Source organism: Bradyrhizobium sp. 2S1, from assembly GCF_011516625.5.
Lineage (GTDB): Bacteria > Pseudomonadota > Alphaproteobacteria > Rhizobiales > Xanthobacteraceae > Bradyrhizobium > Bradyrhizobium septentrionale.
This window is the reverse complement of record NZ_CP147717.1, coordinates 1,250,458-1,306,284: the sequence shown is the minus strand read 5'-3', so window position 1 is coordinate 1,306,284 and position 55,827 is coordinate 1,250,458. Positions and strand designations below refer to the sequence as shown.

Annotated in this window: 53 protein-coding genes and 3 pseudogenes (1 of these 56 only partly in view); 33 read left to right on the top strand and 23 right to left on the bottom strand. The window is 63.6% G+C overall.

Features of this window, described 5'->3' with window-relative positions; genetic code table 11:
- Positions 1-144: 144 nt before the first annotated feature.
- Both gluQRS and HAP54_RS06355 read left to right on the top strand, forming a co-directional pair.
- On the top strand, positions 145-1,014 hold the full coding sequence (gluQRS, locus tag HAP54_RS06360; RefSeq protein WP_166307475.1) for a tRNA glutamyl-Q(34) synthetase GluQRS: 870 nt from the start codon (positions 145-147) through the stop codon (positions 1,012-1,014).
- Positions 1,015-1,147: 133 nt separating this feature from the next.
- The gene (locus HAP54_RS06355; RefSeq protein WP_166299123.1) at positions 1,148-2,479 is read left to right on the top strand and encodes an ATP-binding protein; all 1,332 of its coding nucleotides are present in this window, start codon (positions 1,148-1,150) and stop codon (positions 2,477-2,479) included.
- On the opposite strand, the gene HAP54_RS06350 is transcribed toward HAP54_RS06355, so the two are convergent.
- Positions 2,406-3,266, bottom strand: a complete 861-nt coding sequence (locus HAP54_RS06350; RefSeq protein WP_414645786.1) for a YihY/virulence factor BrkB family protein — start codon at positions 3,264-3,266, stop codon at positions 2,406-2,408. The two genes, HAP54_RS06355 and HAP54_RS06350, sit on opposite strands and share 74 nt — an antisense overlap.
- A 166-nt stretch (positions 3,267-3,432) precedes the next feature.
- On the opposite strand from HAP54_RS06350, the gene HAP54_RS06345 reads away from it, so the two are divergent.
- The 5 genes from HAP54_RS06345 to HAP54_RS06325 all read left to right on the top strand — a co-directional run bounded on the left by HAP54_RS06345 (position 3,433) and on the right by HAP54_RS06325 (position 7,174).
- Positions 3,433-3,627 carry a twin transmembrane helix small protein gene (locus HAP54_RS06345; RefSeq protein WP_166307472.1) on the top strand — a complete coding sequence of 65 codons (195 nt, stop codon included), beginning with the start codon at positions 3,433-3,435 and terminating at the stop codon, positions 3,625-3,627.
- A 27-nt stretch (positions 3,628-3,654) separates the two neighbouring features.
- Positions 3,655-4,227 (top strand): cob(I)yrinic acid a,c-diamide adenosyltransferase, encoded by a 573-nt coding sequence (locus HAP54_RS06340; protein WP_166299121.1) that lies wholly within the window; start codon positions 3,655-3,657, stop codon positions 4,225-4,227.
- A gap of 117 nt (positions 4,228-4,344) precedes the next feature.
- Positions 4,345-5,094: an electron transfer flavoprotein subunit beta/FixA family protein gene (locus tag HAP54_RS06335; RefSeq protein WP_166299120.1), complete on the top strand. Its 750-nt coding sequence runs from the start codon at positions 4,345-4,347 to the stop codon at positions 5,092-5,094.
- Complete coding sequence (locus HAP54_RS06330; RefSeq protein WP_166299119.1) at positions 5,094-6,044, top strand: electron transfer flavoprotein subunit alpha/FixB family protein; 951 nt, start codon at positions 5,094-5,096, stop codon at positions 6,042-6,044. The genes HAP54_RS06335 and HAP54_RS06330 overlap by 1 nt, the downstream gene beginning before the upstream one ends.
- Before the next feature lie 248 nt (positions 6,045-6,292).
- Positions 6,293-7,174: a 3-hydroxybutyryl-CoA dehydrogenase gene (locus HAP54_RS06325; protein WP_029079743.1), complete on the top strand. Its 882-nt coding sequence runs from the start codon at positions 6,293-6,295 to the stop codon at positions 7,172-7,174.
- Positions 7,175-7,190: 16 nt separating this feature from the next.
- Here HAP54_RS06325 and HAP54_RS06320 read toward each other — a convergent pair whose 3' ends face one another.
- The 3 genes from HAP54_RS06320 to HAP54_RS06310 are packed head-to-tail and all read right to left on the bottom strand — an operon-like array spanning position 7,191 to position 8,904.
- Entirely contained in the window at positions 7,191-7,316 is a 126-nt protein-coding gene (locus HAP54_RS06320; protein ID WP_283843078.1) for a hypothetical protein, read from the bottom strand.
- Complete coding sequence (locus tag HAP54_RS06315; RefSeq protein WP_224741365.1) at positions 7,313-8,524, bottom strand: pyridoxal phosphate-dependent aminotransferase; 1,212 nt, start codon at positions 8,522-8,524, stop codon at positions 7,313-7,315. The genes HAP54_RS06320 and HAP54_RS06315 overlap by 4 nt, the downstream gene beginning before the upstream one ends.
- Complete coding sequence (locus HAP54_RS06310) at positions 8,521-8,904, bottom strand: tautomerase family protein (protein WP_166299118.1); 384 nt, start codon at positions 8,902-8,904, stop codon at positions 8,521-8,523. The genes HAP54_RS06315 and HAP54_RS06310 overlap by 4 nt, the downstream gene beginning before the upstream one ends.
- A 114-nt stretch (positions 8,905-9,018) precedes the next feature.
- Here HAP54_RS06310 and HAP54_RS06305 point away from each other — a divergent pair, with 114 nt between their 5' ends.
- Both HAP54_RS06305 and HAP54_RS06300 read left to right on the top strand, forming a co-directional pair.
- Complete coding sequence (locus HAP54_RS06305; RefSeq protein WP_166299117.1) at positions 9,019-9,870, top strand: LysR substrate-binding domain-containing protein; 852 nt, start codon at positions 9,019-9,021, stop codon at positions 9,868-9,870.
- A 100-nt stretch (positions 9,871-9,970) separates the two neighbouring features.
- A complete protein-coding gene (locus tag HAP54_RS06300; protein ID WP_029079739.1) occupies positions 9,971-10,159 on the top strand; it encodes a putative motility protein in 189 nt (62 codons plus the stop codon).
- On the opposite strand, the gene tlpA is transcribed toward HAP54_RS06300, so the two are convergent.
- Positions 10,160-10,840: a thiol:disulfide interchange protein TlpA gene (tlpA, locus tag HAP54_RS06295; RefSeq protein ID WP_166299116.1), complete on the bottom strand. Its 681-nt coding sequence runs from the start codon at positions 10,838-10,840 to the stop codon at positions 10,160-10,162. It lies immediately after the preceding gene.
- A gap of 127 nt (positions 10,841-10,967) precedes the next feature.
- Between tlpA and argH the strand changes: the two genes are divergently transcribed.
- The 3 genes from argH to lysA all read left to right on the top strand — a co-directional run bounded on the left by argH (position 10,968) and on the right by lysA (position 14,071).
- Positions 10,968-12,365 (top strand): argininosuccinate lyase, encoded by a 1,398-nt coding sequence (argH, locus tag HAP54_RS06290; RefSeq protein WP_166299115.1) that lies wholly within the window; start codon positions 10,968-10,970, stop codon positions 12,363-12,365.
- A gap of 92 nt (positions 12,366-12,457) precedes the next feature.
- Positions 12,458-12,733 carry an LPS translocon maturation chaperone LptM gene (lptM, locus tag HAP54_RS06285; protein ID WP_166299114.1) on the top strand — a complete coding sequence of 92 codons (276 nt, stop codon included), beginning with the start codon at positions 12,458-12,460 and terminating at the stop codon, positions 12,731-12,733.
- 72 nt (positions 12,734-12,805) lie between these two features.
- The gene (gene lysA / locus HAP54_RS06280) at positions 12,806-14,071 is read left to right on the top strand and encodes a diaminopimelate decarboxylase (protein WP_166299113.1); all 1,266 of its coding nucleotides are present in this window, start codon (positions 12,806-12,808) and stop codon (positions 14,069-14,071) included.
- A gap of 42 nt (positions 14,072-14,113) precedes the next feature.
- Here lysA and HAP54_RS06275 read toward each other — a convergent pair whose 3' ends face one another.
- A complete protein-coding gene (locus HAP54_RS06275) occupies positions 14,114-15,550 on the bottom strand; it encodes an IS701 family transposase (protein ID WP_166306603.1) in 1,437 nt (478 codons plus the stop codon).
- 134 nt (positions 15,551-15,684) lie between these two features.
- On the opposite strand from HAP54_RS06275, the gene HAP54_RS06270 reads away from it, so the two are divergent.
- The 3 genes from HAP54_RS06270 to HAP54_RS06260 all read left to right on the top strand — a co-directional run bounded on the left by HAP54_RS06270 (position 15,685) and on the right by HAP54_RS06260 (position 18,774).
- Positions 15,685-17,019 (top strand): IS1182 family transposase, encoded by a 1,335-nt coding sequence (locus tag HAP54_RS06270; protein ID WP_166202952.1) that lies wholly within the window; start codon positions 15,685-15,687, stop codon positions 17,017-17,019.
- Between the two features lie 504 nt (positions 17,020-17,523).
- A complete protein-coding gene (locus tag HAP54_RS06265) occupies positions 17,524-17,898 on the top strand; it encodes a hypothetical protein (RefSeq protein ID WP_166299112.1) in 375 nt (124 codons plus the stop codon).
- Positions 17,899-18,531: 633 nt separating this feature from the next.
- Positions 18,532-18,774: a DUF6998 domain-containing protein gene (locus HAP54_RS06260; protein WP_166299111.1), complete on the top strand. Its 243-nt coding sequence runs from the start codon at positions 18,532-18,534 to the stop codon at positions 18,772-18,774.
- Positions 18,775-18,813: 39 nt separating this feature from the next.
- Here the strand turns inward: HAP54_RS06260 and HAP54_RS06255 are convergent.
- Positions 18,814-19,685, bottom strand: a pseudogene (locus HAP54_RS06255) (IS3 family transposase); the annotation flags it as partial.
- 228 nt (positions 19,686-19,913) lie between these two features.
- Between HAP54_RS06255 and HAP54_RS06250 the strand changes: the two are divergent.
- Complete coding sequence (locus HAP54_RS06250) at positions 19,914-21,296, top strand: IS110 family transposase (RefSeq protein ID WP_166298319.1); 1,383 nt, start codon at positions 19,914-19,916, stop codon at positions 21,294-21,296.
- A gap of 2 nt (positions 21,297-21,298) precedes the next feature.
- Here the strand turns inward: HAP54_RS06250 and HAP54_RS06245 are convergent.
- A pseudogene (locus tag HAP54_RS06245) lies at positions 21,299-21,559 on the bottom strand (transposase); the annotation flags it as partial.
- 91 nt (positions 21,560-21,650) lie between these two features.
- On the opposite strand from HAP54_RS06245, the gene HAP54_RS06240 reads away from it, so the two are divergent.
- From HAP54_RS06240 to HAP54_RS06230, 3 genes are all read left to right on the top strand, one after another.
- Entirely contained in the window at positions 21,651-21,929 is a 279-nt protein-coding gene (locus HAP54_RS06240; protein ID WP_166299110.1) for a DUF6998 domain-containing protein, read from the top strand.
- Positions 21,930-22,512: 583 nt separating this feature from the next.
- The gene (locus tag HAP54_RS06235) at positions 22,513-23,577 is read left to right on the top strand and encodes an IS630 family transposase (protein WP_166204319.1); all 1,065 of its coding nucleotides are present in this window, start codon (positions 22,513-22,515) and stop codon (positions 23,575-23,577) included.
- A gap of 243 nt (positions 23,578-23,820) precedes the next feature.
- Positions 23,821-24,767 (top strand): IS630 family transposase gene (locus tag HAP54_RS06230; protein ID WP_166296443.1). Its coding sequence is split into 2 segments (ribosomal slippage): positions 23,821-24,160 and positions 24,160-24,767, totalling 948 coding nucleotides; the frame shifts between segments, so codons are not numbered across the junction.
- A 274-nt stretch (positions 24,768-25,041) separates the two neighbouring features.
- Here the strand turns inward: HAP54_RS06230 and HAP54_RS06225 are convergent.
- The gene (locus HAP54_RS06225; protein WP_166299109.1) at positions 25,042-26,019 is read right to left on the bottom strand and encodes a PGN_0703 family putative restriction endonuclease; all 978 of its coding nucleotides are present in this window, start codon (positions 26,017-26,019) and stop codon (positions 25,042-25,044) included.
- Positions 26,020-26,745: 726 nt separating this feature from the next.
- Between HAP54_RS06225 and HAP54_RS06220 the strand changes: the two genes are divergently transcribed.
- Both HAP54_RS06220 and HAP54_RS06215 read left to right on the top strand, forming a co-directional pair.
- Entirely contained in the window at positions 26,746-26,955 is a 210-nt protein-coding gene (locus HAP54_RS06220; RefSeq protein WP_166299108.1) for a DUF2945 domain-containing protein, read from the top strand.
- A complete protein-coding gene (locus tag HAP54_RS06215) occupies positions 26,948-27,511 on the top strand; it encodes a DUF488 family protein (protein ID WP_166299107.1) in 564 nt (187 codons plus the stop codon). The genes HAP54_RS06220 and HAP54_RS06215 overlap by 8 nt, the downstream gene beginning before the upstream one ends.
- Here the strand turns inward: HAP54_RS06215 and HAP54_RS06210 are convergent.
- Both HAP54_RS06210 and HAP54_RS06205 read right to left on the bottom strand, forming a co-directional pair.
- The gene (locus HAP54_RS06210) at positions 27,489-28,724 is read right to left on the bottom strand and encodes a caspase family protein (RefSeq protein WP_166299106.1); all 1,236 of its coding nucleotides are present in this window, start codon (positions 28,722-28,724) and stop codon (positions 27,489-27,491) included. The genes HAP54_RS06215 and HAP54_RS06210 overlap by 23 nt on opposite strands.
- A 74-nt stretch (positions 28,725-28,798) precedes the next feature.
- Entirely contained in the window at positions 28,799-29,953 is a 1,155-nt protein-coding gene (locus tag HAP54_RS06205) for a hypothetical protein (RefSeq protein ID WP_166299105.1), read from the bottom strand.
- Between the two features lie 199 nt (positions 29,954-30,152).
- Between HAP54_RS06205 and glf the strand changes: the two genes are divergently transcribed.
- The 4 genes and pseudogenes from glf (at position 30,153) to HAP54_RS06185 (ending at position 34,526) form a co-directional block, all read left to right on the top strand.
- On the top strand, positions 30,153-31,361 hold the full coding sequence (gene glf, locus HAP54_RS06200; RefSeq protein WP_166299104.1) for a UDP-galactopyranose mutase: 1,209 nt from the start codon (positions 30,153-30,155) through the stop codon (positions 31,359-31,361).
- Positions 31,362-31,427: 66 nt separating this feature from the next.
- Positions 31,428-32,695 (top strand): annotated as a pseudogene (locus HAP54_RS06195) (serine hydrolase domain-containing protein).
- A gap of 562 nt (positions 32,696-33,257) precedes the next feature.
- Entirely contained in the window at positions 33,258-33,641 is a 384-nt protein-coding gene (locus tag HAP54_RS06190; protein ID WP_166307466.1) for a hypothetical protein, read from the top strand.
- Positions 33,642-33,848: 207 nt separating this feature from the next.
- Entirely contained in the window at positions 33,849-34,526 is a 678-nt protein-coding gene (locus HAP54_RS06185; RefSeq protein WP_029079813.1) for a Crp/Fnr family transcriptional regulator, read from the top strand.
- Positions 34,527-34,673: 147 nt separating this feature from the next.
- Here HAP54_RS06185 and HAP54_RS06180 read toward each other — a convergent pair whose 3' ends face one another.
- Entirely contained in the window at positions 34,674-34,958 is a 285-nt protein-coding gene (locus HAP54_RS06180; protein WP_166299103.1) for a hypothetical protein, read from the bottom strand.
- A 456-nt stretch (positions 34,959-35,414) separates the two neighbouring features.
- Between HAP54_RS06180 and HAP54_RS06175 the strand changes: the two genes are divergently transcribed.
- A complete protein-coding gene (locus tag HAP54_RS06175) occupies positions 35,415-36,719 on the top strand; it encodes a PQQ-dependent sugar dehydrogenase (RefSeq protein WP_166299102.1) in 1,305 nt (434 codons plus the stop codon).
- Between the two features lie 66 nt (positions 36,720-36,785).
- On the opposite strand, the gene HAP54_RS06170 is transcribed toward HAP54_RS06175, so the two are convergent.
- The gene (locus HAP54_RS06170) at positions 36,786-37,409 is read right to left on the bottom strand and encodes a helix-turn-helix domain-containing protein (RefSeq protein ID WP_166299101.1); all 624 of its coding nucleotides are present in this window, start codon (positions 37,407-37,409) and stop codon (positions 36,786-36,788) included.
- Between the two features lie 477 nt (positions 37,410-37,886).
- On the opposite strand from HAP54_RS06170, the gene HAP54_RS06165 reads away from it, so the two are divergent.
- Positions 37,887-38,738 (top strand): OmpA family protein, encoded by an 852-nt coding sequence (locus tag HAP54_RS06165; RefSeq protein ID WP_166299100.1) that lies wholly within the window; start codon positions 37,887-37,889, stop codon positions 38,736-38,738.
- 110 nt (positions 38,739-38,848) lie between these two features.
- Here the strand turns inward: HAP54_RS06165 and HAP54_RS06160 are convergent, their stop codons facing one another.
- Genes HAP54_RS06160 through HAP54_RS06145 form a run of 4 tightly spaced genes read right to left on the bottom strand, consistent with a single transcriptional unit; the run spans position 38,849 to position 41,877 of the window.
- Complete coding sequence (locus tag HAP54_RS06160; RefSeq protein WP_166299099.1) at positions 38,849-39,619, bottom strand: SDR family oxidoreductase; 771 nt, start codon at positions 39,617-39,619, stop codon at positions 38,849-38,851.
- Between the two features lie 42 nt (positions 39,620-39,661).
- The gene (locus HAP54_RS06155) at positions 39,662-40,516 is read right to left on the bottom strand and encodes an alpha/beta fold hydrolase (protein WP_166299098.1); all 855 of its coding nucleotides are present in this window, start codon (positions 40,514-40,516) and stop codon (positions 39,662-39,664) included.
- A 34-nt stretch (positions 40,517-40,550) separates the two neighbouring features.
- Positions 40,551-41,150, bottom strand: coding sequence for a TMEM175 family protein (locus HAP54_RS06150; RefSeq protein WP_166299097.1), 600 nt, complete (start codon positions 41,148-41,150; stop codon positions 40,551-40,553).
- A gap of 31 nt (positions 41,151-41,181) precedes the next feature.
- On the bottom strand, positions 41,182-41,877 hold the full coding sequence (locus HAP54_RS06145; protein WP_166299096.1) for an alpha/beta fold hydrolase: 696 nt from the start codon (positions 41,875-41,877) through the stop codon (positions 41,182-41,184).
- A 159-nt stretch (positions 41,878-42,036) separates the two neighbouring features.
- Here HAP54_RS06145 and HAP54_RS06140 point away from each other — a divergent pair, with 159 nt between their 5' ends.
- The 3 genes from HAP54_RS06140 to HAP54_RS06130 all read left to right on the top strand — a co-directional run bounded on the left by HAP54_RS06140 (position 42,037) and on the right by HAP54_RS06130 (position 43,942).
- Positions 42,037-42,639 carry a CGNR zinc finger domain-containing protein gene (locus tag HAP54_RS06140; RefSeq protein ID WP_166307463.1) on the top strand — a complete coding sequence of 201 codons (603 nt, stop codon included), beginning with the start codon at positions 42,037-42,039 and terminating at the stop codon, positions 42,637-42,639.
- 81 nt (positions 42,640-42,720) lie between these two features.
- Complete coding sequence (locus HAP54_RS06135) at positions 42,721-43,311, top strand: HAD family hydrolase (RefSeq protein WP_210297555.1); 591 nt, start codon at positions 42,721-42,723, stop codon at positions 43,309-43,311.
- A gap of 466 nt (positions 43,312-43,777) precedes the next feature.
- Positions 43,778-43,942: a hypothetical protein gene (locus tag HAP54_RS06130; protein WP_224741367.1), complete on the top strand. Its 165-nt coding sequence runs from the start codon at positions 43,778-43,780 to the stop codon at positions 43,940-43,942.
- A gap of 851 nt (positions 43,943-44,793) precedes the next feature.
- Here HAP54_RS06130 and HAP54_RS06125 read toward each other — a convergent pair.
- Positions 44,794-46,287 (bottom strand): sensor domain-containing diguanylate cyclase, encoded by a 1,494-nt coding sequence (locus HAP54_RS06125; RefSeq protein ID WP_166299095.1) that lies wholly within the window; start codon positions 46,285-46,287, stop codon positions 44,794-44,796.
- A gap of 122 nt (positions 46,288-46,409) precedes the next feature.
- On the opposite strand from HAP54_RS06125, the gene HAP54_RS06120 reads away from it, so the two are divergent.
- Positions 46,410-46,688, top strand: a complete 279-nt coding sequence (locus HAP54_RS06120; protein WP_165129260.1) for a DUF7662 domain-containing protein — start codon at positions 46,410-46,412, stop codon at positions 46,686-46,688.
- Positions 46,689-46,801: 113 nt separating this feature from the next.
- Here the strand turns inward: HAP54_RS06120 and HAP54_RS06115 are convergent, their stop codons facing one another.
- From HAP54_RS06115 to metG, 3 genes are all read right to left on the bottom strand, one after another.
- A complete protein-coding gene (locus HAP54_RS06115) occupies positions 46,802-49,678 on the bottom strand; it encodes an EAL domain-containing protein (protein WP_029079800.1) in 2,877 nt (958 codons plus the stop codon).
- 120 nt (positions 49,679-49,798) lie between these two features.
- The gene (locus tag HAP54_RS06110) at positions 49,799-50,797 is read right to left on the bottom strand and encodes an NAD(P)H-quinone oxidoreductase (protein WP_166299094.1); all 999 of its coding nucleotides are present in this window, start codon (positions 50,795-50,797) and stop codon (positions 49,799-49,801) included.
- Positions 50,798-50,866: 69 nt separating this feature from the next.
- On the bottom strand, positions 50,867-52,546 hold the full coding sequence (gene metG, locus HAP54_RS06105; RefSeq protein WP_166299093.1) for a methionine--tRNA ligase: 1,680 nt from the start codon (positions 52,544-52,546) through the stop codon (positions 50,867-50,869).
- A 271-nt stretch (positions 52,547-52,817) separates the two neighbouring features.
- On the opposite strand from metG, the gene HAP54_RS06100 reads away from it, so the two are divergent.
- Positions 52,818-53,009 carry a DUF1192 domain-containing protein gene (locus HAP54_RS06100; RefSeq protein ID WP_166299092.1) on the top strand — a complete coding sequence of 64 codons (192 nt, stop codon included), beginning with the start codon at positions 52,818-52,820 and terminating at the stop codon, positions 53,007-53,009.
- Positions 53,010-53,527: 518 nt separating this feature from the next.
- Positions 53,528-54,040, top strand: coding sequence for a DUF1465 family protein (locus tag HAP54_RS06095; RefSeq protein WP_166299091.1), 513 nt, complete (start codon positions 53,528-53,530; stop codon positions 54,038-54,040).
- 38 nt (positions 54,041-54,078) lie between these two features.
- On the opposite strand, the gene plsY is transcribed toward HAP54_RS06095, so the two are convergent.
- On the bottom strand, positions 54,079-54,738 hold the full coding sequence (plsY, locus tag HAP54_RS06090; protein ID WP_166299090.1) for a glycerol-3-phosphate 1-O-acyltransferase PlsY: 660 nt from the start codon (positions 54,736-54,738) through the stop codon (positions 54,079-54,081).
- 19 nt (positions 54,739-54,757) lie between these two features.
- Positions 54,758-55,827 carry the 3' portion of a PLP-dependent aminotransferase family protein gene (locus tag HAP54_RS06085; protein WP_166299089.1) on the bottom strand. Its footprint extends 439 nt past the window's final position, so the window shows 1,070 of its 1,509 coding nt (coding positions 440-1,509); its start codon lies beyond the right edge, outside the window; the stop codon is at positions 54,758-54,760.

The window sequence follows — 55,827 nt, the reverse complement described above, 5'->3', positions numbered from 1 at the left end:
GCTTGACCCGCGCATCCATCTCCTATCGTAACAGAGTCTTGTCCAGCCGCATGATCCGGAAAAGTGGAAACCGGTTTTCCGGAAAGATCATGCCTAAACAAGGATTGCCGGGTCGAGCCCGGCAATGACCTACGGCCAAACGCCATGCCACCCGTTTTCCGCTTTGCCCCGAGTCCAAACGGCTATCTCCATCTCGGCCACGCCTATTCGGCGCTGCTCAATCACGACCTGGCGCGTGATTCGGGCGGGCGCTTGCTGCTGCGGATCGAGGACATCGACGCGACGCGCTGCCGTCCGGAGTTCGAGCAGGCGATCTACGAGGATCTCGGCTGGCTCGGCATCGCCTGGGAAACCCCGGAGCGGCGGCAGTCCGAGCATTTTTCCGCCTATCGCGCTGCCGTCGACCGCCTGTCGGCGCAGGGGCTGGTCTATCCGAGCTTCGAGAGCCGCGCCGACATCGCGCGGCTGGTCGCGGAGAGGGAGTCCGGTGGCGCCTGGCCGCGCGATCCGGATGGCGCGCCGCTCTATCCGGGGGCGGCCAAATCGCTGTCGGCCGAGGACCGCGACCAGCTGTTGGGGCAGGGCGCGCCATTCGCGCTGCGGCTCGACATGGCGGCCGCGTGCGCGCGCGCCGGAAGCCTGCGCTGGCGGGAAGCGGGCGAGGGGCCGGCCGGCGAGCGCGGAGACGTGGCAGCGCGGCCTGAGGCCTGGGGCGATGTGATCCTGGCGCGCAAGGAAACCCCAACCAGCTACCATCTCTCCGTCGTGATCGATGACGCGCTGCAGGGCGTCACCGATGTGGTCAGGGGCGTTGACCTGTTCTTGTCGACCAGCGTGCACCGGCTGTTGCAGGAACTGTTGGGCCTGCCCGCGCCGGCCTACCGGCACCACCGGCTGATCCCGGACGCCGCCGGCCAGAAACTGTCGAAATCGACCCAGGCGACCGGGCTGCGCGAGCTGCGGGCGGCGGGGGCGAGCCCGGCCGACATCCGCCGCCTGGTCGGCCTGCCGTAAATCCCGGCCGAATTCCGATCGCGAGCAAGCGGGTTACCAACGTGCCGCTTTGCCCAGGAAAGCCGCAAACGCCGCCGTGACTCCGGCACGCCCGGCATGCCATGTTGCTGTAGGGGCGGGGATCACGGAGAACATGGCGTCAAAATCGCGCGTACGGCGCAGCAAGCGGCCATCCAGCAGGGTGCCGTCGAAGACGCGCGCCGCAAAAACGCGCACCGCCAAATCTCGTACCACCAAGACTCGTACCATCAAGACTGCAGCCAAGACCGCAGCCAGGCCGCGCCGCAAACGGGCCGCGCCGAAGGCGTCAGCGAATGCCGCTCCCGGCATGGTCGAAACTGCGCTCGCCGCCTTTGCCCATGAGGTGCGCACGCCGCTGACCGGAATCCTTGCGATCAGCAATCTGCTTGCGACGTCGGATCTTAGCGAGCGCGAGCGGCGCTGGGTCGATACCATCAGGGCTGGCGCGGAGCATCTGGCGAGCCTTGCGACCCTGTTCGTCGATGCCGCCCGCAACGAGGGGCCGGGGCTCGAGATCCGGCAGGACTTTTTCGATCTGCGTGCGCTGGCGCGCCTTGCCGGGGATTCGCTGGCCGGCCGCGCGGCGGCCAAGGGGTTGCAGGCCTCGGTCGAGGTCTCCGGCAAGCTGCCCGCCTTCGCAGTCGGCGATCCCGTCCGCCTGCGCGCGGCGCTGGAAAACCTGATCGACAACGCCGTCAAGTTCACCGAGCAGGGCAGCATCGAGCTGCATGTCGCGCCGGTGCGCGCCGCCAAAGGCAGGATCGGCGGCGGCAGGTTCGGCGTCGCTTTCGCGGTCTCCGACAGCGGCATCGGCCTGACGCTGGCGGAGGTCAAGCGCCTGTTCCGGCCGTTCTCGCAGGCCAATGTCTCGATCGCCTCGCGGTTCGGCGGCGCCGGGCTCGGCCTGTCCTCGGTCAGGCAGCTCGCGCGCGCCATGGGCGGCGACATCGTCGCGGCCCAGCGCCCGGGCGGCGGCACCATCTTCACGCTCAACGTGGTGCTGGCGCGCGCCGAAGGGCCGGTCAGCGCGGCGCCGGGCCAAAGCGGGGCGGCGCTGCTGTCGCAAGGGCTGCGGCTGCTCAGCGTCGAGGATAATCCGTTCGGCCGCGTCGTGCTCAACACGATCCTGACCGAGCTCGGTCACCACGCCGAATTCGTAGGCCAAGGCGAGGCCGCGCCTGATCGGCTTGGGCAGGGCGCCTTCGACGCCGTGTTGATGGACATGGTGCTGCCGGGCATCAACGGCGTCGAGGCAATCAAGCGCATCCGCGCGCTGCCGCCGCGGCACGGTCGTATCGTGATCGTCGGGATTTCCGGCCGTGCCGAGGACGAGGCCGCGGCGCGCGCTGCCGGCGCCGACGCCTTCCTGGTCAAGCCTGTTTCTCCGCGGGCGCTAGCGACTGCGCTGCTTGAAGCGACACGCCGTGCGGCAACCGCGACTTGATGATCGCCGCGTTCAGTTCGCCGCCGAACACGAAGATCGCGGCGATGAAATACAGGAACACAAGCGCGATGATGACCGAGGCGAGCCCCGCATACATCGTGACATAGTTGTTGGCGAAGCGCGCCAGGTACATGCCGAAGCCGATCCCCGAGAGCAGTGACGCCACCATGGTGAAGATGATGCCGGGCAGGATCTGCGTGAAGCCGCGGCGGCCCGCCGGCAGCCAGGCATGCAGGATGAAGAGCGCCACGACCAGGGCCAGCACCGTGATGCCGTAACGCACGGTGTTGAGCAGGCTCTCGTTCGATTCGACGAAGAACGGGATATAGCGCCGCGCCGCCTCGATGATCAGCGGCCCGAGCACGATCAGGAACGCCATCGCGAGCGAGGTGAACGCCGCGACCAGCGTGTAGCCGATCGATTCCAGCCGCAGCCAGTACCAGCGCCGCGGCTCGATCACCGCATAGGCGCGGTTCAGTGCCACCCGCAGCGCCTCGACGCCGTTGGAGGCGAAGTAGATCGCGAGCACCGCGCCGATGGTCAGGATGTCGCCGCGGGTGTTGGTCAGCACATCGTGGATCTGGCCGGACAGCGCCCCGGCGACCTGATCGGGCCAGACCTGGAGCAATAGTCCGACCGCCTGGTCGGCAAGCTGCTTGGAGCCGAAGAAGCCGGCCAGCGACGTCAGCACGATCAGGAATGGAAACAGCGCCATCAGGGTCGACAGCGCGATGTGGCTCGCGATCGCCCAGCCGTCATCGGCAAGGAACGTGTAAAAGGCATCCATCACGACATGGGCGACGTAACGAAGCTGCTTCACATTCCACCCGGCATTGTCGACAACGGCTCGGTCCGAGAACGGGCCCAGCATCTGATATTACGCATTGAAAAGCCAGTTGGTTGCATGGCCCAGCTGTGTGGAAGTCCGATCCATGCGGTGTTATGTACCGCAGATGACATCTGTCCTCAGCATGATCGTTCTTCCCATCGCCGTCGGCGCCGTGGCGCTGGTGCTCCTGCTCGGCCTCGCCAACATGATGAAGGGCGGCTCGCCGAACACGTCGCAGAAGCTGATGCGGCTGCGCGTGCTGTTCCAGTTCGTCGCCATCGTGATCGCGATGGTCGTGGTCTGGGCGATGGGGCGGTAGATGCGCAAACCTTAGGGGATCACGACCATGGTCGTTCTCAATCGGATCTACACGCGCACCGGCGATGACGGCACCACCGCGCTCGGCTCCGGCGAGCGGCGGCCGAAATACGATCTGCGCGTTGCCGCCTATGGCACGGTCGACGAGACCAATGCGGCGATCGGCGTGGTGCGGCTGCATCTGGCCGATAGTCCCGATGTCGATGCGATGCTCGGCCGGATCCAGAACGATCTGTTCGATCTCGGCGCCGACCTTGCGGTGCCCGAGCGCGAGGGCAAGACTGAGCGTCTGCGGATGCTGGCGAGCCAGGTCGAGCGGCTCGAGCGCGATATCGACAGCCTGAACGACCAGCTCGCACCGCTGACTTCGTTCGTGCTGCCCGGCGGGACACCCGCTTCTGCATATCTGCATCTGGCCCGGACGATATGTCGCCGCGCGGAACGCATGATGGTGGAACTCGCAGCCCGGCCGGACGAGACGGTCAATGCCGCTGGTATCCAGTATATGAACCGCCTGTCCGATTTCCTGTTCGTTGCCAGCCGCTTCCAGAACAACAAAGGGGCCGGGGACGTGTTGTGGGTGCCGGGCCAAAACCGCTAAACTGGTTCAAAACCGGGGGACGGTTTTTTGGCTTTGCCGCGTTGACCGGGGGGTACGGGACCTTTAGGTTCCGCGCCAGCCAACCGAAACCCATAAAATCAAAGCGAAAGAGGATCGATGAAGGTTCTTGTGCCGGTAAAGCGGGTCGTCGACTACAACGTCAAGGTCCGCGTCAAGAGTGACGGATCGGGCGTGGAGCTCGCCAACGTCAAGATGTCGATGAACCCGTTCGACGAGATCGCCGTCGAGGAAGCGTTGCGGCTGAAGGAAGCCGGCAAGGCGACCGAAGTGGTGGTGGTGTCGATCGGACCGGCGCAGGCTTCCGAGACCATTCGCACCGGGCTTGCGATGGGCGCTGACCGCGGCATCCTGGTCAAGGCCGAAGGCAATGTCGAACCGCTCGCGGTTGCCAAGATCCTGAGGGCGGTGGTCGAGGCGGAGCAGCCCGGCCTCGTCATTCTCGGCAAGCAGGCGATCGACGACGATAGCAATCAGACCGGCCAGATGCTGGCCGCGCTGCTCGGCTGGTCGCAGGCGACCTTCGCCTCCAAGCTCGAGGTCGAAGGAAGCGACTTCAAGGTCACGCGCGAAGTCGACGGCGGCCTGCAGACCATCAAGCTCAAGGGCCCGGCGATCGTCACCACTGACCTCCGCCTCAACGAGCCGCGCTACGCGTCGCTGCCCAACATCATGAAGGCGAAGAAGAAGCCGATCGACGACAAGAGCGCGTCGGATTACGGTGTCGATCTCACGCCGCGTCTGGAAGTGCTGAAGACCGCGGAACCGGCGGGCCGCAAGGCGGGCGTCAAGGTCAAGGACGTCGCCGAACTCGTGAACAAGCTCAAGACCGAAGCCGGGGTTCTCTGATGACGACGCTGTTGATTGCTGAACACGACCACGAGACCCTGAAGGACTCGACCAACAAGGCGCTGACTGCGGCGAGCCAGCTCGGCGGCGACGTCCATGTGCTGGTTGCCGGTGGCGGCCAGGGCACCAAGGCGGCGGCGGAAGCAGCAAGCAAGCTCGCCGGTGTCGCGAAGGTGCTGGTGGCCGAAGGCCCGGCCTATGAGCACGACCTCGCCGAGCCCTTGGCTGCGCTGATCGTCGCGCTGGCGCCGAACTATGACGCCTTCGTCGCGCCCGCGACCTCGCGCTTCAAGAACGTGATGCCGCGCGTCGCGGCGCTGCTGGACGTCATGCAGGTCTCCGAGATCATCAAGGTCGTCGCGCCCGACACTTTCGAGCGTCCGATCTATGCCGGCAACGCGATCCAGACCGTGAAGTCGAAGGACGCCAAGAAGGTGATCACGGTCCGCACCTCGACCTTCGCCGCAGCCGGTGAAGGCGGCAGCGCCGCAATCGAGAACGCGGCATCGGCGGCCGATCCTGGCCTGTCGTCGTTCGTCGGCGAGGAAGTCGCCAAGAGCGACCGTCCGGAACTTACCTCGGCCAAGATCATCGTCTCGGGTGGCCGTGCCATGCAGAGCCGCGAAAACTTCGCCAAGTACATCGAGCCGCTCGCCGACAAGCTCGGCGCCGGCGTCGGCGCCTCGCGCGCCGCGGTCGATGCCGGCTATGCGCCGAACGACTGGCAGGTCGGCCAGACCGGCAAGGTGGTGGCCCCGGAACTCTATGTCGCGGTCGGTATCTCCGGCGCGATCCAGCATCTGGCCGGCATGAAGGACTCCAAGGTGATCGTCGCCATCAACAAGGATGAGGACGCACCGATCTTCCAGGTCGCCGATTACGGCCTGGTCGCCGACCTCTACCAGGCGGTTCCAGAGCTGACCGAAGCACTCGGCAAGCTCGGAAAGTAAGCGACAAGACACCGGCCGGGTGAGTAATCTCCGACCGGTGTTATTATTCTTGGGGCAACGATCCGGAAACGGTTTTCCGAAAGGATCGAGCTCGATAGGGGAAAATGGGATCGGGGTGTGATTATCTTTAATCACATCATGGTCCCGGGAAACGTTTTCCGGCGGATTGGGCAACCCGGAAGGCTTCGCTTCGGGTATCGTTGGAATTGGGCAGGCGCGACATGCGCGCCGTTCCGGTGGATGACAAGATGACGGTGGCAATCAAAAAGGTCGGCGTGATCGGTTCGGGCCAGATGGGCAACGGCATCGCCCATGTGGCGGCGCTGGCCGGCTTCGACGTGGTGCTCAATGACGTGTCCGGCGACCGGCTGAAGTCGGCGCTGGCGACCATCAACGGCAATCTGACCCGCCAGGTCGCCAAGAAACACATCAGCGAGAGCGAGCGAAAGCAGGCGCTCGACCGCATCACCTCCTCCGAGACGATCGATGCGCTCGCCGATTGCGACCTCGTGATCGAGACCGCGATCGAGAAGGAAGAGACCAAGCGCAAGATCTTCCACGACCTCTGCGCGGTGCTGAAGCCGGAAGCGATCGTCGCGACCAACTCGTCGTCGATCTCGATCACAAGGCTCGCCGCCTCGACCGACCGCCCGGAGAAATTCATCGGCATTCATTTCATGAATCCGGTGCCGGCGATGGAGCTCGTCGAGCTGATCCGCGGCATAGCCACCGACGACGTGACCTTCGACACCTCCAAGGCCTTTGTTGCCAAGCTCGGCAAGCAGGTCGCGGTGTCGGAGGATTTCCCCGCCTTCATCGTCAACCGCATCCTGCTGCCGATGATCAACGAGGCGATCTACACGCTGTATGAGGGCGTCGGCAACGTCGAGGCGATCGACGCCGCGATGAAGCTCGGCGCGCACCATCCGATGGGCCCGCTCGAGCTCGCCGATTTCATCGGCCTCGATACCTGCCTGTCGATCATGCAGGTGCTGCACGAGGGGCTCGCCGATTCCAAGTACCGGCCGTGCCCGCTGCTGGTGAAGTACGTCGAGGCCGGCTGGCTCGGACGCAAGAGCCAGCGCGGCTTCTACGACTATCGCGGCGACAAGCCGGTCCCGACGCGGTAATTCACGCGCGCTCGTCTCAGATCAGTGCCCGCAACAGCGCAAGCGTCGCGGGCACGAGACCGACGATGACAGTCGCACCCGTTCCAAGTCCGAGCAGATGAGCTGTTAGCGCGAGGCGCTGGTTGTACCCGTGCGTTGTCATTGCAGGGCCTCGCAGGCGCGCTTCAACCGCCGTCCGGCCTCCTCGATGGTCGATGACGGGTTGGCGAAACTGACGCGGATAGAGGGCGACAGCCCAAAATCCTCGCCGGGAAACACCACCAGATCGGCTTGTTCGAGCAGGTAGCTGGAGAAATCGCGGTCCGTCGCAATCAGCTTGCCGTCGGGAGCATGCTTGCCGATCACGCCGGAGCAACTGACCAGCAGATAGAACGTGGCTTCCGGCGGCGTGCAGGAGAGCCCGCTGCATCCGTTCACGAGTTCAGCAAAGCGGTCACGCCTTGCGCGAAGGATGGCGGCGCGCTCGGCCAGCACATCCTGCGCGCCGTCGAGGGCGGCAATTGCGGCGGCCTGGCTGATCGACGACGCACCGGAGGTGGTCTGCGACTGGATCGTGATCATCTCGCGGATCAACGCTGCAGGGCCGGCGGCGTAGCCGATGCGCCATCCCATCATGGCGTAGCTCTTGGCGAGGCCGCTCACGGTCAGCGTCCGCGGCTTCAGGCGCGGCTCGATTTCCGCAAGCGTCGGCGCGGGAGCGCCGTTGAACACGATGTGCTCATAGAGCCCGTCGGCAAGCACCCAGACGTCCGGATGCCGCAACAGGATCGCGGCGATCTCGGCCAGATCCTCCGGAGAATACAGCGCGCCGGAGGCATTGACCGGATTGTTGACGACGACCCAGCGGGTTCGCGGCGATATCGCCGCCTGCAAATCCTCGGCACGCAGCTTGAAGCCGTTGTTCTGCCTGCAGGGCACGATCACCGGCGTGCCGCCCGCCAGCCGGACCTGATCGAGATACGGCGCCCAGTACGGCGCGGGGACGATCACCTCGTCTTCAGGCGCCAGCGTCGCCAGCAGCGCGTTGAACAGCGCCTGGGTCGAGCCATTGGTGATGACGATCTCGTTCAGTTCGTAGTCGAGCTGGTGGTCGCGCAGCAGCGCGGCCTGCACCGCGCGCTTGAGCTCCGGCGTGCCGTCGACATCGGTGTAACGGGTCTCGCCGCGCTGGGCCGCTTCATGCGCCGCCGCGATCACATGATCCGGTGTCGGAAAGTCCAGATTGCCCGACGATAGCTCGATGATCTCGCGCCCGGCGGCGCGCAGTTCGCGGGCGCGGCGGCGCAGCACCGATGCGGGCGATGCCTTGATGCCGCTCATGCGCGGCGAGAGGATCGGTGTCGCGGTCATCGGACGTACTGCGCCTCACCGTTGCCGAACGACCAGTTTTCGGGAAGCACCTCGACAAGGTTGATGAAGATGTCCTCGGCGCGCAGGCCGGGACTTTCCGTCAGCAGTTCGGCCATACGTCGATAGAGCTTCTGCTTCTGCGCCACCGGGCGGGTGTTGCTGACCGTGATCTGAATGATGACCAGATCGTCGCTGCGCCTGATGCCGAGATAGTTCGCGCCATAGGCGAAATCGTCGTCATCGTGCTCGGAGATCGTCATGAAGCGATCGCCTTCCGGCACATCGAAGGTCTCGCGCATGGCGCGATAGAGGCTCTCGAGAATGGTCTTGCGGTAGGCGGCGGGCTTGCCCCGTCGCAGGGAGACGCGGGTCAGCGGCATGATGAAGGCTCTCCTGGACGTGATCGTTGCGTGCAGCCGATCCTAGGGGCTTCTTGATCATTGAAAAACGGCATGATATCGCATTTCAATGATTGCTAATCTAAATGAATGGCGATGAAGGCACTCGACGTCGAGGCGGTGCAGGCCTTTGTCCTGGTCGCGGACCTCAGCAGCTTCACGCGCGCGGCGCAGGTCATGGAGACCACGCAGTCCGCGGTCAGCCTGAAGATCAGGCGGCTGGAGGACGGGCTCGGCCGGCGGCTGCTTGAGCGAACGCCGCGGCTGGTCCGGCTGTCCGCGGAAGGGGCCGCCTTCCTCGGCGCGGCGCGCAATCTGGTGGCCGCGCATCAATCGGCGATCGGGTCGTTTGCGGTCGAACATCGGCGATTGGTCGTCGGCATCAGCCACCACATCGTGGGATCGGAACTGGCCTCGCTGTTGAAGCGGATGAACACCACCGATCCGGGCCTGGTGATCCAGCTGCACGTCGATACGTCACGGTCGGTGCTCAGCGCATTCGACGACGGCAAGCTCGATGCGGCGATCGTGCTGCGCCACGACGCCAAGCGCCGCGATGGCGACGTGCTGTTCGAGGAGCCGTTCGGCTGGATGGCCGCTCCCGATTTTCACCATCGGCCGGGCGAGCCGCTACGCCTGGCGACGCAAGCCGAGCCGTGCAGCGTGCGCGCGATGGCGGTCGAGGCTCTCGACGCTGCCGGCATCGCCTGGACCGAGGCGTTCGTCGGTGGCGGACTTTCGACGATCGGGGCCGCGATCTCCGCGGGCCTTGCGGTCGCAGCGCTGGCGCGCCGGGTGGCGCCGGCCGATACCGTCGACCTCGGGCCGCGGCTAGGCCTGCCGCCATTGCCGTCGCGCGACGTCATGCTGCACTCAAAGTTGTCAGATGCACGGACACGGCAGGCGTTGCGCACCTTGGGTGCGGCCTTCGCGGCGAACGCGGCCTGAGCGGCTCGTCGTCCAAACGATGTGTCCGCCTGACGCGGCCGCCGATACCAAGCGTTAACTTTCCCCGGCTACGCCAAAGCCGGACTTGGGAGTACCGCGTATGGACATGATGAGCATGGTCACCAGCATCCTGTCGATGCAGCAGGGCAATTTGCAGGGTGAGATCGCGACCCGTGTGACCAAGCAGAACCTCGACGCGGAAAAGTTCGCGGTTCAGACCCTGCTCGGCAGTCCTTCGACCGCGAATTTGTCCCCCGGCGTCGGCGGCAACCTCAACGCCGTCGCCTGATCAGAATCCGGCCGCGGCCGGCGCCAGCGCCGCCTTCACCAGCTTGATCGCATCGTCGCTCGCCCATTCGGCAGGACCGGCGATATTGGCGATTTCGCAGCCGTTGCCGTCGACCAGGACCGAGGTCGGCATGCCCAGCGCCTTACCTATGTTCTTAAGATCCTGAAAGACCTTGGCTTTCTGGTCTGAGAAATAGCCGAGATTGGTCAGATTGGCCTCTCTCAGGAAGTTCTTCGGCTTGTCCGGATCGCGGGTGTCGATGTTGATCGCGACCACTTCGAAATCCTTGCCGCCGAGCTTGGTCTGCAGGCTGTCGAGCGCCGGCATTTCCTTGCGGCAGGGCACGCACCAGGTCGCCCACAGATTGACGAGTACAGTCTTGCCGCGCCAGTCCGAGAGCTTCTTCGGCTGTCCGTTGGCGTCCTCGAAGGCGAGGTCGGGCAGCCTCAACGGGGTGGTCGCCATGGTCAGCGCCGCGACCTCGCCATGGGCGAGCGGGGCGATCTTCTTGGCTAGGGCCACCGCGCTGTTGCAGGCGACATCGCCGCCCGCGGGATGCTTGAGGCCGGAGACCCCGACATAGCCGATCGCGGCCCCGGCCAGCACGGCGCCGATCACCAGCGGGATGCGCCACCGGGCGGCAGGCTTGGCGGTCGGTTCGGACGGGGGCGTCTCGGGCATATCGTTTGTCATCCTGGGTCAGATGTGGCTAAGCAATGCCGGGAATACGACCGGAACCGCCATGCTGTTTCGCCGCTCCGGCGATGAAACCGCACGGCCTGCAATACAAATTCGTGAGCGAGAAGTCATGAGCAACAAGATGTGGGGCGGCCGGTTCTCGGAGCGTCCCGACGCGATCATGGAGGAAATCAACGTCTCCATCGACGTCGACCGTCACCTTTATGCCCAGGACATCGCCGCGTCCAAGGCCCACGCCGCAATGCTCGCCGCGCAGGGCATCATCACCGCTGCTGATGCGAAAAATATCGGCAAAGGTCTAGACACGATTTTGTCAGAAATCGGCAAGGGCGATTTCGACTTCAAGCGCGCGCTCGAGGACATCCATATGAATGTCGAGTCGCGGCTGTCCGAATTGATCGGTCCCGCGGCGGGCCGGCTGCACACCGCACGCTCGCGCAACGACCAGGTCGCGACCGATTTCCGGCTCTATGTCCGCGACACCATCGATGAGACCGATGCGGCGCTGGCCGCGTTCCAGGAGGCGCTGGTCGCCCGCGCACTTGAGCATGCCGGAACCGTGATGCCGGGCTTCACCCATCTGCAGACCGCGCAGCCGGTGACCTTCGGCCATCATCTGCTGGCCTATGTCGAGATGGCTTCCCGCGACCGCGGCCGCTTTACCGACGCGCGCAAGCGGCTGAACGAATCGCCGCTTGGCGCCGCCGCATTGGCCGGCACCTCGTTTCCGATCGACCGCGCCGCGACCGCCAAGGCGCTAGGCTTCGACCGCCCGATGGCCAATTCGCTCGATGCGGTGTCCGACCGCGATTTCGTGCTGGAGACGCTGTCGGCGGCCGCAATCTGCGCGGTGCACATGTCGCGCTTTGCCGAGGAGATCGTGATCTGGACCTCGCCTTTGGTCGGCCTCGTCAGGCTCAGCGACAAGTTCACGACGGGATCTTCGATCATGCCGCAGAAGCGCAATCCGGACGCGGCCGAACTCGTGCGCGCCAAGACCGGCCGCGTGATCGGCGCGCTCACTGCGCTGCTGATCGTGATGAAGGGCCTGCCGCTCGCCTATCAAAAGGACATGCAGGAGGACAAGCAGGGCGCGATGGAGGCGTTCGCGGCGCTGTCGCTCGCAATCCGCGCCATGACCGGCATGGTCGAGGACCTGGTGCCGGACGCGGCGAAGATGAAGGCCGCCGCCGGCGAGGGCTACGCCACCGCGACCGACCTTGCCGACTGGCTGGTGCGCACCCTGAAAATGCCGTTCCGCGACGCCCATCACGTCACAGGACGTATCGTCGGCCTCGCCTCCAAGCAGGGCGTGGCGCTGCACGAGCTGCCGCTGAAGGCCATGCAGGAGGTCGAGCCGAAGATCACGGCCGACGCCCTGAAGGTGCTCAGCGTCGAATCCTCGGTGCAGAGCCGGACCTCGTTTGGCGGCACGGCGCCGAAGAATGTGACGGCGCAAGCCAAAGCCTGGGCCAAGCGGCTGGAAAAAGAGCGAAAATCGGGCTGATCGCGAAAATTTGGCCGTGATTTCGTGGCGCTCCGCCTCTCGCCAGAGCACGCCAATGTTTGTATGGTGCGGCCCGAATTGGGGATTTCGTCGTGACTAGCAAGAACCGCCTGACCCCCTCGGGATGGGCCATCATTGTGCTGAGCGTATCAGCGCTGACGCTCGGCGGCTGCGGCCGCAAGGGACCGCTCGACCTACCGCCGACCGCGAATGCCGCGCCGGGGACGACAGCGGCGCCGGGCGATACCGAGAGCGAGCGGGCGGCGCAGCCCAGCGTGTTCAATCCGACCTATGGATCGGATGCCGCGCCGGCCGCATCGAAAGGCAATAAACGGCCCTTCATCCTCGATCCGCTGCTCGGCAACTAGTATCCGGAGCATGATCCGGAAAAGTGGAAGCCGGTTTTCCGACAAGATCATGCTCAAACAATCTAACGTGTCATGAACCATTTCGACTATCGCAACGGCGTGCTGCATGCCGAGGCGGTCAATCTCATTGAGCTGGCGGAAGCCGTCGGCACGCCGTTCTATTGCTATTCGACCGCAACGCTGGAGCGGCATTACCGCGTCTTCACCGAAGCCTTCGCAGGCGAGAAGGCGCTGGTCTGCTACGCCATGAAGGCGAACTCCAACCAGTCGGTGCTGCGCACGCTGGCCAAGCTCGGCGCCGGCGCCGACGTGGTGTCCGGCGGCGAGTTGAAGCGGGCGCTGGCGGCCGGCATTCCGCCATCGAAGATCGTGTTCTCCGGCGTCGGCAAGACCGAAGCCGAGCTGCGCGCGGCGCTCGCCACCGACATCCTCTGCATCAACATCGAGTCCGAGCCGGAGCTCGAGATGCTGTCGCGGCTTGCGGTCGAGATGAAGACGACGGCGCGGATCTCGGTGCGGGTCAATCCCGACGTCGATGCCGGCACCCATGCCAAGATCTCGACCGGCAAGTCCGAGAACAAGTTCGGCATTCCGATCGCGCGCGCCCGCGAGGTTTATGCCCGCGCCGCGAAGCTGCCGGGCATCCAGGTCACCGGCACCGATGTGCATATCGGCAGCCAGATCACCGATCTCGGTCCGCTGGAGGCGGCCTTCCGCCTGCTCGCCGATTTCGTGCAGACACTGCGCGCCGACGGCCACGACATCTCCCATGTCGATTTCGGCGGCGGCCTCGGCATTCCCTATTACATGGACCGCGCCGCGCCGCCGGCGCCGGATGCCTATGCCGCGATGGTCAAGCGCGTCACGCACAATCTTGGCTGCACGCTGATGTTCGAGCCGGGCCGCATGATCGTCGGCAATGCCGGCATCTTGGTCACCCGCGTGATCCATGTGAAGCCGGGCGATGCCAAGAACTTCGTCATCATCGACGCCGCGATGAACGACCTGATCCGGCCGACGCTGTATGAAGCCCATCACGATATCCTGCCGGTGCGCCAGCCCGCGCAGGGTACGCCGACCATGGTCGCCGACGTGGTCGGTCCGGTCTGCGAGACCGGCGACTATCTCGCGCTCGACCGCACGCTGCCGCAGCCGAAGGCCGGCGATCTCCTCGCGATCATGACCGCCGGCGCCTATGGCGCGGTGCAGGCCGGCACCTACAACACGCGGCCTCTAGTGCCGGAGGTGCTGGTCAAGGACGACCAGTATGCGATCGTTCGCCCGCGCATCGACGTCGACGCGCTGATTGCGATGGACAAGCCCGCGCCGTGGTTGTGAGGCACGCTGGCACCTCATTCTCGGTGTCGTCCCTGCCTAGTCCTACTGCGTCACAAACGATGATCTGTCTAGTGGTCGAACTTGATCGCACAACAAGGACATCTCGACAGCGTTCGGACGAGCCCATGTTCGAGGCGCCGTCGCATCGTCGCGATCGAATTTGGAATGTGACGTTGGGTCCGCAGCGGCAAATCCGCGGGGTCTGTAATCTGCGGGAATGCGATCGAGCAGGATCGGCCGGGCGTGCCGAGTGCCTGAGGGGGGAATCGTCTCCCGCTCGGAGATCAGGAATCCGTAGGCTGCGATGCACATTGTTGCGTGATGATGAAAGCCGCGCCAGCCGCGTCCCTCGAAGTGGCCGAGCCCGACCTCCTGCTTGAGTTCCTGATAGTCGCGTTCGATGCGCCAGCGCAATTTAGCCGTCTCAACGAGAGTCCGGAATGCCACATCCTCCGGCAATGTCGAGAGCCAGTATTTGGTAGGCTGGTCCTCGCCTTTTGGCCATTCGATCAGCAACCATTCCTCCAATCGCCGGGTGGTTTGCCAATAATCACGATGCGCGGCACGGACCCGCACGCGGGCAAAGCGCGAGGTCAGCTTTTCGTTCGTTCCTTGCCGCCACGTGATGGTGCGCCAAGCTTTGGCCGGCAGGCCGATCGCGAGCGCCTTGACGGCGGCCGGCTGATGCTGACGGTTGCGGCGCATCAGTTTCGGTGGACGGCCGCGGCCCGACCATGGCTTCGGCGGCAAGGGACCGGTACCGGGCGCCCATACCGTTGTGCTCGACAGAAGACCCGCCACATAGGTCAATCCCAGCGCCGTGATCTCCGTGCGCAGGTCGCTGTTATTGCCATAGCCCGCGTCCATCAGTACGACACCGCGTGGAAGGCCGCTCGCGCAGGCCCACCGCAACTGCTCCAGCGCGATCTCCGGCTTGGTCCGGAAGCCAACTTCGGCAGGAATGCCCACCTTGCGCCGCCGATCGCAGTCCTCAGTCCATTCCTTCGGAAGATAAAGGCGATAAGCGACAGGCAGGCTGGCGTGGTGGTTGGCAATCGACAGTGACACCGCCACCTGACAATTATCCTGCTTGCCGAGCTGCCCGCAATATTGCCGTGCAACTCCAACTGAATGTCGGCCCTGCTTGGGAAATCCGGTATCGTCGATGATCCAGGCTTCGATGGGGCCCTGGCGTTCAATCGCCGGCAGGACCATCTCACGTACCTTGCCCAGCACCTTCTCATCCGACCAGGCGCCGCTGCCGACGAAATGCAGCAGCGATTGATGCTGGGCGGCCGTCCGTTCCGGAGCTGTCACCGCCGCCATCGACTCCACGCTCTTGCGACCGCCACAGGCCATCAGGCCGACGCAATAGTCGCGCAGCGGCGCCTTCCGATCAGCATGACCGATGACACTGGCAAGCCCTTCCAAATACGTCGCAAATCGCTTCTCGCTCGTCTTGGTGCCACGCCCGCTCATGTCGGCCTCTCGACTGATGGTCCGTGCTTCATCCATCGCTGATTCTGGCCGGCGGTTTTGTGACTCAGTCAGACTAGGAGCTTGTCTGGATAGTCGCTGTTCAAATCTGGTCGGGTCTGATTCAACATTGGGCGATGAGCAAGTATTTTCGGCCTTGGAACATCGATCAGACGCTGCTTCTGCCGCCGAATGTGCAGGACTTCGTGCCGAAAGGCCATGTCTCGCGGTTTATGGTTGATCTGGTGCGGGAGAGCCTCGATCTCAGGGAGATCATGGGCAGCTATGTGAGCGGGCTTGGGCAGCCGCCGTTTGATCCGCGGATGATGGTGGCGCTGCTGCTGCATAGCTATGCGAGTGGGCTGTATTCGTCGCGTCGGATTGCCAAGGCCTGCCGGGAGCGGAACGATTTTGTGATGATCGTGGCGCTGGATGCGCCGGATTTTCGGACGATCAGCGACTTTCGCAAGCGACATTTGAAGGCGCTCGGCGCGCTATTCGTGCAGGTTCTGAAGTTGTGCGAGACGGCCGGGCTGGTCAAGCTCGGTCATGTCGCGCTGGATGGTACGAAGATCAAGGCGAACGCGTCGAAACACAAGGCGATGAGTTATGAGCGCATGAAGAAGCGCGAGGCGGAATTGAAGGCCGAGGTCGCTCGCATGCTGGCGGCCGCCGAGGCGGCGGATGCCTCGGAGGATGAGACTTTCGGCAACAGCGACGAACTGCCGGACTGGACCGTCGACAAGCAGAAACGGCTGGCGAAGATCCAGCAAGCGATGGCGGCGCTGGAAGCGGACGCCAAACTGGCGGCGGAGGAAGAGCGCCGCATCGAGGCCGAAAAGGAACAGCAGCGCCAGGCCGAAGGCCGCAAGAAGCCGGGCAAACCGGCGGCGCTGCCATCGGAGGAACCCAATCCCAAGGCGCAACGCAACTTCACCGATCCGGAAAGCCGCATCATGAAGTCGAAGGATGGCTTCGTTCAGGCCTATAATGCCCAGGCGGCCGTCGATGCACATGCCCAGATCATTGTCGCGCAAGAACTGACCCAGCACGGCAGCGATCAGGGCCAGTTGGTGCCCCTGATCGAGGCCATCGAGAGCAATCTTGGCCGCAAGCCGCGGCAGGCCTCAGCGGATTCCGGCTACTGCAGCGAAGCCAATCTCGAAGCGCTCGACACACGCAGCATCGATGGCTATGTCGCGCCCGGACGCGCCAAGCACCCGACAGTAGCGAACGGAAAAGTCGGCGGCCCGCTGACACAGGCCATGCGAAAGAAGATCGACGATGGCGGCTTCGAAACACCCTACCGATTGCGAAAGCAAGTGGTGGAGCCGGTGTTCGGGCAGATCAAACAGGCAAGAGGCTTCCGCCAGTTCCTGTTGCGGGGCATCGAGAAAGTGCGCGCCGAGTGGACAATGATCTGCACCGTCCATAACCTCCTCAAGCTGTTCAACCTCGCAAACGCAGCCTGAGCCTGCTACTCTACAACAAATGCCCGTCACGAAAACATATCTGGACGGGCTCCTAGCTATTGGCTTTCTGGCATTCGGCACTGTTGGCAGATCGAGCGACTTGCACAATTGCATGCCTTTGCCAAGGGCAGATAGGGGTCACCCATTCGAGCTTCCTTTGGCCACCCAACCCTACATGGCACCTGAAAACAAGGCAGCCAGGACGAGATCACCTTGGTGTAGCCGCCGTTGAGGGCGCAAATTCGAAGGCGAGGCGGATTTCCTCCCATGGCGCAGCCCAATCAGCATCCGACAAGATGCTGATGATTTTGGAAGCTGCAACGGAATGGCGGCGAAAACTCCCTGCTCTGGCGGCCGCAATTGGGTGAATTCCTGGAGACGATCACCTAGCCATCGGGGTTGGGGTTGTAGTGGGCCGCGCAGGCTCTGTCCGGTCCCCTTTACTCACGGCGTCCATCCACTAATCTTCCTCCATTAGTTCAGTCATTTAGATGGGGTCTTTCTGTGTATCGAATTGCTTTGATCCTGGGACTGCTGATCACCCCGGCTGTTGCTGATGAAAATTACACTGAGGACGAGTGCGCGACCCTAGCGGTGATGTTCAATAACTGCGCGAAAATCCCGCCCAAGGTTCTTAGGGTTTGTGGTCGCGCCTATAACTTCACCCGCGCCGAAGCGGCTAATTACAGGGCGCTGATAGACAATCATCCGAGTTGGAAGGTGGATGGCGAATGTAAGGGCGAAGGTGATCGCAGGGCATGCTGGCCTGGGCCGATCATGCAGGGATTTTTGAACCTGTGCCAGCAAGTTTGTGACCGTTCGATCAGCCTGCCCGAGGCGCTGGGCAAGTATTGTCAGCCGAAGCGGCCCCCGTCCTAGGCCGTCCTCTCTTCCAAACCGGACGCCTCGGTACCCAGCGCCAATGCCCGTCCGAATAGCCCTCCTTGCGTCACTGGGAGAAACAAAAGCGTGGCGCCGCAGCTGCGCATTGTGAACTCACGTCGGTGTAGGCGCTGTTGATGGCCCAAACTCTACGACGGAGCAGCGTTTCCCCTGTGGCGCAGCCCAATCGAGTGCGGCGGCGAGGGCTAATGAATTTGGAGGCTGAGGCAAACCTCGCCTCAAAGGGCACGCGATCGTCAAAACCGGATGGCGCTTTCAACCAGAATGCTGCAGGCGCTTTGTTATGAACCCGTATCCTTGCGGACACCGACAATTTGTACGCGCCGCATCACAGGGAAATTACGGCCGTTGCATCACTTTTTGCCACCAATACGATTATCTAATTGAGGGCGTTTAGGCGGGCGTCGACCGGTACCCCCAACACCATTTTTTTAGGAGAGTTTGCCCGTGAGTGACTGCTTTAAAATCTATGGACCTTTTGCGGTCGAAAACAAGCAGAGAATAGTCGACAGAGAGCACCAGAATACTTCTTGGACCGAATGCGTTGATAGCGAAGACTTCGAGCTGTCTTTTGCAAACGGGATTTATGATTGAACTGAGTTTCGCGCAATGATCTCCAAGGAACAGCGCATTGAAGCGATGAAGGGAGTTCTGGCTTCTCTGTTCGCTTCGCAGCGTACCCTCAAGTCTCTTGCTCCCCAATTTAAGTGGGCTGGCCTCGGCAATCTTCTAGGTGATTACGGTGAATTCATCGCCACCGAAATCTATGGCCTGACACCAGCCCCGCGCGGAGCAAATGGGTTTGATGCGACCGCGCCGGACGGCAAGACTGAGCTGGCTCCGGTTGTCTGAACAGATTTTCCGCGTCGATAAGTGGAGCCTCTGCCATGGTTAGGCTGCCAAGCGGAGTGGCAGCGGGTTGAAGTAGGCTTGATCGGGGGTGACGCCGTCAAGGCTCGAATGCGGGCGCCGACCGTTGTAGAAGTCGAGGTATCGATCGACGCGAGGGCCTCGCTGACGCTGTCATAGGCCCGCAGATACACCTCCTCGTATTTGACGCTGCGCCATAGCCGTTCGACAAACACGTTGTCCCGCCAGGCTCCCTTGCCGTCCATGCTGATCGCAATGCCGTTGTCGGCGAGCACGCCGTTAAAAGCCTGTCCGGTGAACTGCGAGCCCTGATCCGTATTGAAGACGTCCGGCTTGCCGTGACGAGCCAGGGCATTCTGAAGCGTCGCGACACAGAACGCCGCCTCCATGGTGATCGATACGCGCCACGACAGCACGCGGCGGCTGAACCAGTCGAGCACAACCGCCAGATAGACGAAGCCTCGCGCCATCGGGATGTAGGTGATGTCCATCGCCCACACCTGGTTCGGCCGCGTGATCTCCATCCCGCGCAGCAGCTACGGGTAGATCTTGTGGCCCGGCTCGGGCTTTGTCGTGCGTGGACGGCGATAGAGCGCTTCTATCCCCATCCGCCGCATCAACGTCTTCACATGCCGACGGCCGATCTTGCACCCATCGGCAGCCAGCAGCCCTCGCAACATGCGAGAGCCGGCAAAAGGGAACTCCAGATGCAGCCGGTCGAGGCGCTGCATGATCGCAAGGTCGGCGTCCGGCACCGGCCGCGGCAGGTAGTACACGCTGCCGCGGCTGATGTTCAAAGCCTCCGCCTGCCTGGTGATCGACAGCTCGTGCTCACGGTCGATCATCGCTTTGCGCTCAGCAATCCCGCCTTGGTGAGCGCTCCTTCTAAAAAACTATGCGCGGCGATGCGCTCCCCCTGTGGGATAGAAACGGACCGGCGCTAGATTGCCGACCGGGAGGGAGCGGCCGATACGATTTTGGTGGCACGTGACCCCGTTAAAAAACCTGGTCCATGGGTTGTCGCGCACTTGAGAGTGGTGACGCCATCCGGCGATCCCGTTTAGGAATCTGACGTATAGCGCAGCCCAGCCCTTCCGCCGCCGTCAGCAGGAGGATTAGAGATGAACCCCAAAAGATCGAAGTCGAGGAACGGAGGTAAGATGCAGATGGTGCACCCGGACGCGGCTGCCATCGACGTCGGAGCGACTATGCACATGGCTGCCGTGAGGGCAGATCGCGCACCGGAGCCAGTCCGCAGCTTCGGTACCTTCACGGCTGATCTGCATCGGCTAGTCGACTGGTTTACTGAATGCGGCGTCGAGACTGTCGTCATGGAATCGACCAGCGTCTACTGGATTCCGATCTTCGAGCTTCTCGATGCCCGGGGATTTAACGTGTTTCTTGTCAACGCGCGCGATGCCAAGCACGTGCCGGGGCGCAAGACCGATGTCAGCGATGCGCAATGGCTGCAGCGGCTCCATTCATTCGGGTTGCTGCGGGCCAGCTTTCGGCCCAAAGGGCAGATTGCCGAGCTGCGAGCCTACGTGCGTCAGCGCGAGCGTCTGCTGGAGTACGCGGCCTCACACATCCAGCATATGCAGAAGGCCTTGACGGAGATGAATCTTCAGCTGCACCACGTCGTCACCGACATCACCGGCGTGACCGGCCTGCGTATCATACGGGCGATCCTTGCCGGCGAGCGCGATCCTGAGGCGCTGGCGTGCTTGCGCCATTATAGTTGCCGCTCCAGCGCCGAGACGATCGCGAAGGCGCTCACCGGAAGCTACCGCGCCGAGCATCTGTTTGCGCTCGAGCAGGCACTTGCGCTTTACGACGCCTACCACGAGAAGGCATCTGCCTGCGACGCCCGAATTGAAGCCGTGTTGAAGGAACTGAGCTTCCATCGGGGGCATGGCCACGGATCAGCGCCGCGGGTCTCGCGGCGTCGGAATCGAACCGATCAGGCGAACGCTCCAGCTTTCGATGTCCGCGAGGCGCTGTTCGCGTTGCTCGGAAAGGACCTCACCGCGATCGACGGCCTCGGTCCTTACCTCTCGCTGAAGCTGATCGCTGAATGCGGCGACGACCTCTCCTCGTGGCCAAGTGCAAAGCATTTTACCTCCTGGCTGGGACTGGCGCCGAGCAACAAGGTCTCCGGCGGCAAAATGCTCTCGTCCCGAACGCGCCGATCCGGCGGCCGAGCGGCGGCACTTCTGCGCCTTGCTGCCGTGACCGTGGGTCGTACAGACACTGCGCTCGGCGCCTTTTATAGACGGCTCTCAGCGCGCATCGGCAAGGCCAAGGCCGTGACCGCCACGGCCCGGAAGATCGCAGTTCTGTTCTACAATGCTGTGCGATACGGAATGGACTATGTCGATCCCGGGGCCTCGTCCTACGAGACGCGTTACCGGACGCGAGTGGTCAACAATTTGCATCGGCGTGCCAAGGCATTCGGCTTTGTTCTCCATCCCTTGGAGCCGAAAGTAGATGCTGCCGTTTCTTAGGAATCGTTCTCCAGCGTCAGTTCGCCGATCTTGGCGTGCAGCGACTTCACGTCGATGGCTGCTTGCTCCGCTCCGGAGCCGCCGCCGGGACCGAACGCATCGGCGGCCTTGCTTTCAAGCTGAGCCTTCCACGCCGTGATCTGATTGGGGTGGACGTCGAACTGCTCGGCAAGCTGAGCCAGCGTTCGATCGCCCTTCACGGCGGCGAGCGCCACCTTCGCCTTGAAGGCCGGTGTGTGGTTCCGGCGTGTTCTTCTGCTCATTGTCGCTCCTGATTCGCAGGCACAGCGTGCCCGCTGTCAGCCAGAAACTCCACTTATCGCCCTGTGCAGAATTCCGGGGCCGGCTCTGACTGTGCAGGTCAAGACCAATTACGCGGCTTCACAGATCGGCTTTCGAGGTGACGCGGATTTGCTGCTTTGCCTAAAGATCGATCTGAACGGAGATTGGACCGAACTTTACTATGGTGATTTCAAGCTGGTGAAGCAAGTTGCACGCTACTCGGCTCGGGACAACAAGAGCATGGTTGCCGTGACCGTTCTTACACGTATTAGGCGGGCAGGGTACAAGCTGCCTGACGGCTTGCTGATTGCCCCGACGGATGTATCGATTGGTGCGGTCGAGCCACTCTAACGAGATAATGTTGTTCCAAATGTCGGGTAGTGCAAATCAGGCACACACAGAGAGCGCGCGGCGCAAGGGGGCGCTGAAGATAGCGCGGAAAGTAGCGTGATGAAGCCCTAGCGCAGCAAATATACGGTTTTCGGTCTGGCGGGTTCGTTTCGGCTAGCTGCCAAATTCCGCAACGCCGCGCTGAAACGCGGGACCACGGACAACATCGGCGCGATCCACAGCGCGGAGCGCGTTCTGTTTCACCTCGCCCCGCTGGTCAAGTATGGTACTTTTTCGCCGAAGCAGCTGAGGCGGCATCCGAAGATCGCATGGTCGGTGAAAGCAAAGGCAGCCGCTCGAAGAGGCGAGGAAACGCACGTTGAACACGTCGCGCCTCACCGCGCATTAACGCTAAAGGCCATTGATCTAGTAACCAAGCATAAGGCCGATGAGCCTTTGCTACGTCTCATTAGGAAGCACTTTCGGCTTGCTGTCCTGACGCCCAATGAAAGGTCTCGTTTGGATCGACAAAACCGCAGCAGGATCGATACCAGGAGACTAGTACCTACTGTTCTTAAAGCGTGAGTCGTGATTCAAGGTCGGGATGATACCCGAAGCAAGAGAAGTCCACCTTTCGAGGAAAGATCGCAAGGTGCTTGAGGCGTGTTGCCGCTCCCCGGTGACGTTGCAGCGCGATTTGAAGCGGGCGCGGATAGTTCTGTTGGCGGCGGATGGACGCAGCACTCGGTCGATCGCCAAGGAAGTTGGGGTCCAGCCGCGGATTGTCAGCCTTTGGCGGCATCGCTATGCCGACCAAGGCCTTGAAGGGCTGCAAGACAAGCCGCGACCGGGCAAGCAGCCAATCTATACGAAGGCCACCGACAAGCGGATTCTGAAGCTGCTGGACAAGCCGCCGCCGGACGGGTTCGCACGCTGGACCGGGCCCCTGCTGGCCGGGGCGCTGGGCGATGTTGACGTCCAATATGTCTGGCGGTTCCTGCGCAGCCACAAGATTGACCTCGCGGCTCGTAAGTCCTGGTGTGAGAGCAACGACCCGAACTTTACGGCCAAAGCCGCCGATGTTGTCGGCCTCTATGTCGCCCCGCCCGCGAAGGCCATTGTGCTGTGCGTGGACGAGAAGCCCTCGATCCAGGCTTTGGAGCGAGCGCAGGGTTATCTGAAGTTGCCCAATGGCCGCGCCTTGACCGGCCAGAGCCACGATTACAAGCGGCATGGCACCACAACATTGTTTGCGGCGCTCGAAGTCGCCACCGGAAAGATCATCGCGGCGCATTCAAAACGCCGACGCCGCGTCGAGTTTCTCGACTTCATGAACAGCGTCACCGCGGCTTTTCCGAACCGGAAGCTTCACGTCATCCTCGACAACCTCAACACCCACAAGAAGAACGAGCATTGGCTCAAGGCCCACCCCAACGTGCAATTTCATTTCACGCCGACAAGTGCGTCTTGGCTCAATCAGGTCGAGGTATGGTTTTCGATCTTGCAGGGGCAGTCGCTCAGCGGCACCTCCTTCACAAGCCTCACGCAGCTTCAGGAGCACATCGATGCCTACGTCAACGCATACAACGACAGAGCCGAGCCCTTCGTCTGGACCAAGAAAAAGGTCCGTCAACGCCGTTTCAAAGGCCGCCGTATCACTCAGCTCTGATTCTGGGTACTAGAAAAGGCCCGCATCAAAATCGCGAAACCAGAGAAGAGTACGATCGCGCACTAGTCAGCAATTGCATCGACCAACTGCGTCCCGCTCAAACTGATCGAACGACAGCCTTGCAGGGGCTCCATCGGTTCGGCTCTTGCTAGAGCATTTTCCGACCGGAATGAATCGGGTGGGGATTCCCAAAACGGCGCGAGTCAGATTCAAGCTGCATGCTGGCGAGGGAGGCCAGCATGTATGGCCAGGGCGCTTTCGGTTGATCTTCGTCAAAGGGTGATAGCCGCGATTGACGGTGGCATGTCCTGTCGACAGGCTGCTGAGCGCTTTGGTGTCAGCGCGGCCAGTGCGATCCGCTGGCGCGGTCGCCTCAAGGAAGTTGGCGACATCGTTCCTAAACGCCAGGGCGGTGACCGCAAATCGCAGCGCATCGAAGCGCATTCGCAATTGATTCTGGAGGCAGTGACAGCGAAGCCGGATATCACGCTCGCCGAGTTGCGAGAACTGTTGAAACGTCGTGGAATATCGACTGGCATCGCGTCGCTCTGGCGTTTTTTCCAGCGCAGAAAGATCACACTTAAAAAAAGACAGCGCACGCCGCCGAGCAACGGCGCGGCGATATAAATGCCGCGCGTGAGGAGTGGTTCGAAGGGCAAATCGATCTTGACCCTGAGCGTCTCGTCTTCATCGACGAAACCAGCGCCAACACCAAAATGGCGCGGCTTTACGGCCGCTCGCCACGCGGCGAGCGATGTCGTGCAGCTATCCCACACGGACATTGGAAGACGACGACATTCACCGCTGGATTGCGCTCCGACGGTCTGATCGCGCCGCTTGTTCTGGACGGTCCAATGGATGGCGACGCTTTCCTGGCCTACGTCGAGCAATTGCTCGCCCCATCGCTGCGGCCGGGCGATACCGTTATCATGGACAACTTGCCCGCTCACAAGGTCCATGGCGTTCGAGAGGCCATCCGGGCGGTCGGAGCAAGCCTGCTCTATCTTCCGCCCTACAGTCCAGACTTCAACCCGATCGAAATGGCCTTCTCTAAACTGAAAGCCCTGTTGCGGGCCGCCGCAGCGCGCACCATGCCCGATCGCTGGCAAGCAATCGCCAACGCTCTCAAGCGCTTCTCACCCGAGGAATGCCAAAATTATCTCGTCGCGGCTGGTTACGACGCAACGTGATCGGAAAATGCTCTAGCGCCGCGGCGTTGTGTGTCCTTTTACAAAGCTCTGCTTTTTCACGGCAATGCGTCGCGGGGGCTTTTTTATTTCTTGCAGACTTTTGAAACACACGCCTTTTCGTAGCTTGCAATAAAGGCTTACATCAACACGCGCTTCAACATAGGTCTCGCAGTTGGCGCATGGCGACGTTTCCTTTTTCGTGAAGATCAAGCGACGAGGAACCATTTTCACCCCGAGGTTACCATACCTTCTTGCCGGTCGACCGCGAACGTTCCTAATTCGCAGGATGCAGTCCGTATTTTTCCCCTAGACGAGTTTTCATCCAGCTGAGCACTTCATCGGCGGGCCATTGGCCAATAAGCGATTGCCACGAAAGCCGCCTTAGTGTGCCTGCATTCTGAATTGCGCCAGATGCAGCTAACCACTGGTGGTCTCCCCAGCCACCGGGCAACATGGCCGGGTTTCGCTGATCATACATTAAAAGCGCGTGCCCCCTGCTCTCATCGAAACCACCATCGCCTGCTACGCCGACAGCCAGAATGTTGCGAGCAATTTGATAAGTATCTCTCAGTGGGCAGTTGATGTAATCGACATTCGGAGCCCATCCGAATGCGCCTTCCGTGTATCGCCAATAGTTGATGTTCAATTCAGTCAATGCACATCGATGCTCGCGTCCTCGCTGTTTGGTATAGCTGCCGTCGCAGAATTGTTCTTCAAAATTCTTGTCAGCTTTCTTCAAACGAGTGCGCGAACAGGTCCCAAATTCGGTCTCCGCCAGCTTGCATTCGATAGCCACGCGGTATGGTCCTTCGAACCAAACGTCAACAGACGTAACCCTCTCACCCACCTCGCCAAGCGAGGTCACACCTTTTTCGAATTCGAGATGGGATCGATTAGGCAATGGTCCGAACGCCAGTCTACCGTCCTCCGCCCTGACAGCCGCTAACAACGGCAGCCGCCCTAAAACCTCAATCACACCAAATACGGATTGTGCCAGAGCTTGAGAACTCTGCATGCTCCCAAAATGCCGATGGCGCTTTGAGGTAGGTATTTTCGCAACAACCCCCTGCCGGTTCGCTGCGCTGCACGGCGGGATAAGCAAGTTGTTTTCCCTATGCTGCTTCGTGAAGACAACTGCACCGCCTGGAGGTCGCGGCTCGAACCAATCTAAATGGTCGGAGAAGTAAGCGCTTCGGTAAGCCGCGAAACTTCTTCTGAGATCAGTCTGATAGGATTTCGAGGCGTCGCCCATTTGATGGTTCTCACTAGATTGTCGAACAATTCACCTTGATTGCCCCGATTATGAGACGTTTGCACAAGGATGACGGAAACTAAGGTCGATAGCCATCTTTGGAAAGATCGCGGGTGGTCAGCAGCCGCTGTCACATCGGTGCGCTACGGGATGAGGCCGCCATAAAGGCTCTCGCATAGTTGGGCGCACCCATGCCAACCCAAGCTAAAGCCCGTCAGTACGAGATTTTTTCAGCCATCCAATCCTACAGCCGACCTGAAAATAAGGGAGCCAGGACGAATTCGCCTCGGTGTAGGCGCCGTTGAGGGCTCAACTTCAAGGCGGGTCGGACTTTTCCCCGTGGCGCAGCTCAATCGGCTATGTCGCTGAGGGCTGATGAATTTGAACGATGGACCGCATTGCCGCCGAAAACCCGCTGCCCTGGCGGACAAATTTGGCGGCATTGGGTGGGACAAAGTCGAAAAAACATGATGGGAAACAATAGAACGAATGCTTGTCCCACTTCGACCTAAGAGATTGATATCCAATGGTTCCTGCAACCCGCCCCTGGGCACCATTCTCCTCGCAGCAGTTCTGACCAGTCCAACAGCGCATTCGGACGATCCGGAACGCGAGACGGAAACTTAGCTGGCTGCCACCCGTTTGCAGTGGCGGACATCTTGATTCCGGCGTCGCAATTTGGCGCCCTATCGTAGAGGCAATCCCACGCCTGAAGGACGTTGCGACGTGGCCAGGAAATTCAAAGTCGGCGATTACGTCAGCTGGAATTCCGAGGCCGGACGGGTCTCGGGCACCATCATCGCGGTTCACACCAGCGATTTTGATTACAAGGGGCACATGCACCGCGCCTCGGAGGCCGATCCGCAATACGAGATCAAGAGCGACAAGACCGATCACGTCGCGGCCCACAAGGGCAGCGCGCTCCATCATGCCTAGCAAAGGCGTGGCGTTTCCGTTCTTCACGATCGGCCATTCCAACCGCGCCCTCGAGGATTTCATCGTCCTCCTCACCGCGGCCAAGATCGATCGTGTCGTCGACATCAGAACGGTGCCGAGGTCGAGGACCAATCCGCAGTTCAACAAGGATACGTTGCCAAAACCGCTGACGGTGGTCGGCATCTCGTATGAGCATCTGGCCGATCTCGGCGGGCTCCGCGGTAAGGCGCAGACCGTGCCGCCTTCGGTCAACGGGTTCTGGAGCAACGAGAGCTTTCACAACTACGCCGACTATGCGCTGTCGCCGCAGTTTCAAGCGAGCCTGCAGCATCTGCGCGACGAGGGCCACCGGCAACGCTGCGCGATCATGTGCTCTGAAGCCGTGTGGTGGCGCTGCCACCGCCGCATCGTCGCCGACTATCTCATTGCGTCAGGAGAAGCCGTCGTCCACATCATGGGGGAGGGCCGGCTGGAGCCCGCCCGCCTCACCGAAGGCGCCGTGGTGCAGAGCGACCGCACCGTGGTCTATCCCGCTACTGGTCAACTGGATTTATGAGAGGGGGTGCGAAGGCCTGCGGCCGCCGCACCATTGCCGCGCGCCGCCTTACCCCCCCACTCCGCTTCCAGTACCCCGTGCCGAGCTTGCCGGTAATCACCGCCGTCGTATCGCGCACCTCGTAGGAGCCGCCGTCGCTGTAATTCTTCAGCCCCCGCAGCGCGTGCAGCGTCCAGCGGCCGTTGGCGAAGCTGACGGTGCCTTCATGCGGGCGCGCGGAGCGGGCGGGCTCGGCGTGGAATTTGTAAGCACCGCCGGCCATGATCTGCCAGATCCAGCGCGACCGGCCGCGGCCATCAGGCACCATGATCTCCCAGGTGCCGACCAGCGCGGGATCGATCGCACCGGCTGACGCCGCTGATGGCGCCGACAATGCCGGAGCCGCGGCTGCCGGCGCGGCGTTCGCCTGTTTCGCGGCCGCGCTCTCGGCCGGCGGCGCGCCTGCCAGATAGATCGCCTTGCGCGACAGCGAGCCGTAGACGAAGGGCTGCTGCTCGTTGCGCGTCGCCTCCATCACGTCGTCGCGGACGTTGCGGAACATGAAGGTGACCTCGACGCCCGGCGCCTCGATGTTGCTCAGCAGCGCCGCAGCGAACGGGCTGTTGCGTCCGTCGCCGTCGAGCGCGGTGGTGCCGTCGCGCGCGGCATAGGCGACCAGCACGTTGCCGACCGGCTCGATGCGGCCGAGCCCGCTGCCCGCTGTGGCGCGCGCCGCGAGCGAGCGGCTCATCTTCGCCGCGAACGGATTGTTGCGGCAGGCGTCGAGGATGACGAGGCCGAGGCTTGTGGTGTTGGAGACCTGCAGCATCACGCTCTGCAGGCTGATGGCTTCATTGGCGGCGTCGGTATCGCGCTTCAGCTCGGCATCCACAGGGATCAGCCAGTTGTCGCCGTTGATCTCCATGCCGTGGCCGGCGAAGTACACCGCCGCCATGTCGGCGCCGGCGGCCGCGCGCCCGAACGCGATCAGGCCGCGCCGCATCTCGTCGAAGCGGCCATTCGTGATCAGGGTGACGGCGAAGCCGAGGCGCTTCAACGCCGCCGCGACATCGCCGGCGTCACTTGGCGGATTGGACAGCGCCGGCACGCTTGTATAGGCGCCGTTGCCGATCACCAGCGCCACCCGCTTGCCGTCGGCCCGAGCCGGCGCTGACGCGAGGCCCGCCAGCACGGCGGTGACGGCCAGTCCCGAAACAAACGCGCGGCGGTTCATGTTGGACCCGATCGGAGGCGACGGGTCCATGGTATCGCAGGGCGCGCGGGCCAGCCACGGAAATGGCTGCGCGATCAGGCCGCCTGCTTCGGCGTCCAGACGCCGGCCGGTACCGGCTCGGCCGGCAGCAGATTGGCGCCGGCGGCGCCCGCGATCGACCGCGTGATCTCGTGGATCTCCTGCACCGACCGCTGCATCGAGAAGCGTGGATAGAGCTCGCGCATCGTGGTGGCGGTCGCGGCCTGCGCCGCGGCGGGATCTGCCAGCACCGCCTCGACGGCGGCGGCGACGCTTGCCGTGTCCTGGCCGAAGGTGAAGCGGGCGAGATGCGGCATCTCGGTGGCCGAGAAGCGGTTGGCATCGAACACCGGCACGGTGCCGGCACCGAGCGCGAAGAACACCCGGTCATGCACCGACAGGTCGATATTCGGATTGAGCGAGACCGCGGCGAGATAGTTGCCGAGGCCTTCGCGCATCGCATCGAAGGTCATCGCGCCGAGCACGCGGGCCGGACGTCCGGCGACGTCGAGATCACTCCAGCCGCCGCCGATGAAGTCGACCGGATAGTCGGCGAGCACGGCGCCCACCTCGCGGGTGCGCACCCCTCTCGTGTAATTGTCGAGCCGGGTCAGGATCACGTTGAACAGGTCGCCGCCCGGCTTCAGATAGACGAGGTGCTGCTCGGCCACGTCGACGATGATTTTGGGAAACCCGCCACAGGTCTTGCCGCGCGCCTCGGCGATCGCATCGAACAGCAGGCCGAACAGTTTTGGCGGCATCGTCTTGCGCCAGCCGTGTTCGAGCGCCAGCGGATTCCAGCCCGACTTGGCGAAGATCAGCCGGCCGTTGCGCTGCTCGGGCGGCAGGCCGCCGAAGAAGCCGGGATCGGGGATGCCCATATGGGTCGCGAAAACAGCGCCATTGGCGCCCAGATGATCGCGGTTGAAGGCGGCGTGGTCCGGAAACACGTAGCCGTGCGCGGTATAGCGGCTCTCGAGCCCGTGCCGCTTGGCAAAATAGCAGGGGTGGTCGCAGAACCAGGTGAAGACGGGGATCTGGGCGACGTCCCAGAACAGCTTGCCGTCCTTGGTGTGGATGTCGAGCCCGATGCCGGAGAAGCCGAGCGCCATCGTCTCCGTCCGCCGCGGCAGCAGGGCGTTGAGCCGGGCCGAGAAATCCGGCGCCAGCAGGTCGTTGTTGCTGGAATAGAGAACGCAGATCACGGACATGAGGCCCCCGCGTATGATGTTGTTGCTGCGCGCGGACTTAATCGATCGCCTCGCATGCTCCTCGTTGAACGGCCGAGCCGGCCGTTCCGGGCTCGGAATTATCCTGGCGCCGCGATTTATTTCGCCGGAATGGCCATGCCGCAGCGTTGAAGCTCCGTCGGGGCGCCGTTGCGATCCGACGGACAGGGGCGGGGATCACATGCAGCTTGATGGCTTCGACGTCGTCGTGGTGGGCGCGGGCGTCTTCGGCGCCGTGATCGCCGAGCAGGTCGCGAACAGGCTCGGCCGCTCCGTCTGCGTGCTCGACCGCCGTCCGCATATCGGCGGCAATGCCTATTCGGAGGTCGATCCGGACAGCGGCATCGAGGTGCACCGCTACGGCACCCATATCTTCCACACCAATTCGGAGGCCGTCTGGCGCTATCTGCAGCGCTTCACCGGGTTCACCGACTATCGCCACCGCGTCTTCACGGTGGCGAGCGGCCGGGTCTATTCGATGCCGATCAACCTTGCCACCGTGTGTGCCGCGTTCGGCCGGATCATGTCGCCCGGCGAGGCGCGCGCCGCGATCGCGGCGGAGGCCGCAGCGCACGGCGCCTCCGGCATCGGCAATCTCGAGGACAAGGCGATCGCCTCGGTCGGCCGCACGCTCTACGACCTCCTGATCCGCGGCTATACGCAGAAGCAATGGCAGACCGATCCGCGCGAGCTCTCGGCCGACATCATCGGCCGGCTGCCGGTCCGCTTCACATTCGATGACCGCTACTTTGCCGACCGTTACGAGGGCATGCCGGTGGACGGCTACACCGCGATCTTCCGCCGGATGCTCGATCATCCCAAGGTCGCGGTCCGGCTCGGTGTCGACTATTTCGACGTCGCCGACCGCATCAAGGCGCGGCAGCTCGTGGTCTATACCGGACCGATCGACCGCTTCTTCGGCTATGCCTGCGGCCATCTCGGTTGGCGCACCGTCGACTTCGCGCGCGAGGTGCACGACGTCGCCGATTTCCAGGGCGCCGCCGTCATCAACTATGCCGACGCCGAGGTGCCGTTCACCCGCATCCACGAGTTCAGGCATCTGCATCCGGAGCGCGCGCACGCGCAAGCGCGGACGACGATCTACCGGGAATATTCTCGCTTCGCCGGCCGCAACGACGAGCCCTATTACCCGATCAACACTGCCGCCGACCGCGCCATGCTCGCCGCCTACCACGGCATGACGGCATCGCATCCGAACGTCATCTTCGGCGGCCGGCTCGGCTCCTACAAATATCTCGACATGCACCAGGCGATCGGCGCCGCGCTGAAGACGTTCGAGCACGAGGTCGAGCCGCGCCTCGGCAGCGGAGGCATGCAACCCGGCGACGTGGCCGCGCGTCGCCACGCCTTGTCGCCCTTGCCGGCGTAATCTAAGCCCTCCGGGTGCGGGCCGCGAACGTCATAACAATCGCCCGCAGTCCCCGGTGAGGAAACAATGAGAAAAACCGTTATCGCCGCGGCTGTCGCCGCAACGAGTCTTGCTTTCAACATCGCCCACGCCGCGCCGCTGCCCGAGATAAAGCCCGACCAGGCCGGGTTCTCGAAAGCGGGGCTGGCGCGGCTCGACGATTTCTTCGCGCGCGAGATCGCGGCCAAGCGGGTGCCCGGTGCCGTGGTGGCGATCGCGCGCGACGGCAAGCTCGTGCACTACAAGGCCTATGGTCAGCTTGATCCGGTCAAGGGCACGCCGATGCCGATCGATGCGGTGTTCGCGCTGGCATCGATGACCAAGCCGATGGCGGCGGTCGCCGGCCTGACGCTGATGGAGCAGGGCCGGCTGCCGCTGCAGGCGAAGGTCGCCGAGTACTATCCGGCATTTGCCGACATGAAGGTCGGTGTGCCCAGGAGGACGGCTCGCTGAAGATGGAGCCGCAGGCCCGGCCGATCCTCATCCATGATCTCTATCGCCATACCTCGGGCCTGATGTATGGCGGCGGCCCCGACAGTTCGAGCGCGCTGGCGCGGCTCTATCCCGAAGGTACGGCGCCGGCGGTCGAGGGCGACACGGCGGCCTTTATCGATCGCATCACCAAGCTGCCTCTGGTGCATCAGCCCGGCACCGAGTTCGAATACGGCTTCTCGATCGACGTGCTCGGCGCCGTGGTCGAGAAGGTCTCGGGCGAGCGGCTCGGCGATTATCTCAAGGCCAAGGTGTGGACACCGCTCGGCATGAAGGATGCGACGTTCCACCTGACCGACGCCCAGCGCGCGCGGCTGGCGCGGCCGTTCGCCAACGACCCGCTCACCGGCAAGCCGCAATCGATCAGGGTGCTCGACGCACCGATCAAGTTCGACTGCGGCGGCGCCTGCTCGTTCGCCACCGTCGGCGACTATGTCCGCTTCGGACAGATGCTGCTCAACGGCGGCGAGCTCGACGGCCAGCGCATCCTCAGCCCCAGGACGGTGCATCACATGACGTCGAACCATCTCGGACCCGAGATCAAGAACAACGTCGCCGCGGTCGAGCCGCATCGCGGCGGCTTCGGCTTCGGGCTGTCGGTCGCGGTGCGGACCAGCGAGGGCCTGTCGTCGGTGCCGGGCAATCCCGGCGAGTTCACCTGGAACGGTGCCAACGGCACGCAGTTCTTCTGCGATCCGAAGGAGCGCCTCGTCGTGGTGGTGGGAACCGCAGCGCCCGGCGAGCTGCGCAAATATTATCGCGAGAACGTGCAGGACATCGTCTACGGCGCGATGGTGAAGTGAACCGTGACCGCAGTGTGAGATCTCTTTCAGCAAGGCATCGAGGCCCATCGCTCGGACTGAGCGATGGGCCTCGATTGGCGGTTCCGATTGAATCCCAGGCGGTTTTTTGGTTTGACGTGTTTTCTTCACGCGAACCGGGCACCTCTGCGCTCGAAACCGCCGTAGGAAGGCTCTCTCGCTTTGCCGGGACGCCGGTGTCATTCCGCCGTTTGATCGGAACGGGCGATCTCAAGCGAAAAGCCCAGCCGCGAGGGCCGGGCTGATCGGTAATATATTTCAAGTCGTGCAATGTGTGGAATAGATCGGCGATGGCTCTCCCTGTCTGTCGAAAAAGGAACACGGAACCGACTATTTGGGCACACCGCTCGTACCCAACTGCGCGGTGGAGGAATCGCGACAGCGACCGCGCAGCTCAGGAGCATCGCGGGCACAAACAAGCGGTACGCCAGGCCATCCCCGAAGGTCCATCCGCGCCCGAATGAGCAATTTGGTACAGACACCGATCAATCGACGTGTCTTGGTCTCACGAACTGTCCCAAACCTCTAGGTCAGGATGAAGATCATGGAAATCTCCAAGGAAACAAAAGCTGCCATGCGGCCCGCGCTATGGGGCGCTGCAGGCGGAGCAATTGCTCTGGCGATCGTGGGGGTCAGCTGGGGTGGCTGGGTGACGGGCGGGTCGGCCGAGACCCTCGCGAGCAACCGTGCTGCGACGGCCGTCGTCGCAGCTCTCACACCCATCTGCGTTGACAGGTTCCGACAAGCCGCCGATGCCTCGACGAACCTGGCCGAAATGAAGAAGGCGACTTATTCATTCGACCAGAGCAGGTTTGTCGAAAAAGGCGGTTGGGCCACGATGCCGGGAAGCACTGAGCCAAACTCGGCGGTTGCGAAGGCCTGTGCCGAATCGCTCGGCAGCGGCAAGGCCGCGGAGCGCCGCGGCTAATCAGGCAACCCGCGACAGGGTGAAATCCGCGCAAAGACGCGCAACTTCTCGACATGCCCGCATCTCGCGCAGTGACTCTTGCAAAGGTGGTCAAGCGCGTCGTTTTGACGCCAATTTCCCGCTGCGCGCGCCTTTCAACGGATGAACATCCTGCAGAATCTTGGTAGCATGACAGCATGCTGACGCCCAGCGAACGAGAGTGCCGTTTTGGTTAAGCCCGCGAAGGACTTGTTTGATCCCAAAACCTTCCTGGCCAAGGTTGGGGCCGGAAAATCGATTTCTAGCTTTGGCAAAGGCCAGAACGTGTTCGCGCAGGGAGATGTCGCGGACGCGGTATTCTACATTCAAGAAGGAAAGGTCAAACTCACAGTCGTTTCTGACCAAGGTAAGGAAGCCGTGGTCGGGATCCTGGAGCCGGGACAATTCTTTGGTGAGGGCTGCCTCAACGGTCATCCATTGCGGATTGCCACGACCACGGCAATGGAGGACTGCGTCATCACGCGAATATCGAAGACGGCGATGATTTCAACGCTCGAAGCCAAGCCGATGTTCTCTCAGTTGTTCATGACCTATCTGCTCGCGCGCAATAGCCGAATGGAAGAAGACCTGATCGACCAACTTTTCAATTCCAGCGAGAAGCGCTTGGCGCGCCTGCTGCTCCTGCTGGCAAATTTCGGCAAGGAAACCAGCGCGCAGCCCATTGACGTCGAGATCAGCCAGGAAACGCTGGCCGAAATGATCGGTGCGACCCGTTCAAGGGTTAGCTTCTTCATGAACAAGTTCCGCAAGCTCGGCTTCATCAGCTACAACGGAAAGATCGAAGTTCACAGCTCGCTTCTGAACGCTGTTCTGCGCGACAAGCCCGAGATAGACCGGAAAGACTGACCGCCGCGCGGCCTTGAACGGCGCCTGCAGCACGCAGTTCTTCCGCGCTGGAGGCGCAGGCGCCCGTGCATGTCCAGGCGACCGAGTGAGGAACAGCAAAAAGGCCCATCGCTCAGGCCGAGCGATGGGCCTTCAATCTTGCGTAGACTACCACTGCCGGTAGACGCCGGTCAGCGTGCCGTTGTTGTTCCCTTCAGGACCAACGTCGCCCTGGGTCGAACTCGGCGCCGGATGGTTGCCGTTCATCGCGCCGTACCGGCCCGGTTGCGCCGGTTGGTACATCACATACGGTTGAACGGTCTCGTAGCGCGGACCGCCGTAGTATCTCGCATCGGGGCTCCCATACGGATAATAGCCCTGCGCGAACGCACCTGCTGTCGTTGCAATCAGGGACGCCACGGCCAGGGTCAGTATCTTGGTCTTCCGTTGCATTCAGACTCTCCTTGCTGGTGTCCCGACCAACGACCGGCATGGAGCAGCGTTCCTGATCTGCCATGCACCCCATGAAGGTGAAGCTGCACGAGGGGGGATCAGATTTTGGTGAGGGGGCTTGGACCCTGAAGGACCGGTACGCACGTCTCTGCGCAGCAGTATGCATCCCGCGCTGGTCCGCTATGCCCTCCTGGCTATAACGGTCCACGGCCGGGCCGCGCCGCCGTGCTTCGAAAAAGCGGGGCGTTCCGCAAAAGGAAGCCCGCCACTGCGGCGGGCAAGGTCTCAGGGAGGAAAACGCTCTGACAAGGGAGCGTGTGGACAGTTTCCTCGATTCGAGGGCGGCTGCGAAGATCGTATAACTACTGTCATCAGGGCCGGCATTATGCCAATGCTCTTGCCGGTCGCAGCCGGCCGGCAAGGCGAAATAACACGGCACAAGTACAGAGGAAGTTCATGAGCACGTCAGGAGTTTTTGCCCGCGTCGTCGCGGCGATCGGTGCGGGGGCCGTGGCGTGGCGGCGGATGCAGGGCGCCGAGCCGGCGCCCGCCTGGGGCAGCGCGCCGCAGATTCCGGCGGCGAAGTCGCAGGGCGCGATCCCGACGCTGAAGATGCCGACGGCACGCGGCTGGGACAAGGGCCAGCTTCCGACCGCTGCGACCGGGCTCAAGGTTAACGCCTTTGCAGCCGGGCTCGATCATCCGCGCTGGATCAATGTGCTGCCCAATGGCGACGTGCTGATCGCCGAGGCGACGCAGATCGCCGGCACCCCGCGCAGCGTGTTCCACTATGCGATGCAAGCGGCGATGCGCCGCGCCGCCGCGCTCGGCGTCAGCGCCAACCGCATCACGCTGCTGCGTGACCGTGACGGCGACGGTGTTGCCGAAAGCCGTGGCGCCTTCATGGAAGGACTGCGCCAGCCGTTCGGCATGGCCCTGATCGGCGACACCTTCTATGTCGGCAACACCGACGGCGTGGTCGCCTTTCCCTACACCGCGGGCGCGGACCGCATCACGGCAGAGGGACGCAAGCTCGTCACCTTCAAGCCCGACGGGCATTGGACGCGCAGCCTGCTGCCGAGCGCCGACGGCAAGAAGCTCTATGCCGGCGTCGGCTCGCTCAGCAACATCGCCGAGAACGGCATGGAGGTCGAGCAAGGCCGTGCCGCGATCTACGAGCTCGATCTCGTCGCCGGCACCAGCCGCATCTTCGCCGGCGGCCTGCGCAATCCGGTCGGGATCGCGTGGGAGCCGACGACGAATGTGCTGTGGACCGTCGTCAACGAGCGCGACGGCATCGGCGACGAGACGCCGCCGGACTATCTGACCTCGGTGCGCGACGGCGGCTTTTACGGCTGGCCCTATTGCTACTGGGGTCAGACGGTGGACGATCGCGTGCCGCAGGATCCGGCGATGGTCGCCAAGGGGATCCAGCCGGACTACGCGCTCGGCGGCCACACCGCTTCGCTTGGCCTGTGCTGGATGCCCGCGGGCACGCTGCCGGGCTTCCCCGATGGCATGGTGATCGGCCTGCACGGCTCGTGGAATCGCTCGACGCTGTCTGGCTACAAGGTGGTGTTCGTGCCGTTCAGCAACGGCCGTCCCTCGGGGCCCGCGCGCGATATCCTGTCGGGCTTCCTCGCGCCCGACGAGAAGGTGTCGTACGGCCGCCCGGTCGGCGTCGCACTCGGTCCGGACCGTTCGCTGCTGGTCGCCGACGACGTCGGCAACGTGATCTGGCGCGTCACGGCGGAACGATAGGACCGTCGCCTGCCTCCTTTCGCACGGGTCCGCGGCCAATTTCGGCTGCGGCCTTGCTTGTCCTGCTCAGGTCCGGTTCGCGAACGCAGTGGGATTGATGCCATAGCGTGCCCGGAACGCGCGGCGAAAGGTGGCGTCGTCGTCAAAACCCCAGCGCGCGGCGATCAGGCCGACATGCGGCCGGCCGGCGCAAGCGCGCAATTCGGACGCACATTGCGCAAGGCGCTGGTTGCGGACGAACTGCATGACGCTCAGCCCATGCTGCGCGAACAGCTTGTGAAGATAGCGCAACGAAACGCCATGGCGGCGGGCTAGCTCACCTGGGGCCAGATCGGGATCTGCCAGTCGCGCGCGGATATCGCCGCAAATCCGCTTGAACAGCGCGGCGCTGATCTGGCTGCGGGTCGGAGATTCCGTCGAGCGCCGGTCGAGGCTTGCGGCGGCGAGTTGCGTCAGCGGCAGTGCGACGCGTTCGAACTCGTCGGCATCCATCGCCGGCGCGAGCCGTACCATGGTCTCGAGCATCCCTGCAAGAATACGCGCGGCTGCGGTGTCCGGCAGCCTGCCCAGCGGCTGGGTCTCGAGTTCGGCGATCTCAGGCGCCCAAGCCTTTCGATCCACCAGCAAAAGCGCATGTTCGAAGCTTGATGACATGTCCAGGGTGTACGGCCGGCTGTTATCGAACAGCACGATGTCGGAGGGGCCGAGTTCGCTGACAAGCCACCTTGCTCGAGGCGAGTGTTGCCCCGGACGACCTTCATGATCCCGAATTCGTGCCCACAGGCGCGCGCCGGCCGCCGCACCGCCTGGCTGCTGCCTGCCACGCGGCAAGTCTGCACCGTTGAAGCCGCATCGATGCGCAGGCGAGCGCGAAACCCCTGGCCCGAAACCGGCCGCGCCAACTCGACCTGACGGAATTGTTCGTAGATCTGCTCGCGCCAGATCGCCAGACCTCGGGGCCCGGCCACGCTCACGCATTGCACCGATTTTGTCATCACGCTCGCCCCGCTTGATCACCGCAGATCGCAGCGAACGTGGCATCAACCCGTCGGTGTGACAAATGAAATTGTGCACGCAACGCCCGCAAGCGGTACGCTGCATGCCTTGGCGCTTTTCCGTGCCGATTCTAGCCTGCGCTGTCTTCATCCTGAGCCAGCGAACCAACGCATGTCCCGTTCTCTTTTCCGATCTGCCGCTCCTTGCGCCGCCCGCCGAACCTTTGTTGCCGCTTCTCTGTTCGTCGTGCCCTGCACGATCGCGCGTGCCGAACCGGATACGGCCGGTTGCAGCGACACCAATTTCTCTCGCATGCCGGGCTTTTATATCAATGATTGCGAGCGCACGGATTTCGACCGGTTCGTGTTCGCAGAGGGCTCGGACCATGAAACTGCCGTGGAGGGGCGTAAGGCCCGGATTGCCTATGCGTTGTCCGACGGACACAAGGCGCCTTCGGCGCTGGCAGTGATTCGCAACTACCAGGCCATCATGCAGCAGAGCGGCTGGGAAATTGTCGAGAACCGCCACGATGCCGGCCTGACCGCGCGGCGCGTCCAGGGCGGAAAGGAGCAATGGGCCGAACTCGACACCAACGGCGGCGCCAACTACCAGATCATCTACGTCGACAAGGGGGAGTTGTCCCAGCAGGTGACCACCGCCGACGCCATGGCCAGCGCGCTCGACGCCGACGGCCACGTCGCGCTGCAGATCAATTTCGACACCGCCAAGTCGACGATCCGGCCAGAGTCGCAAGCCATCGTTGCGCAGATCGCAGCGCTCTTGAAAAGCCATCCCGATCTGAAGTTGCGCGTCGAGGGCCACACCGACAACACCGGTGACGCCAGATCGAACCAGGCCCTGTCGGTTGCGCGGGCCAAGTCGGTGGTCGCGGCGCTGGTGCTATCCGGAGCCGCGCCGGCGCGTTTGACTGCAGCAGGTTTCGGCCAGGACAAGCCCGTCGCCGACAACACCAGCGAAGACGGCCGCGCCCGCAACCGCCGTGTCGAATTGGTAAAGCTGTAATTGCGAACGACTGCGGCCCGGTCGGGCGTCGCGCTCGGCCTCGACGGTTGGCCACGATGTCGGCAACGTGATTGGGTGTGTGACGAGGCGTAAGTGGCGTCAGTGCGGCCTCACACGGTCCTGATCTTGCCGCCATCCATGCGCAGCACCGTGCCGGTCATCCAGCGCGCCGGCGGCGACACGGCGAACGCGATGAGGTCGGCGATCTCCTCTGCCGTGCCGAACCGCTTGATGCCGGCCTGCCTGAGGAAGCCTGCCTTCGCGGTCTCAACGTCGACCTGCCTGGCCGCCGCGGCTTTCTCCAGCATCGCAAGGCGGCGTCCGGTCATGATGGCGCCGGGCGATACGCAATTCACCTGCACGCCGTCGTCGATGCCGCGTTCGGCGAACGCTTTTGCCAATGCCTCGATCGCCGCATTGATCGTGCCCACCGCTGCCGCGCCGGCGCGCGGCAGCACGGCGGCATTGCCTGACGTGAAGACCACGGCGCCTTGCGACGCTTTCAACGCATCCCAGGCGCGGATCGTCAGCCGCCTGGCACCGTGGAATTTGAGCGCGAGCCCCGAATCCCATTGCTGGTCGGTCATCTCCAGCAAATCGATACCGGGCACGGAGCCCGCGATATTGACCAGCGCGTCGATGCGGCCGAAGCGATTCAGCGTGGCCTTGACGACTTCGTCGGCGGCATCAGGCGCGGCGAGATCGAGATCGAGCGCCAGCGGCGTGGCGCCGCCGGCCTCGATCTCCTGACCGGCCTCGCGCAGCTTCTCGCCGCTGCGTGCGACGAGGACGATGGCGGAAAAATCCCTGATGAGGCGGAGCGCGGTGGCGCGTCCGATGCCGGAGCTTGCGCCGGTCACGATGGCGACAGATGTGGTCATCTACATTTCCTTGCTAATGGATTGTGATCGGCGCGCGCGACGTCAGCGGCTTAGGAACTCGCGGATGGCTTGCGCGATCTCGGCGGCATGCGTTTCCAGCGCGAAATGGCCGGTGTCGAAGAAGCGCACCACCGCGCGCGGATTGTCGCGCTTGAAGGCTTCGGCGCCCGGCGGCAGGAAGAATGGATCGTTCTTGCCCCACACCGCGAGGAACGGCGGCTGATGGGTGCGGAAGTAATTCTGGAAGGCCGGGTAGAGCGCGACATTGCTCTTGTAGTCGCCGAACAAATCGAGCTGCACGTCGTGAGCGCCGGGCCGCGCCATGTAGTAATTGTCGAGGTTCTGTCCGTCAGGCGACACCGCCTCCGGGTCCGATGTGCCGTGGGTGTACTGCCAGCGCGTGGTGTCCGGCGTCAGGAACGCGCGCAGCGCATCGCGGTTCGCCGGCGAGGGATCCTGCCAATAGGCCTTGATCGGCGTCCAGCCGTCGCTCAGGCCCTCCTCATAGGCGTTGCCGTTCTGCGAGATGATGGCGGTGATCCGGTCCGGATGCTTGAGAGCGAGGCGGAAACCGGTCGGCGCGCCATAGTCGAACACATAGACCGCGTAGCGGTCGAAGCCGATCACCTCGGTGAAGCGGTCGATCACGCCGGCGATATTGTCGAAGGTGTAGGCGAACTTGTCGCGCGCCGGCATGTCCGACTGGCCGAAGCCGGGCAGATCAGGCGCCACGATGTGGAATTTATCCGCAAGCTGCGGGATCAGGTCGCGGAACATGTGGCCCGCGCTCGGGAAGCCGTGCAGCAGCAGCAGCTTTGGCGCGCCGGGCGATCCGGCCTCGCGATAGAACACCTTGAAGCCGTCGACATCGGCCGTGCGATATTTGATCTCGGACATCTGTCACTCCTTGTGGTCGTGATGTGGGGTGGGGTCAGGATTTGATCTGCGTCACAAGCCCGCTGATCGCCTCGGGCCTGAGGTAAAGCAGCAGCGCGCAGCACACGGTGGCGAAGCCGAGCAGCGGAATGAAAGGCGCGATGGCGGCGCCGGCCGCGAACACCAGCAGCGCCAGCAGCGTGCGGCGCTGCGTCCATGTCCGCAGCTGCTGGGAAATCATGGTCTGGTCCGCCTGCGCCAGCACCGCGCGCTCGAAGGCAAGATAGGCGAGGTCAATCACGAGGAAGATCACCGCATAGACCACCACTGGCGCCGCGGCCATTTTCGACTGCGCGACCCAAGCGGTAGCGAAGGGCAGAAGCGAGACCGCGAACAGATGGACGAAGTTCAGCCAGATCAGCCGCGGCGTCGGCTGCCGCACCAGATGCAGCAGATGGTGATGATTGACCCAGATCACGGCGATGAACATGTAGCTCGCCGCGTAGCTGATAGCGGTCGGCCACAGCGGCAGCAGGTCGGCGAACCGCGAGCCCTCCGGCGCCTTCAGTTCCAGCACCATGATCGTGATGATGACGGCGATGACGGCATCGGAAAACGCGCCGAGCCGATCGGCTGATAGAGGCTTCTCCTGCATGGCAGTGCTCCTGTCCAATCGTGCAAAGAGGTCAGTGCTCTGTAACGCTGCGGATGGCTTCCTGGATGATGTCGGCGACCAGTTTTGGCGCGGTGACGATCGGCGTGTGATCGACGGGATGTGAACGCACCACAGCCTTCATCCGAACCGCCGTGCTGCGCTGTGTCTCCGGCGCGATCATCCGGTCGTCCTCGGCGACCAGGAACCAACTCGGGATGTCCTTCCACCGCGGACGGCCGACCGGAACGGTGATGCAGGCCGGCGAGATCGGCCGCTGCACCGCCGCCAGCACCGCGAGCTCCTCGGCGCGCGCGCCCTGCGCGAAGGCCGACGCGAAGGCGGACTCCGGCAGCCAGATCAGGCCCTTGGCGTCGGGTGCAAGTTTTGGCGCGAACGGATGCGGCGGTGCGCGATAAAACACATCGGCGACGGTCTCGCCCTCGTCCGGCGCCAGCGCCGCGACATAGACCAGCGCCTTGACGCGCGGCGAACGGGTCTCGGCAATGACAGCGCCGGCATAGGCGTGGCCGGCCAACACGATCGGTCCCTCGACGCGGTCGAGCGTGCGGTTCAGTGCGGCGACGTCGTCTGCAAGCGAAGTCAGCGGCAGCGGCGTCGCCACCGCAGTGATGCCTTCGGCATCCAGCGCCGTGATCACCCGCGCCCAGCTTGAACCGTCGGCCCACGCGCCATGGGCGAGCACCACGCTGACATCCTTGCTCGACATTGTTCGCTCCTGATGCAATAACCGTCTAAATGCTATTTGACGGGTTACGTCGCTTATGGTTCAATGCTAGTAACTTGTCAATGGGCATTAATCAGGTTATTTGCGGCGAGGTCGAAAAGCCGCCAGGAGGGCGTCACCGTGCAATCCCATCCGCCCGCGATGTTCATCGCCGATAGCCTGGGGCTCGATTTCATCAATTCGATCGCGACCCCCGTCGATACGCCGGTGGACTGGATCGCTGATGGCGACGGCCTGTTGCGCTGGCTGGCGCAGGCGAAACTGGTGCCGTCAGATGTGCTCGATGAGCTCGGCGCACGCGCGACCGCGGGTGAGCTCGACGACGTCGCCGGTCAGGCCCGCGATCTGCGCGAATGGTTCCGCGGCTTCGTCCGCAAGCATATGGGCCGGCCGCTGACGCCGCGGGCGCTCAAGGAGTTGGAGCCGCTGAACCGGCTGCTCGAAAGCGATCAGGCGTTCAGCCGCATCGTGCCGCATCACTACGACGAGCACGACGGTTTCGCGCTGGAGCGGACGCGGCGCTGGCGCTCGGCGGAGTCGTTGCTGCTGCCGATCGGCGAGGCGATGGCCAGGGTCGTCTGCGAGGAGAGCTTTACCGACATCAAGGCCTGCGAGGGCCCGGCCTGCACGCTGATGTTCGCCGATCACACGCGGGCGCGTGCGCGCCGCTGGTGCAGCATGGCGATCTGCGGCAATCGCGCCAAGCAGGCCGCGCATCGCAACCGGATCAAGGACAGGGGCTGAGAACCAGAGCATGATCCGGAAAAGTGTGCAGCGGTTTTCCGAAGAGATCATGCTCAAAACAAAAAACAGGAGACCAACCAAATGGCACTTCCCCTGATCGTGTTCGACGTCAACGAGACCCTGCTCGACCTCGAGACCATGGAGCCGGTGTTCGCGCGCATCTTCAATGACAAGAGCGCGATGCGGCTGTGGTTTGCGAATTTCATCATGTATTCGGCCTCGCTCACGGTGGCGGGCTGCTACGTGCCCTTCACCGACATCGGCGCCGCGGTCATGAAGATGCTGGCGGATACGCGCGGCATCAGGATCGACGAGTCCGACAAGAAGGAACTGACGGAGAAATTCTCCACCATGCCGCCGCACGCCGAAGTGCCGGCGGCGCTGCGCAAGCTGCGCGCCGCAGGCTTCCGCCTGTTCACACTGACCGACAATCTCTTGGAGGTGCAGACCCGTCAGCTGACGCATGGCGGCATCGTCGACCTGTTCGAGCGGCGCTTTTCGGCCAATGGCGTCAAGCATCACAAGCCGTCGCGGCAGGCCTATGGTTATGTCGAGAGGGAGCTTGGGGCAAAGCCTTCGGGAGTTCTGCCTGATCGCATGCCACACCTGGGACACGCTCGGCGCGGTGGCCGCCGGTTGGGAGGCTGCGCTGATCAGGCGCCCCGGCAATGATGTGCTCGGCGTCGGCCCGCAGCCGCAGGTCGTGGGTGACGATCTCAACGATGTCGCCGACCAGCTGATCCGCCGTTACGGCGCGAAAGGGTAACGGCCCCTGACGGATCGAGCGCTGGAGGGACGGTCAAAATCCCCTCCAGGCCGATCACTCGGAAGCGCATAAAACCGGAATGAAATCCATAGCGCTTTTCAACCATGCCCCTTGAGCCTTCCTCAACTTCCGCGGCCGATGCTTGCAGCGCCAAAGGGATCGACAAGGAGCTCAGAGCATGCCGGCCAAGGCACGAACAACCGGACGAGCGTCCGCGACCAACGCCACCGCTAAATCGCGCGAGGATATCCTTAACGCGCGGGCCATCAGCACGCTGGGCGCCGGCGTCGTCAACGCGATGAGCGCGGTCGGCGCCGCCGTCATCAAGAAGCACAGGCCGGCGCTCGGCAAGAGCCGGATTGGTTCTGGCACATGTTCGCGAAATGCGAGGCCAAGGCCGCCCGCATCGCCGAGCAGGCCGCGCGCGATCCGGAGGCCTGCGGCGATGCCACCTTCATCGAGGTCTACGCCGCGCAATTGCCGAAGCTGATGGCCGCGGCGCTGGAGAGCCACGAGAAGGCGCTCAAGGGGAAGTAACGGAGCGTCGAGAAGAGGCTGACAACGGAGATCGTCCCGTTGTCGTTCCCACCTGCGTTGCCGCGCAGGGCAGCCATGCACGCTGAAACCATGTCTCACCGCCGTTCGTATCCGAACGGTGGCGGAGGTCCGCGGCCGCGGGCTTCCGGATTTTTTCAATCCGGGGCGTTGGATGGTGAAGCACCTTGTTTCCGATGAAGAGAAGTGTGACGCGTGTAACGGGACGGGCTTTCCGGACGTGAAGCAACCGAGCGAGCCGGGACGGAAGATCTATCCGGAGCCGTGCAAGAAGTGCGGCGGCAAGGGGCGGATCAGGAAGGCCGCGTGGGGCAAATAGCCGGCGCCGAAGGCAATCAGTCTTGCAAGGCGGGTTAGGCGAAGCCGTAACCTGCCATCGCTCTCGTCGGGCTCGTCCGGCCAGACCCTTTTGATCCGCGTCGACTACGACGCTGTGCTCGGACAAATGATGTCGCGAGAATGCGGATGTATGACTCACAGCCGTGCAACAAACTCGATGTCGTCCCGGGCAAGCGCAGCGCGACCCGGGACCCATAACCACGAATGGCAGTTACTCGCGCTATGCTGGGGCCACAGCTCGTTTCGACGACTCAATCCTATGGTTATGGGTCCCTGCTTTCGCAGGGACGACGATGCGGTGAGGGATCATGCGCATGTCCATCACCGTCATCCTGAGGTGCGAGCCTTCCAGCGCGCTTGCGCCGCTGGGCGAGCCTCGAAGGATCGACGGCCACCAGCCGGGCCGTGCATCCTTCGAGGCTCGCTCCGCTCGCACCTCAGGATGACGGCTCTGATAGTCTTCGCAGGGACGACGACACGGCGAGAGTTGTGCCCTACGCCACCAGCGCAATCTTCGGCGCGGTCGCCAGCACCGACTGGTTGCGGCCGTTGGCTTTGGCGGCGTAGAGCGCCTTGTCGGTGGCTTCGATCAGGTCGGACCATTGCTGGCCTGCATTCGGGCGCATGCTGGCGACGCCGATGCTCACCGTAGTGATGACCTCGCCCTCGCACCATTGCTGCACCTTGGCGCGGATGGTCTCGGCCAGATTGAAGGCCTCGAACGGGGTGGTGCTGGGCAGCAGCACGGCAAATTCCTCGCCGCCGAAGCGCGCCGGGCAATCGCCGGCGCGGCGCACCGCATCCGAGATGCAGATCGCAATCCCGACCAGCACCTGGTCGCCGGCCTGGTGTCCATAGGTGTCGTTATAGGCCTTGAAATGATCGGCATCGATCATCAACAACGCGACCGGCTGGCCGTGCCGGCTCGCCCGGCGCCACTCGCGCTCGATCTCGGTGTCGAACTTGCGCCGGTTCTTCAGGCCGGTGAGGGCGTCGGTCGTCGCCAGCTCCTCAAGCTTGTCCTCGGCGTCGGCGCGGCGGACGATCTCGCGGGCCAGCACCAACGTCGCGCTGAGCACGAACAGGACCAGAAACGCCATGATCGCGCCGATCCGGATCGCCTCGGTACGCCAGAGGTTGAAAACGGCTTCGAGCGGCTTGCCGACCACGACGTAGAGCGGGCCCGAGCTGCTGCGCCTGACATAGAGCCGCGGCGTGTCGTCGACCGGACCCTTGCCGGAGTAGGCGCCGCCCCCCTTCAGATTCTCGGCCTTCCAGTCCAGTTGCTCCGCAAGGTTCTTGCCGATCACGTCGAGATCGAACGGCGTCCGCATGATGATGGTGCGGTCGTTGCGCAGCACGGTGATGGTATCGCCGGGCGCGAGGTTGAGCCGGCCGAACATATCGTGGAAATAGCTGAAGCGGATCGAGCCGACCACGACGCCGCGAAAGCGGCCGTCCTCGCCGACGATGCGCCGGCTCAGCACGATGGCGTAGGCGCCGCGATGCAGCATCGGCCGGCTGATATACAGCCCGGTGTCGGGGTGGTCGCGCTGGACCGTGAAATATTCCTCGTCGCTGCGGTTCTCCGGCCGCGGGTCGAGGCTCGCCGCGTCGATGGTCAGGTCGCCCTTGCTGTCGAACACCTGGATCGCGCCGAAATGCTTTGCGGTCGCGGCGTGATCGAACAGGATCAGCTGGCGCAGTTCCTTGCTGACATTGCGGATCTCCGGCATCTCAAGATTGCTGGCGACCGCGCGCAGCGACAAGTCATAGAGCTCGATGTTGCGGCTGATGTCGGCCTCGATGCCTGACGCAAAGTTCTCCAGGGTCTGGCGGGCCAGTTGCTCCTCGCCGCGGCGCATGTCGAACATCACGCCGGCGCATACAGCGGAGAAGCCGAGGACGGTCGCAACCGACGCGGCGATCTGCAGCTTGGCCGATAGCCGCCACCGCCGCCTTGCGTCGTTTCCCCGTCGAAATGGCATTTCCCGCTCCAAAGCTTGGTCATGCAACGGGAAATCTTGTTGTCGCCTTAAATGGCGACAGCGGCCGCCGAATGGGTTAACGGGTGGTTGCCGAAACCTGTTTTTTTGTCATCGAGGACGTTGTGAACGACTACGACGCGCTGCGGGATTATCTGAAGAAGCAGCATTTGCCCGAATTCGTGCTGACCTTCGAGGAGATCGAGGCGATCATCGATGCGGCGCTGCCGCGCGCCGCGCACCGGGCGTCGTGGTGGGAAACCCTGCGCAGCCCGCAGGAGAAGATGCCGCAGCGCGAAGCCTGTCTCGACGCCGGCTACATCGCCACGCGCCAGGCCGACGGCAAGAGCGTCAGGTTCAAGAAAATGTCCAATCGTCGTCCCGGCGAACGCCGGGACCCATAACCACAGGGCGTTGTTGTCACGAAGGCAACTGGCCCCAGCGCGTCATGGACGGGCCGCGGCGTATGGGTCCCGGCTCCCGTGCGCAGTTGCGCACGAGGCCGGGACGACAAGATCTAGCTCGCGGCTTCCAGCCGTTCCTCGGTGAGCAGCCGCGTGGCGGCGTCGGCGTCCATCGGCTCGCCGAAGGCAAAGCCCTGGGCGTATTCGCAGCCGAGCTGGTAGAGCTCGACGGCATCGGAATCCGTCTCGGCGCCTTCCGCGACCACCTCCATGCCGAGATCGTGCGCCAGCGCGATGATCGATTTCAGGATCACCGGGCGGGTGCCGCGGCTCGTGGTGCGGACGAAGGACTGGTCGATCTTGATGGTGTCGAACGGGAAGCGCTGCAAATAGGACAGCGAGGAGTGGCCGGTGCCGAAATCGTCGAGCGACAGCCCGGTGCCGAGCTCGCGGATCCGCGCCAGCATCTGGGCGGCGTGCTCCGGGTTCTCCATCACAAGCGATTCCGTTAGCTCCAGCTTCAGCGTGCCGCGCGCCACCGAGGAGCGCGACAGCACGGTGCGGATATCGTGGATCAGGTCGTGGCGCAGCAATTGCCGCGACGACACGTTGACCGACGCGAAGATCGGCTCGCGCGCCCGCATCGCGCGCTGCCACACTGCGAGCTGGCGCGCGGTCTGGTCCATCACGAACATGCCGAGGTCGACGATCAGGCCGGTCTCCTCGGCGACATTGATGAATTCCGACGGCGACATCCGGCCGAGCTTGGGATGGTCCCAGCGCACCAGCGCCTCGAAGCCCGCGATCGCGCGATCCTCGAGCCGCACGATCGGCTGGTACAGGATCGTGAGCTCCTGGCGCTCGATGGCGCGGCGCAGGTCGCTCTCGAGCGTCAGGCGGTCGGTCTTCCGCGCCCGCATCGCCGGCTTGTAGACGTCGATGCGGTCGCCGCCGATCCGCTTGGAGTGATACATCGCAAGCTCAGCGTCCTTGATGATCTCGTCCGAGAGCGGCGCGGCCGGATCGGACAGCGCAAGTCCGATCGAGGCGGTCAGGAAGATCTCGCGGTCGTTGAACGCGATCGGCGCGCGGATGGTCTTGCGGATGGTCTCGGCGAAATTGGTGATCCGCGCCGGGTCCTGCTCCGACAGCAGGATCAGGCCGAACTGGTCGCCGGCCATCCGCGCCAGCGTGTCCTGCGGCTTGAGGATGCGGGTCAGCCGCCGCGCCAGCGTCAGCAGGATGGAATCGCCGACCGCAATCCCGACGGAATCGTTGACCTGCTTGAAGCGGTCGAGGTCGATCACCATCAAGGTCGGCCGCAGGTTCGGCATGGTCTTGGCGAGGTTCGCCACCGCGCCGAGCCGGTCCATGAACAGCCGGCGGTTCGGCAGGCCGGTCAGATTGTCATGCACGGAGTCGTGCAGCATCCGCTCTTCGGAGTTCTTGAACTCGGTGACGTCGGTCAGCGTGCCGACCACGCGCGAGACCTCGCCGTCGGAGCCGACCACCGGCCGCGCCTTCAGCGCGAACCACATGAAGTGACCGTCGGGCGTGCGCAGCCGGAAATCCTGCACCAGGCGGCCGCGGCGCTGGTCGAGCACGCTGTCGAGCGCGGCGCGGAAGCGGTCCTGGTCGAGCGGGTGCAGTACTTCGAGCCATTTCGCGGCCGGGCCTTCCAGCGTGCCGCGCTTCAGGCCCAGCAAGGCTTCGGTCTCCGGGCTGGTGAACACCTTGTCGGCGGAGACGTCCCAGTCCCAGATCAGATCGCCGGAGCCGGTCAGCGCCAACGCGCGGCGCTCGACGTCGGAGACCACGCCGGTGGTGGCGCCGCCGCCGGCGAAGGCGTGCTGCATCACCGTAAATCCGATCAGCATCACGATCAGCACCAGGCCGCCGAGCAGCGCCGGGCCGACGATGTCGTTGGTGACGGAGCCCGCGACCGTCATGCCGGCTGCGACCACCCAGACCACCAGCAGGAACCAGGTCGGGATCAAGAGCACCGCGCGGTCGAAGCCGTGGGTCGAGAGATAGACGATCAGCGCGAAGCCGGCGAAGGCGATCATCACCAGCGACATCCGCGCGATGCCGGAGGCGACCGCGGGATCGAACAGCGCCAGCGCCACCAGCGAGCCGAGGAAGAGCAGCCAGCCGATCGTGATGTGCGAGTAGCGCACATGCCAGCGACTAAGATTCAAATAGGCGAACAGGAACACGAGCAATGTCGCCGCGAGGATCGCCTCGCCCGCCGCGCGCCAGACGCGCTCGGCGTTGTTCGACATGTCGAGCACCTTGCCCCAGAAGCCGAAATCGACGCCGATATAGACGAGCACCGCCCAGGCCAGCGCCGCGGCGGCCGGGAACATGATGCTGCCCTTGACCACAAACAAGATCGTGAGCACGAGCGCGAGCAGGCCCGAGATGCCGATCACGATGCCCTGGTACAGCGTGAACGAGTTGACCTTGTCCTTGTAAGCGTCGGGTTCCCACAGATAGAGCTGCGGCAGCTTGTCGGTGCGAAGTTCCGCGACATAGGTGACGACAGCGCCGGGATCGAGCGTGATGCGGAACACGTCGGCGGTCGGGCTCTCCTGCCGTTCGGGGCGATCGCCGACCGACGGCGTGATGGTGGCGATGCGCGACAGGCCGAGGTCGGGCCACAACAATCCGGACGACACGATGCGATAGTGCGGCGCGACAATCAGACGATCGAGCTGGTCGTCGGTGTTGTTGGCGAGCGCGAACACCACCCAGTTCTGGCCGCCTTCGCGGGCGCGAACCTCGATGCGGCGCACGATGCCGTCGGTTCCAGGTGCAGTGGAGACCTGGATGCGGTCGGTTTCACTGCGTTGATGGTCGAGAACCGCGGTTAGGTCGATCGCCGGCGCGTCGCTGCGCACGCTGACCGCGTCGATCGCGTACGCGTCAGGCGCAGCAGCAAACATCATGAGGCCCAGCGCGAGCAGCGCAAGGCACCTGATCAGACGCAATGTCAGTACTCCGCGATCGACAAACTGACCGGGCCCGGCGACCGGCCCGGCGGTGGCGCGATAAATGACACGAAAGCGAAGGGAATCAAAGGGTTTCCGCCCCCGCTTCCGTCGCGAGAGTTAAACGACCAACACAATTTTGCCAATATGTTCGCTGGTCTCCATGCGCCGGTGCGCGTCGGCGGCCTTTTCCAGCGAGAATGTGCTGTCCATCAGCGGTTTGACGCGGCCTTCGCGCAGCAAGGGCAGCACCTTTGCCTCGATTGCCGCGACCATCGCCGCCTTGTCCGCATTACTACGGGGGCGCAGGGTCGAGCCGGTGTGGTGGAGCCGCTTGACCATCAGCTTGGCAAAATTGGCTGACGCCTTCGGTGTTCCCGACAGGAACGCGATCTGGACGATGCGGCCCTCAACCGCGGCGGCGTCGTAGTTGCGGTCGATATAGTCGCCGCCCACCATGTCGAGGATGACGTTGGCGCCGGCGCCGCCGGTGGCTGTCTTCACGGCTTCGACGAAGTCGTCCGTCTTGTAATTGACCGCGTGATCGGCGCCGAGCTTGAGGCAGGCGTCGGCCTTGTCCTGCGAGCCGACGGTGACGATCACCTTGGCGCCGAACGCCTTGGCGAGCTGGATCGCCATCGTGCCGATGCCCGACGAGCCGCCATGGATCAGCAGCGTCTCGCCGGCCTTGAGCGCGCCGCGCTCGAACACATTGTGCCAGACCGTCATCAGCGTTTCCGGAATGGCGCCGGCTTCCTGAATCGTGAGCTGCGGCGGCACGGTCATCGCCTGCGCATCCTGCGCGATGCAATATTGCGCATAGCCGCCGCCGGCGACCAGCGACATCACCTTGTCGCCGATCTTGTGCGTCGCGCCTTCACCGAGCGCCACCACTTCGCCTGCGATCTCAAGGCCGGGCAGGTCGCTGGCGCCGGGCGGCGGCGGATAGGAGCCGGAGCGCTGCGCGACGTCGGGGCGATTGACGCCGGCGGCCGCGACCTTGACCAGGATCTCGCCGGCCTTCGGCACCGGCAGCGCGCGAGTTTCCGGCACCAGCACTTCGGGGCCACCAGGCTTGCTGATGGCAACGACGGTCATTTGCGCGGGCAGGTTTGGCATGGTTCGTTCCTGGTCAGTGAGGAGGATTGGCTTGTGGCATACCGCCTTTTGCTACGAAGCGAAACGCCCTTAAGCCCCGAACCGCGCCGTCAGATGACTGGCTCTTTCGGGGGTGATTTTCTCGACCAGCGGGCCGAGCCTTGCGATCGGCGTGCCGGCGCCTTGATCCAGCAGCGGGATGAGTGGGCCATTGGGCCAGGGGGGCACGGCATCGTCGTGGCCGAACGCGCGGAGCACGCGCTCCGACAGGCCTGGCACGATGCTCCACGCCAGCGTGGCGCAGAGCGCGACAAGATTGAGTCCGGTGCGGGTGATGACCGCCGCGCGAACGGAATCGGACTTGATGGCGGTCCATGGTGCTGAGTGTTGCAGGTATGCGTTCGCGGTGTCCCAGATCGCGCGCGTCGTTGCCGCTGCGGCACGAAACTCCAGTGCGGTGTGATGGCGGTGGAGCGCTGCGATGCGCTGCTCCAGATCGTGCGCAAGCTCTCGCTCGGCCTCACCGGGCGCGCCACCTTCCGGGATGCGGCCGTCGAAGCTGCGATGGGCAAAGCTGATGATGCGGTTGGCGAGATTGCCGAAGATGTCGGCGAGGTCCTTGTTCACGTCGGCAACGAATCTCGCGACGCCAAAATCGGTGTCGGCGCTTTCGGGCGCGTTGGCGATCAGCCACCAGCGCCAGAGATCGGCGGGCAATTGGTCCAGCGCCGCATCGGTGAAGATGCCGCGCTTTCTGCTGGTCGAGAACTTGCCGCCCTCGTAATTGAGCCAGTGGAATCCCTTGATGACATCGGCGGTCTTCCATGGCTCGGCGGAGCCGATCAATGTCGCCGGAAAGCTCACGGTGTGGAACGGGATGTTGTCCTTGCCGAGAAACTGGATATAGCTGACGTCGTCGGCCTGCCACCACCATTGCCGCCAGTCGCGATCAGGCGCGGCAGCGGCCCATTCCTGCGTCGCCGCGATGTAGCCGATCGGCGCATCGAACCAGACATAGAACACCTTGCCGTCAAAACCCTCGCGCGGGACCGCAATGCCCCAGGCGAGATCGCGCGTGATGCAGCGATCGCGCAGATCGGCGTTGAGCCAGCTCTTGGCGGTCGAGACCACGAAGGGCGGCCATCCGGTGCGGCTGTCGATCCATGCGCCGATTGTCTCGACCAGCTGCGATTGGCGCAGGAACAGATGATTGCTGTCGCGGATCTCAAGCGCGCGGTCGCCTGATAGCGCCGAGCGCGGATCAATGAGTTCTGGCGGGTCAAGCAGCGTGCCGCAATGGTCGCATTGATCGCCGCGTGCCGAAGGATCGCCGCAATGCGGGCAGGTGCCGAGCACGTAGCGATCGGGCAGGAAGCGCCGGTCGGCCGGCGACCACACCTGTCGCGACGTGCGCGCCTCGATCAACCCGGCTGCGTCGAGCCGGCGATAGAAGTGCTGGGTCAGCGCATGGTTTTGCGGCGCGCTGGTGCGGCCGAAATGATCGAAGGACAGACCAAAGCGCCGGTAGATGTAGGCCTGGACGGCGTGCTGCGCATCGCAGAACTCCCGGACATCCTGTCCGGCCTCGATGGCGCCGAGCTCGGCGGGCGTGCCGTGCTCGTCGGTGGCGCAGATGAAGAGCACGTCGCAGCCGGTCTGCCGCCGGAAGCGGGCATGGACGTCGGCGGGCAGCAGCGAGCCGATCAGATTGCCGAGATGCTTGACGCCGTTCACGTAAGGAAGCGCGCTGGTGATGAGAATTTTGGTCATGGGTTAAGGTCTTTCGCGTTTGCTGATGCCGACCCCCAAAGATCAAATCGGAAAAATCAAAAAGCCCTCCCGCATGATCGGAAGGGCTTGGGGTCGGCTCATGCCTGGCGCGTCGACGCGCGCTATCCCGTCCGGTCAGACTCCTTGCGGTCGGGCCGGGGCATTCGCGTCAGATGTTGCGCGCACACGAAAGTCACTGCAAAATTCTCCTCGGTTCGACATCTACCATTTCTGGACGCACGGCGCCAGATCATCATCGCGGGGAGGACACATGCCGATTGAGGATGAGGACCGTCCCAGGAAGAAGATCAGCCACGAGATCGGCCAGGATCTCTACCTGCTGTCGGTCGAGGATTTGACCGAACGCATCGCGCTGCTCACTGCCGAGGTCGATCGGTTGAAAGAGGCGATGACGAAGAAGCGCGCGTCGAAGGATGCCGCTGACGCGTTCTTCAAGTCGTAGCGCTGAGATTTCATTCGAAGCCGCCCTCAATCCGTCATGCTGAGGAGCGCGGAACGCGCGTCTCGAAGCATGCACGGCCCGAGCGGTGGCCGTCGATCCTTCGAGGCTCGCAAGCGCTCGCGCCTCAGGATGACGGAATACGCGTTCGCGCGACCCGTTGGCCCATCCGGGCTACACGCTGGCATGGTGCGGCCACCTGTCCCAAACTAGGTCAATGGCCGACATGGCAAACAAAGCCTGAAGAAATCCGCTCATTTACGGTCGGTTAAGCTTTCTCGATTATGACTGCATTGTCCTCGTTTGGACACCGAGTGGCTCCTGTCCACTCTGTTTGACGCCTCCCTGTTATCAACTTCAAAAGCCGCCGGAAACGGCGGCTCTTTTTTGTGCGTCCGATCCGCCGGAAACCATAAATCGGGTTGCGGCTGGACTCTTCGCCGCGCCCGCGCAATGATTTGTTCATCATAAGCTGGCGCGTCAGATGCCAGCGGGCGTTACGTGGTGTGAGGGCGTTAACCATGGCCGATCGTTCCCAGAGCGAAGCCGGGCTCGTGCTGTTCAGTGAACGGCTGACCAATTCTGCGGCATTTGGCGTGCTGTTCCGGGAAGGCATGGACCTGGTCGAGCAGACCGCCGCCTATCTCGACGGCGACGGGCGTGCCGAAGCCAAGGCGCTCGAACGTTCGGTCAGCCTGACCTATGCCACCGAAAGCATGCGCCTGACCACGCGGCTGATGCAGCTCGCGTCCTGGCTGCTGCTGCATCGCGCGGTCAAGGAAGGCGAGATGACGCTGACCCAGGCCAATCGCGAGAAGACCAAGGTGAAGCTGTCGGCCGCCGATCCCGGCCCCGCCGACATGGTGACGAAACTGCCGGAGCAATTGCAGCAGCTGATCGCCCGCTCGATGGATCTGCAGACGCGGGTGCGCCGGCTCGACACCACGATCCATGCGCCGGCGCCGGATCGTTCGACGATCGGCAACCCGCTGGTGCCGCAGCTCAACCGCCTCAAGGCCGCCTTCGAGCAGTAAATCGACGCGCGGCGCGGTTCGGGCCGCGTCCTCATGAATCAGCTCGGGCGCGCACCTTGCCCCAACCGTGGCTCGGTCCCGGCGAGCAGCCGCTGAATGTTGGCCCGGTGGCGCGCAATCACGTAGATGGCGCCTGCGATCACCAGCAACCGATAGGGCAACGGCTGCTCCAGCGTGCAGACGAGGGCGACCGCAGTCAACGCTGCCAGCATCGAGCTGAGTGAAACGATCCGAGAGACAGCCAGCACGGCGAGGAACACCGTCGCGGCTCCGAAACCAACTGGCCAGGACAGCGCCAGCAATACGCCGAGCCCGGTCGCCGCGGATTTGCCGCCCGTAAAGTTCAACCAGATCGAACGGCCGTGTCCGAGCAATACGGCAAGTCCGGCCAGGCAAACAGCCCAAGGTGTCCAGCTCTCAAGGTCAAGCGCAGCCGGCGGCGTGACGGTCGCGAGCCAGGGATAGAACCAGCGGGCAAACACGATCGCTGCCGCACCCTTCAGCACATCGACCAGCAGAACCACCAGCGCAGGCCATGGCCCCAGGGTGCGCAACACGTTCGTTGCCCCCGTGGATTTCGAGCCATGCTCCCGAATGTCGATGCCCTTGAGCAGCTTCCCCGCCAGATAGCCTGATGGCGTCGCCCCGAACAGATAGGCGATCGCCAGTCCAGCCACGCTCGCACTCCAGAACATCATGGCAGTCACCTCGACGCTTTCATTTCAAGCGAACCTGATCTGGTTGTCTACGTCTTCCGCGATCCATGATTCCGCGCAGACGGATCGCGGCCACCTCCAGTTCTTCCGGCGCAAATCCGCCGAAGCCGAGCATCAGGCCGGGCCGTGCGGCCAGCGCGTACATCGGCGAGATCGGCCGCACGACGATGCCATCGGCGAGGGCAGCCTTCGCCAATTGCACATCATCGGTGCCCTTCGGCAACCACAGCAGCAGGTGCATGCCCTGGTCGCTCGGCTGCAGCGTGACGTCATCAGGCATGTGACGTTCGAGCGCCGCGATCAGTGTCGCACGCCGTGCGGCATAGACGCCGCGGATGCGCCGGATATGCGCTTCGAACAGCCCCTCGCGCATGTAAGCCGCCAGCACGTGCTGGTCGGCGGTCGGCGAATGCCGGTCGAGCAGCGCCCGCGCGCCGGCGAAGGCATCGATCAGCGGCAGGGGCGCCACCACGTAGCCGAGCCGCAGCGAAGGAAACAGCACCTTGCTCAGCGTGCCCAGATAGATCACCCGCGACGGGGCGAGGCCTTGCATCGACGGGAAAGGATGACCCGCATAGCGCAGTTCGCTGTCATAATCGTCCTCGACGATCCAGGCCTCGCGGCGCGCGGCCCATGCCACCAGCGCGTTGCGGCGGGCCATGCTCATCGGCATGCCGATCGGATATTGATGCGACGGCGTCACGAAGGCCGCGCGCGCATTCGGACACGCGGCGATCGCGGCATCGACGTCGATGCCTTGCGCATCGACACCCACGCGCGTGGTGACGAGATCGAGATCGTCGAGCACGGCCGTCATGCCGGGATAGGCGGGATCCTCGGCCCACACGCGATCACCCGACGTCAGCAGCACGCGGCCGGCGAGATAGAGGCCCTGTTGCGTGCCGGCCGTGATCACGACCTGCTCGGGCGCGCAATGCACCGCGCGGGATTTGCGCACGTAGTCGGCGATCGCCTGCCGCAACTCCATCAGCCCGCGCGGATCGCCGTAGCTTGCCGGCGCTGCCGCGCGCGATGCGCGGACGCGGTTGCCGAGGCGCCGCCAATTCTGGT

Excerpts from the sequence above, each read along its gene's own strand:
- gluQRS (WP_166307475.1), top strand. The coding sequence starts at position 145 with ATGCCACCCGTTTTCCGCTTTGCCCCGAGTCCAAACGGCTATCTCCAT.
- HAP54_RS06355 (WP_166299123.1), top strand. The coding sequence starts at position 1,148 with ATGGCGTCAAAATCGCGCGTACGGCGCAGCAAGCGGCCATCCAGCAGG.
- HAP54_RS06350 (WP_414645786.1), bottom strand. The coding sequence starts at position 3,266 with ATGGATGCCTTTTACACGTTCCTTGCCGATGACGGCTGGGCGATCGCG.
- HAP54_RS06345 (WP_166307472.1), top strand. The coding sequence starts at position 3,433 with ATGACATCTGTCCTCAGCATGATCGTTCTTCCCATCGCCGTCGGCGCC.
- HAP54_RS06340 (WP_166299121.1), top strand. The coding sequence starts at position 3,655 with ATGGTCGTTCTCAATCGGATCTACACGCGCACCGGCGATGACGGCACC.
- HAP54_RS06335 (WP_166299120.1), top strand. The coding sequence starts at position 4,345 with ATGAAGGTTCTTGTGCCGGTAAAGCGGGTCGTCGACTACAACGTCAAG.
- HAP54_RS06330 (WP_166299119.1), top strand. The coding sequence starts at position 5,094 with ATGACGACGCTGTTGATTGCTGAACACGACCACGAGACCCTGAAGGAC.
- HAP54_RS06325 (WP_029079743.1), top strand. The coding sequence starts at position 6,293 with ATGACGGTGGCAATCAAAAAGGTCGGCGTGATCGGTTCGGGCCAGATG.
- HAP54_RS06320 (WP_283843078.1), bottom strand. The coding sequence starts at position 7,316 with ATGACAACGCACGGGTACAACCAGCGCCTCGCGCTAACAGCTCATCTG.
- HAP54_RS06315 (WP_224741365.1), bottom strand. The coding sequence starts at position 8,524 with ATGACCGCGACACCGATCCTCTCGCCGCGCATGAGCGGCATCAAGGCA.
- HAP54_RS06310 (WP_166299118.1), bottom strand. The coding sequence starts at position 8,904 with ATGCCGCTGACCCGCGTCTCCCTGCGACGGGGCAAGCCCGCCGCCTAC.
- HAP54_RS06305 (WP_166299117.1), top strand. The coding sequence starts at position 9,019 with ATGAAGGCACTCGACGTCGAGGCGGTGCAGGCCTTTGTCCTGGTCGCG.
- HAP54_RS06300 (WP_029079739.1), top strand. The coding sequence starts at position 9,971 with ATGGACATGATGAGCATGGTCACCAGCATCCTGTCGATGCAGCAGGGC.
- tlpA (WP_166299116.1), bottom strand. The coding sequence starts at position 10,840 with ATGCCCGAGACGCCCCCGTCCGAACCGACCGCCAAGCCTGCCGCCCGG.
- argH (WP_166299115.1), top strand. The coding sequence starts at position 10,968 with ATGAGCAACAAGATGTGGGGCGGCCGGTTCTCGGAGCGTCCCGACGCG.
- lysA (WP_166299113.1), top strand. The coding sequence starts at position 12,806 with ATGAACCATTTCGACTATCGCAACGGCGTGCTGCATGCCGAGGCGGTC.
- HAP54_RS06275 (WP_166306603.1), bottom strand. The coding sequence starts at position 15,550 with ATGAGCGGGCGTGGCACCAAGACGAGCGAGAAGCGATTTGCGACGTAT.
- HAP54_RS06270 (WP_166202952.1), top strand. The coding sequence starts at position 15,685 with ATGAGCAAGTATTTTCGGCCTTGGAACATCGATCAGACGCTGCTTCTG.
- HAP54_RS06260 (WP_166299111.1), top strand. The coding sequence starts at position 18,532 with ATGATCTCCAAGGAACAGCGCATTGAAGCGATGAAGGGAGTTCTGGCT.
- HAP54_RS06250 (WP_166298319.1), top strand. The coding sequence starts at position 19,914 with ATGAACCCCAAAAGATCGAAGTCGAGGAACGGAGGTAAGATGCAGATG.
- HAP54_RS06235 (WP_166204319.1), top strand. The coding sequence starts at position 22,513 with ATGATACCCGAAGCAAGAGAAGTCCACCTTTCGAGGAAAGATCGCAAG.
- HAP54_RS06225 (WP_166299109.1), bottom strand. The coding sequence starts at position 26,019 with ATGGGCGACGCCTCGAAATCCTATCAGACTGATCTCAGAAGAAGTTTC.
- HAP54_RS06215 (WP_166299107.1), top strand. The coding sequence starts at position 26,948 with ATGCCTAGCAAAGGCGTGGCGTTTCCGTTCTTCACGATCGGCCATTCC.
- HAP54_RS06210 (WP_166299106.1), bottom strand. The coding sequence starts at position 28,724 with ATGAACCGCCGCGCGTTTGTTTCGGGACTGGCCGTCACCGCCGTGCTG.
- HAP54_RS06205 (WP_166299105.1), bottom strand. The coding sequence starts at position 29,953 with ATGTCCGTGATCTGCGTTCTCTATTCCAGCAACAACGACCTGCTGGCG.
- glf (WP_166299104.1), top strand. The coding sequence starts at position 30,153 with ATGCAGCTTGATGGCTTCGACGTCGTCGTGGTGGGCGCGGGCGTCTTC.
- HAP54_RS06190 (WP_166307466.1), top strand. The coding sequence starts at position 33,258 with ATGGAAATCTCCAAGGAAACAAAAGCTGCCATGCGGCCCGCGCTATGG.
- HAP54_RS06180 (WP_166299103.1), bottom strand. The coding sequence starts at position 34,958 with ATGCAACGGAAGACCAAGATACTGACCCTGGCCGTGGCGTCCCTGATT.
- HAP54_RS06175 (WP_166299102.1), top strand. The coding sequence starts at position 35,415 with ATGAGCACGTCAGGAGTTTTTGCCCGCGTCGTCGCGGCGATCGGTGCG.
- HAP54_RS06165 (WP_166299100.1), top strand. The coding sequence starts at position 37,887 with ATGTCCCGTTCTCTTTTCCGATCTGCCGCTCCTTGCGCCGCCCGCCGA.
- HAP54_RS06160 (WP_166299099.1), bottom strand. The coding sequence starts at position 39,619 with ATGACCACATCTGTCGCCATCGTGACCGGCGCAAGCTCCGGCATCGGA.
- HAP54_RS06155 (WP_166299098.1), bottom strand. The coding sequence starts at position 40,516 with ATGTCCGAGATCAAATATCGCACGGCCGATGTCGACGGCTTCAAGGTG.
- HAP54_RS06150 (WP_166299097.1), bottom strand. The coding sequence starts at position 41,150 with ATGCAGGAGAAGCCTCTATCAGCCGATCGGCTCGGCGCGTTTTCCGAT.
- HAP54_RS06145 (WP_166299096.1), bottom strand. The coding sequence starts at position 41,877 with ATGTCGAGCAAGGATGTCAGCGTGGTGCTCGCCCATGGCGCGTGGGCC.
- HAP54_RS06140 (WP_166307463.1), top strand. The coding sequence starts at position 42,037 with ATGTTCATCGCCGATAGCCTGGGGCTCGATTTCATCAATTCGATCGCG.
- HAP54_RS06135 (WP_210297555.1), top strand. The coding sequence starts at position 42,721 with ATGGCACTTCCCCTGATCGTGTTCGACGTCAACGAGACCCTGCTCGAC.
- HAP54_RS06130 (WP_224741367.1), top strand. The coding sequence starts at position 43,778 with ATGTTCGCGAAATGCGAGGCCAAGGCCGCCCGCATCGCCGAGCAGGCC.
- HAP54_RS06125 (WP_166299095.1), bottom strand. The coding sequence starts at position 46,287 with ATGCCATTTCGACGGGGAAACGACGCAAGGCGGCGGTGGCGGCTATCG.
- HAP54_RS06110 (WP_166299094.1), bottom strand. The coding sequence starts at position 50,797 with ATGCCAAACCTGCCCGCGCAAATGACCGTCGTTGCCATCAGCAAGCCT.
- metG (WP_166299093.1), bottom strand. The coding sequence starts at position 52,546 with ATGACCAAAATTCTCATCACCAGCGCGCTTCCTTACGTGAACGGCGTC.
- HAP54_RS06100 (WP_166299092.1), top strand. The coding sequence starts at position 52,818 with ATGCCGATTGAGGATGAGGACCGTCCCAGGAAGAAGATCAGCCACGAG.
- HAP54_RS06095 (WP_166299091.1), top strand. The coding sequence starts at position 53,528 with ATGGCCGATCGTTCCCAGAGCGAAGCCGGGCTCGTGCTGTTCAGTGAA.
- plsY (WP_166299090.1), bottom strand. The coding sequence starts at position 54,738 with ATGATGTTCTGGAGTGCGAGCGTGGCTGGACTGGCGATCGCCTATCTG.